This window comes from Flexivirga oryzae (assembly GCF_014190805.1).
Lineage (GTDB): Bacteria > Actinomycetota > Actinomycetes > Actinomycetales > Dermatophilaceae > Flexivirga > Flexivirga oryzae.
In genome coordinates, this window is the sequence record NZ_JACHVQ010000002.1 from 341,338 (window position 1) to 395,896 (window position 54,559).

Here is a 54,559-nt window from a genome sequence, read left to right on the forward strand (position 1 = left end):
CCGACATTGGGCCCGGTCTGCCCCGTCGACCACGACGGCTGCCCGGCCTGGTCGCCGGACCACGGTTGGGCTCCGCCCGACCACTGGCTCTCGGTCTCCCCCTGATTTCCGCCGTTGTTCTCCGGCGGGTTTCCATCCCCTTGGTTGCTCACCGCTGCAGGTTACCTTTCGAGATCGTCGCCGGAGTCCGACGTGAGGCGGGCGCGATATGCCGCGACCGCGAGCCGGTTGCCGCACCCGAGGTCGCAGTAGCGCTTGGAACGATTGCGGGACAGGTCGACCAGGACGCCGTCGCAGTCGTCGGCGGCGCAGGTGCGCAACCTGCGAAGTTCACCGGCCCGGACCACGTCGACCATCGCCATGGCGACCTCGACGATCCACCGGGACGCCAGCGGGGCGTCCGGCGGGGTGGCGTGCAGGTGCCAGTCCCAGTCGCCGTGCTTGACCAACTGGGGCAGGGCCGACTCGCGCCGCAGCAGGTCGTTGACCCGGGCGACCAGGGCCGGCTCGTCGTCGGTCCACAGCGCGCGGATCTCGGGCCGTATGGCGCGCACGGCCTCCCGCTCGGCCGCGCTCCCGACGACCGGTCCGCTCCATTCCCAGCCACGCACGAAGTCCAGGTAGGACGCCTCGTCCAGCAACGGATCCGGGTCCTCGACGGCGGTATTGACCAGCGCGGCAGCACCGGTCAACGCCACTTCCGTGTCATGAGCAAAAACCACTTTGACTCCTGTCCTGGGGACACTCTACGATCGACTGGTCACCACGGGTAAAACAACATTTTGCCCATTACGCATTCCACACCTCTCGAAGGAGGCCCCTCATGACCACCGACGTCCTGACCGCCCGAGGCGTTCCCGCCGACCTGACTCCGCAGGTCGACGTGCGACGTGTGGGCCCGGACGTCGGCACGGTGGGGGTCGCCCTGGCGTCCGCGGCGGCGTTCAGCACGTCCGGCAGTTTCGCCACCGCCCTGCTGCGCGCCGGCTGGTCACCGGCCGCCGCGGTGACCGCCCGGATCGGGCTCGCCGCGCTGGTCCTGGCCGGGCCCACCGCGTGGTCGCTGCGCGGCCAGTGGAACATCGTGCGCCGCAAGGCGCTGCCGATCCTGATCTACGGCCTCACCGGCGTCGCGGGCTGCCAGCTGGCCTACTTCTACGCGGTGCAGCACCTGTCGGTCGGCGTCGCGCTGATGCTCGAATACCTCTCCCCGGTGCTGCTCGTCCTCGGCTTCTGGCTGTGGACCCGGCGGCGCCCCGCAACGGCCACCATCGCCGGGGCGCTGGTCTGCATCGGCGGGCTCGCGCTCGTGCTCGACATCTTCGGCGACGCGCACCTGTCGCTCGTGGGCATCCTGTGGGGCCTCGGTGCGGCGGTCTGCTCCGCGGCATACTTCGTGATCGCCGGCAACGCCGACGACGACCTGCCGCCGCTGCCGCTCGCCGGGGTCGGCATGACGGTCGGCGCTCTCGCACTCGGACTGCTCGGTCTCGTCGGTGTGCTGCCGATGCACGCGACCACCTCGGACACGACGTTCGCCCAGCACCAGGTGCCCTTCTGGATCCCGCTGATCGCGCTCGCCGTCATCGCCACCGCGTTCGCCTACTTCGCCGGTGTCATCGCCGCCCGCGACCTCGGGCAGACCGTGGCGTCGTTCGTGGCACTGGCCGAGGTCCTGTTCTCGGTGCTGTTCGCGTGGCTGCTGCTCGGACAGCTGCCCCTCGCCATACAACTGCTCGGCGGGGTGTTCATCGTGGGCGGCGTCGTGCTCGTCCGGCTCGGCGAACTGCGCCGCACCCCCTGATCGGGAGGTTCGGAGGTCGGAGGGCGAGCGTTTGGCAGACTGGCCCCATGCCAGAACGCGAGCTCACCGTCGGGGTCGGCGCCGGTGGTCTCGCCACCGCCGACATGGTGCTCAACATCGGGCCGCAGCACCCGGCCACGCACGGGGTGCTCCGGCTGCGGATCACCCTCGACGGCGAGCGCATCAAGTCGGCCGAGCCGATCGTCGGCTACATGCACCGCGGCGCCGAGAAGCTCTTCGAGGTCCGCGACTACCGGCAGATCATGGTGCTGGCCAACCGGCACGACTGGCTGTCGGCGTTCAGCAACGAGATCGGCGTCGCGCTGATCGCCGAACGCATGCTCGGCATCGACGTGCCCGAGCGGGCGACGTGGACGCGCACCCTGCTCGCCGAGCTCAACCGGGTGCTCAACCACCTGATGTTCCTCGGCTCCTACCCGCTCGAACTCGGTGCGATCACGCCGATTTTCTACGCGTTCCGCGAGCGCGAGGAGCTGCAGGCGGTCATGGAGGAGATCTCCGGCGGGCGGATGCACTACATGTTCGGGCGCGTCGGCGGGCTGCGCGACGACATCCCGGCCGGCTGGCTCGGACGGGTGAGTGCGGCCATCGAGGCGGTGCGGCGCCGGATGCCCGATCTGGAGAGCCTGCTGGTCGGCAACGAGATCCTGCGCGCCCGCACCCGGGGTGTCGGCGTGATCGACGCGAGAACCGTGGCGGCATACGGGCTTTCTGGGCCGATTGCGCGCGCGTCAGGTGTCGATGTCGACCTGAGACGCGACCAGCCCTACCTCGTGTATGACGAGCTCTTCGCGCCGGGCGGCCCCGGCCGCGTCGTGACCCGGACCGAGGGCGACTGCCTCGCCCGGCTCGAGGTGCTGCTGGAGCAGGTGCACGTCTCCCTCGACATCTCTCAGGCGTGCGTCGACCGGCTCGCGGCGATGCCCGGCGGCCCGGTCAACGTCAAGCTGCCCAAGGTGCTGAAGGTCCCGGAGGGCACCGACTACCTCGCGACCGAGAACCCGCTGGGCTTCAACGGCTACTACCTGGTCTCCCGCGGGGAGAAGACGCCGTGGCGACTTAAGCTGCGGTCGGCGTCGTTCAACAACATCCAGGTGCTCGGCGAACTGCTGCCCGGCAACCTGCTCGCCGACATGATCGCGATCCTCGGGTCGATGTTCTTCGTGGTGGGCGACATCGACAAGTAGCGGTGGGATCACCGCCGGAAGCCGTACGCAAGTCCCCCCAGGGTCGACCTGTGCGCGCATTTCCGCACGAGACCGTACCGGGCTCCCCACTGGGGCGACCTATGACCGGGTCCGCACCGGAAAGCCGGGCGCAGCTCCCCACTGGGGCGACCTATGACCGGGTCGGCACCGGACAGCCGTGCCGGGCTCCCCACTGGGGCGACCTATGACCGGTCGGCACCGGAAAGCCGGGCGCAGCTCCCCACTGGGGCGACCTATGACCGGGTCGGCACCGGAAACCCGTGCGCAAGTCCCCACCGGGGGGACCTACGCGCGGCCGGGAGTGCCGTGCGTCAGGCGCCGCGGATGAGGCGGTCGCCATACACGGCCTCGAGCTGCAGGTTCCGCTCGTGCCCGCCGGGGGTGTTGGCGGAGATGTAGACCGGCGGTTCGGACGACTGGGCAAGCTTCTCGACCGTGCCGAGGGTCAGCAGCTGCGCGATGAACGCCGCCGTCAGCGACGACACCGCGCCCACCCCCAGCCCCGCGACCTCCAGTGTCGTGTCCCCGTACGGCGCCAGGTTGTCGATGACCACGTCGGCGATCTCCGAAAGGCGTTGACCGCTCGGGTGTTTCGGCTCGACAGCTGCCGTGTGCTGCAGGCTGGTGACCGCGATGACCGGGTGACCTTGCTCCTTGGCCTGCAGTGCGAAACCGACGATCGAGCCGTTCACCCCGGAGTTGGACGCGATGACGATGACGTCCTGCGGCGAGGCCGGCACCAGCGCCCACAGCTTCTCGGCGATCTGCGGGTCCCGTTCCAACAGACTGCTGCCGAGCAGCGACCGGTCCTCGCCGCCGCGGAGCACCAAGTCGCGCAGCGCGATCTTGTTGGTCGGGATCAGGCCGCCGGCGCGCCCGGCGACCTCCATCGCGAAGGCCTCGGAATGCCCCGTGCCGAAGACGTGGACGATGCCGCCCGCAGCGATCGAGTCGGCGAGCAGCGTGGTCGCCCGGTCCAGACCTCCTTCGTCCGCGAGCGCGGCGATGCGCTCCAGACGCGAGGTGGTCTGCGCGAGGAAGTCGGCCGAAGAGGTCATGGAACAGCTCCCGAGGTGACGGTGGTGGGTGCCCCGGAACGGAGCGTCTCGATCCTATGGGCGGCGCGGCGGCGTGCCGGTAGCCGGGCGGGTTTCGCCGATCCGGTTGCGACGCCTGTGCAAAGCGGCAATGGTGGGCCCGGACGCCTGTGCTTGCTGGGCGCCATACGGAGGAGGAGTGAGGGATGCGCGGAACCACCCGATCGGGGACAGCACGTGGCTCGAGGATGCTTGCGGCAGGTGGCGCGCTCGGCATCGCGACCGGACTGACCATCGCCGGTGTCGCTCTGTCCGGTCCGGCGCACGCGGCACCCAGCGCACAACTGGCGTACTCCTGCGCCGTGCCGGCGATCGGGCTCACCTTCAGCGACCCGTGGACCGTCACCGTCGACACCGACTACCCGACCACCGTCGCGGCCGGGGCCGCGATCAGCACGTCGCACTTCGACGCATCGATCACCGCCGGTGACGATGCGGCCGAGCAGTTCCGCGCCCTGGGCTTCGCCTCGTGGTCCGGGTCGGTGAAGTTCTCGTATGCCGTCAGCGGTGACGTCGCCTCCGCGGGCGACCGATCGGCCACGCTGACGGTCCCGCAGACGACGCTGCCGGCCACCGGGCCGGTCGTCACCGACGCTACGGGGACCGCGGCCGATGAGGAGGCCGGCGACACCGCCGGTACCGCGACGGTGACCGCCGCCGACCTCACCGCATCGGTGACGACCGACTCGGGAGTGCCCGTCGACATCGAATGCTCGCTCGCAGCCGGCCAGGACGCGACCGTGGCCAGTGTGCAGGTGACGGCGGCATCGAGCACCAGCACGCCGCCCACCAGCACTCCTCCGACGAGCACGAGCAGCAGCACGAGCACGCCGCCCGCCACCACCAGCACGACCTCGGTGACCACCGGCCCGCCGATCATCACCGACGGCGCGGACTCCGGCGGTAGCAACGACGTCGTGTTCGCCGGCCTGGGCGTCGCGATCCTCGGCGGCGGCCTGCTGACCGCCGGAGCTCGCCGCCGGATGCGCGACGCACGGAAGTGACCCCCGCGATCGGCTGCCTCGTGGTCGTGACGGATCAGTGACGCGACTCGACGAACTTCTGGCAGACCTACAGGCGGAGTCCGCGAGCCTGCGTGCGATGGTCGGCCGGGCCGGGCCGGACGCACTCGCCCTGGCGACACCCGCCGCGGGATGGACCGTCGCACATCAACTCGCGCACCTGACCTGGACCGACGAAGTCGCCACCAGCGCAACGGCTTCCGTGGTGCCGTCCGTGGAGACGGCACGTGGTTGGGACGTGGTGCTGGCCGAGGCAGCGTCCGCACCGACGACGTTCGTGGACGACGGTGCCGCGGAGTTGGCCGTTGCCGATCCGACGGAGCTGATGACCCGGTGGGACGCCGGCCGCGCCGCGCTCGCCGCTGCCCTGCGGGCGACTCCGGCGGACGTTCGGATCCCGTGGTTCGGCCCGCCGATGAAGGCGACGTCGATGGCGACCGCGCGCATCATGGAGACCTGGGCGCACGGCCTGGACGTCGCAGCCGCGCTCGACGTCACGCCGGAGCCGACGGACCGGATCCGGCATGTGTGCCACCTCGGGGTGGCCACGCGCGCGTTCGCGTATGCCGGCAGGGGTCTCCCGGTCCCCGAAGAGCCGATCCACGTCACGCTCACCGCGCCCAGCGGCGCGGAGTGGAGTTGGGGAGACCCTGCCGCCATACACCGAATCAGCGGCCCTGCATGGGAATTCGCGCAGGTTGCGGTGCGGCGCCGGCACCCGGACGACACCTCGCTCGTGGCGACGGACGGACCGGCACGCGAGTGGCTCGGGATCATCCAGGCGTTCGCCGGGCCGCCAGGCGCCGACCCCGAGCGCACGCGCCCCTGACCGATCAGCGCCGGCGGGTGATGGCCAGCACCTCGGGTGCGGCTCGCAGCTCGATGCGTTGCACCACGCCGTCGGTGACGACGAAGTCGAACGCCACCTTGAACTCGCCGCGGTGCAGCCATGCGACGCCGGGCCGCCCGCCGATGAAGACCGGGAAGGCGGTCTTCATGCCGCCGTTGACCAGACCGACGACCTGGTCCCGGCCGACCAGTCTTGCGGTGCCGAGTGCGACCGCGGCGGCATCGGCGCCCTCGAGGATCACCTCGGGCGCGAGCAGTCCCAGCAAGGCGTCGAGGTCACCGCTCTTGGCGGCGTGCAGGAACGCGTCCACCACCGCGCTGTGGTCGGAGCGCCCGACCGTGCTGTCCGGGCTCGCCCCGTCGGCGACCTTGCGACGTGCCCGGGACGCCAGCTTGCGGGCGGCGACGGGTGAGACTCCGAGGATGTTGGCGACGGCGGGAAAGTCGACGGCGAAACTGTCGTGCAGCACGAAGGCGACGCGTTCGGAAGGGGTGAGTCGGTCGAGCACGACCTGCAGTGCGCTGCCCACCGTGTCCGCGAGCACCACGTCGTCCGCCGGATCGGGCGCGGTCTCGTCCAGATCGAGGTCCTCCTCCGGTGCCGGCAACTTGCCGCGCAGCCGGTCCAGGCACAGCCGGGTGGTGACGGTGGTCAGCCAGCCCGGCAGGTTGTCGATCGGAGTCTCGTTGCGTGCCAGTCGGATCCAGGTATTCTGCACCGCATCCTCGGCTTCCGCGTGATCGCCCAGCAGCCGTTCGGCGATCCGGGTCAGCCGGGGGCGTTCGGTCTCGAACCGGGCAGTCTGCTCGTCCATGGGGTCAGTCCATCACATCGACCGGCCGCGACCGGTCACACTTTCCGCCGCCCGCTCGTCACCAGAACAGCGCAGCACGCGCCAACCACGAATCGACCGAAGGAACACGAAACCATGGGCAACTTCCAGACCGTTCTGCTGCCGACCACGGATCTCGCCGCCTCCCGCGAGCTCTACACCAAGCTGCTGGGCGTGCCACCGGTTGCCGACTCGGACTACTACGTCGGGTTCGACGTCGACGGACAGCAGATCGGCCTCGTCCCCGGCACCACCGCCGTCGTCCCGCACCTGCACGTCGACGACCTGGAGCAGGCGATCGCGCTGATCACCGAGGCCGGCGGCTCCGTGGTCGAGGACCCCAAGGCCGTCGGCGGCAGCCGGCGGGTTGCCGTCATACAGGATCCGTCCGGTGCGCGGTTCGGCCTCACCCACGACGCCTGACCCCCGCCACCCACAGCCCCTCGCCGAGAGGCCCAGAACCGGTCGACAAGCCCAGTAATACCACCGTGGGTCCGGGATTCCGGGCGCTATTGCTAAGCCTCTCGGTCGTTTGGTGAGCCTCTCGGTGAAGGGGTGGCGGGGCTGTGGCGGCTGGCGGGGCGGCCGGCGGGGCGGTCAGACGAAGAGGCCAGGCGGAGGGGTCAGACGAAAAGGTCAGGCGGAGAGGTCGCGGTGCCAGCTCTCGGTCCGGTATGACGTGACCCAGCCCATCGAGGTGTACAGCCCGTCGGCGCCGGTCGGCGAGTCGGCATCCACCTCCAGCCCGACCCGGTCGGCGCCGGACGCGAGCGCGCCGCGGATCACGGTGTGCAGCAAGGCCTTCGCCACTCCCCTGCCCCGGGAGCGGCGGTGCACACCGATGTAGTCGATGTAGCTGCCCGGAGCGCCCGCGGCGTCCGCCGGCAGCACCGTCCCGACCACCGCGCCACCGGGGAGCACCACCCCATCGGTGTCGACCTCCGCCAACCACCAGTGGTCCCAGCGGTGCCCGGGGTCCTCCCGCAGCCGCTGGACGAACTCGGGGAAGCTTTCACGGTAGGAGTTGTAGTGGTCGGCGAAGGACTCCTCGAGCACCAAGTGCACCGCCTGTAGGTCGGCGGCGACCGGTGTGCCGTCGTCGTGCAGCGCGATCGGACGCACCGTCACGCCGGCCCGTGGCCCGGGCAACGACGCATCCGCCGCGACCACCGGGCGGCTCATCTGCAACCAGGTCCGGGCACGGTGGAAACCGGCGGCGGTGAGCCAGCGTTGCTGGCGGTCGTCGTCGGCATACGCGCCCGAGTCGAGTTGGGTCACCAGCAGGCCGCGGGTGCGCATCAGGGAGCGCGCGACCCCCTCGGCCCACTCGAAGAGTGCTGCGGCCAGCGCGTCCGTGACCGACGGCTGCGCGGTGATCTCGATGACCGTCCGCCCCGCCGCGCGGTCGTGCACGACGGCCCACGCGACCGCCGACCCGTCACTGTCCCGCACCAGCACCTGCCGCCTCGTCCACGATCCCACCCCGGCCACGTGCGACGCCACCATCTGCGGGTCTACCGAGCTGGAGCCGTGCGCGGCCTGTTGGTGCGCCGCGAGCAGGTCGACGACATCGGGCACGTCCGGGGTGTCGGGAACGAGCGCGCGCAGGCCGTGGCCGACAGCGGGCATGGGCAGCAGGGGTTCGCTCACGTCGTACAGTCAAGCGCACCCGCGCACCGCCATGCGTGCAGCGCGGGTCGCGACGTCACGCGTGCGCAGCACGCCCCAAGAAAGCACGGACGATGACTCGGGGGCAAGGCACGAACCACCGAGTCACGCGTGCAAGGGGCCGCCGCCGTGCGAGTCGTCGTCCCGGTCCTTGTCGCGGTCCTTGTCGTCCGGGATGCGGCACCAGCCCTGCACGACCAGGCCGGTGACGACCGCGCCGACCGACGCCACGCACAGGACGGCGGCCTGCACCATGTTGCCGAAGGCGCTGTCCGCGTCCAGCCGGCCCAGCTCGATCAGCGCGTAGGCCCCGAACCAGCCCGCGATCATCGCGCCGGCGAGCACGCAGGCCTGCGCGGCCACCAGGGCCCGTCGGGCGCGCTGGGGCGACGGTGGCCGGGTCGAGGTGCCGTGCAGGTAGGCCCGCACCTCGGCGCCCGCGGAGATCACCGCGATCGACAGCAGGACGATCGTGACGAGCAGGAACCAGGACATGTGCGGCAGCCCGTGGCCGTGCGCGGTGGTCCACCGCAGCACGCCGTAACAGACGAGGAGTATGACGACTCCGACGCCGAGCGCGTGCCGCCAGGTCAGGCCCGACTCGCTCACAGTGGACGCCATTCGGGTCCGACGTGGATGCCGGTGGTGTCTGCCGACCGCAGCAGTTGCGCGACCGGCAGCACCTTCCGGCCGACGCGCAGCTGGGCCTGCGGGTCGGCGTCCAGCCAGGGGGCCAGCACGAAGGCGCGCTCGGCGGCACGGGGGTGCGGCAGTGTGAGTTCCTCCGTCGCGAAGCGCAGGTCCGTGCCGGCTGCGGGGTCACCCAACTGGATCAGGTCCAGGTCCAACGTCCTTGCTCCCCAGCGGATCTCGCGGGTGCGTCCGCGACCGGCCTCGATCTCGTGCAGCCGGTCGAGCAGCGTCCAGGGTGCGAGGCGGGTGGTGCCCACGGCCACGGCGTTGAGGTAGTCCGGCTGTGCAGGGCCACCGACCGGGGCCGTCTCGAAGAGGCCGCTGACCTCGAACAGGTCGAGCCCCTCGACGCGGCGCAGCGCACGCACGGCGGCCTCGAGGCTGCGCACCCGGTGCCCGAGGTTGGCGCCGAGGGCGATGACGACGGGCCGGTGCTGCTCGCGCCGCACCGACACCGACGGGCCGGCGAGCCCGAAGCCGGCGAAGTCGACCCCGGCCGGGGCATCCGGCTTGTGCACCGTCACCTCGACGGCCTCGGCCGCCACGTGCCGCAGCACCGACGCCGCGATCTGCTCGGCCAGGTGCTCGATGAGGTCCACCGGCGGTTGTGTCAGGATCCGCTCGGCGTCCTGGGCGACGTCGGCGTAGCTGATCGTGTGGTCGAGGTCGTCGCTGCGGCCGGCCCGGGAGACGTCGCACTCGATCGTGATGTCGACGAAGAACCTTTGCGGCTCACGCTTCTCGTGCGCGAGCACCCCGTGCGGGGTGGTCACGGCCAGCCGGGTGAGGGCGATGCGGTCACTCATTCCTGCGCCCCTTGTGAAGCTCCGGCGGTGGCCTCCCGCAGGTGGCGCACCACGTCGCACGCAGCGAACGTCGAACGCACCTCGTGCACCCGGATCGCCCACACGCCCGCCTGCGCGAGCACCACCGACACGGCCGCGGTCGCGAAGTCGCGCTGCTCGGCCGGCACCGGACCGTCTCCGCGGCTGCCGACACGCGACAGGAACGACTTGCGCGAGGCTCCGACCAGCACCGGCAGTTTCATCTGCTGGAACGCCGAAAGATGTTGCAGCAGAATCCAGTTCTGCTCCGCCGTCTTGGCGAAGCCCAGACCTGGGTCGATCACGACCTGGTCCCGGGACACGCCGGCGTCGAGGGCGGCGCCGACCTGGTCGGCCAGCTCGCGGCATACATCGGCGGTGACGTCGTCGTAGATCGCGCGGGTCTGCATGTCGTGGCTGTGACCGCGCCAGTGCATCACCACGAAACCGGCACCGGTCTGCGCCGCGACCGAGGTCATCTCCGGGTCGGCGAGTCCACCGCTGACGTCGTTGATGATGCGGGCGCCGGCCGCCACCGCCGCCGACGCCACCGGGGCGCGCATCGTGTCGATCGAGATCCACGCCCCGCTGTCGGCGAGGCCCTCGATCACGGGTATGACGCGCCGCAGCTCCTCCTCCACCGACGGACGCTGCGCGCCGGGCCGGGTGGATTCGCCGCCGATGTCGATGATGTCCGCGCCGTGGCCCACGAGCTCCCTGCCGTGCGCCACGGCAGCCGCCGCGTCGAAGAAGCGACCGCCGTCGGAGAACGAGTCGGGAGTGACGTTGACGACACCCATCACCAGCGGGCGATCCTCGGGGCGCTGCGGCAACGCGATGGATGCGGCCGCAGTCATCAGCGCCGGCTTTGCGCGTTGATCAGACTCATGGCCTCCGCCCGGGTCGCGGCGTTGGTCAGCTGACCCCGCACGGCGGAGGTGATGGTGAGAGCGCCCGGTTTGCGGACGCCGCGCATCGACATACACAGATGCTCGCACTCCACGACCACGAGCACACCCTGTGCGTGCAGGATGTCGACGAGGGCGTCGGCGATCTGGGTGGTCAGTCGCTCCTGGACCTGCGGGCGTTTGGCGAAGACGTCGACCAGCCGCGCGATCTTGGACAGCCCGGTGACCCGGCCGTCCGCCGCGGGGATGTAGCCGACGTGCGCGACGCCGTGGAACGGCACCAGGTGGTGCTCGCAGGTCGAGTAGACCTCGATGTCGCGCACGATGACCAGCTCGGAGTGGTCGACGTCGAAGGTGCGGCTGAGCGCCTCCTCCGGGGTCTGCCACATGCCGGAGAACGTCTCGGCATACGAACGGGCGACCCGGCCCGGGGTGTCCCGCAGCCCTTCGCGGTCGGGGTCCTCGCCGAGGGCGAGCAGCAGCTCGCGGACGGCGGCCGCCGCCCGCTCCAGATCAATCCTGGGAGGGGTCGACATACCCGCCATCCGGAACCTCGACAACAGCCTCAGGGGGGTGCACCTGGCCGGCCTGCTGCAGGTCTTCCTTCTCGAGGTCGACGCCGTTGGCGAGCGCCTTGCGCTCGGCCGGGGTCAGCACCGGCGGCCGGTCACTGACGTTGCGGCGGTCGCTGGACAGCCAGATCTTGCGCTTCGGGCGCTTCTTGACGTCCTTGAACACGTCGGCGAGCTGGTGCACGTCGAGCGTTTCCTTCTCGAGGAGCTCCAGCACCAGGTTGTCGAGGATGTCGCGGTTGTCGTTCAGGGCGTACCAGGCCTCGTCGTGGGCGGCCTCGATCAGCCGGCGCACCTCTTCGTCGACGACACCCGCGAGCTCCTCGGAGTAGTCGCGCTCGTGGCCCATGTCGCGGCCGAGGAAGACCTCGGAGTTGCCGGAGCCGAGCTTGATCGCGCCGACCCGCTCGCTCATGCCGAACTGGGTCACCATCTTGCGGGCCAGGCCGGTGGCCTTCTCGATGTCGTTGGCGGCACCGGTGCTCGGGTCGTGGAAGACGATCTCCTCCGCGACCCGGCCACCGAGCGCGTAGGCCAGCTGGTCCAGCAGCTCGTTGCGGGTGGTGGAGTACTTGTCGTCCGCCGGCAGCACCATGGTGTAGCCGAGCGCGCGACCGCGCGGCAGGATCGTGATCTTGCTGACCGGGTCGGTGTGGTTCAGCGCGGAGGCGACCAGGGCGTGCCCACCCTCGTGGTATGCCGTGATCTTGCGCTCCTTGGCGCTCATCACCCGGGTCCGCTTCTGCGGACCCGCCATGACGCGGTCGATCGCCTCGTCCAGTGCGCGGTTGTCGATGACCTGCGCGTTGGAGCGCGCCGTCAGCAGTGCGGCCTCGTTGAGGACGTTGGCCAGGTCTGCTCCGGAGAAGCCGGGCGTACGGCGCGCCACCTGCAGCAGGTCGATGTCCCCCGCCATCGGCTTGCCCTTGGCGTGCACCTGCAGGATGTGGTGGCGACCGGCCATGTCCGGGGCCTCGACCGCGATCTGCCGGTCGAACCGGCCGGGACGCAGCAGCGCCGGGTCGAGGATGTCGGGCCGGTTGGTGGCGGCGATCAGGATGACGTTGGTCTTGACGTCGAAGCCGTCCATCTCGACCAGCAACTGGTTGAGGGTCTGCTCGCGCTCGTCGTGGCCACCACCGAGGCCGGCGCCGCGGTGCCGGCCGACGGCGTCGATCTCGTCGACGAAGATGATGGCGGGGGCGTTGGCCTTGGCCTGCTCGAACAGGTCGCGGACCCGGCTGGCGCCGACACCGACGAACATCTCGACGAAGTCCGAGCCGGAGATCGAGTAGAACGGCACACCGGCCTCCCCGGCGACCGCGCGGGCCAGCAGCGTCTTACCGGTGCCGGGCGGGCCGTAGAGCAGCACACCCTTGGGGATCTTGGCGCCCACGTCGAGGAACTTCTTGGGCGACTGCAGGAACTCCTTGATCTCGTGGAGCTCCTCGACCGCCTCGTCGGCACCCGCCACGTCGGCGAAGGTGACCTTGGGCATGTCCTTGCTGGCCAGCTTGGCGCGGGACTTGCCGAACTGCATGACCCGGGAGCCGCCGCCCTGCATCTGGCTCATCAGGAACCAGAAGATCAGGATGAACAGGATGAACGGCGCCATGCTGATCAGGATCGACAGCCAGACGCTCTGCTTCTGCGGGTCGTCGGTGTAGCCGCCGGACGGCGGGTTCTTCTGCAGCAGGTTGACCAGCTGCTCACCGCGGGGGTTGACGTAGTTGGCCTCGACCTTGGTCAGGCCCTTCTTCCCGTCGACCGTCGTCGGGTCCTTCAAGGTCAGCTTGATGGAGTCCGGGGTCAGTGTCGCCGAATCGACCTGCTGGCTGGAGATGAGCTTCTCGGCCTGCGAGGTGTCGATCTTCTGATATCCGCCGACATTGCCGACGGCGAGCCACAGGACGCCGATCAACACGACGAGGATGACCCAGAGCCCAGGGCTGCGTAGAACGCGCTTGTAGTTCATGTAGCTGCGGGGCGTGCCCCGATCCTCCTGCTCACAGTTGGGCCTAGCCCGACGACAGACCAATAGACGGTACACCGCGGCTGGTGTGGCACTTACCAGGGTGTCCCGGCTGGATCAACGACCGGGGGTGTCGCGATGTTCCGCGCGAGCTGTCGCGTGGGTCACCTGCGACACTCTCGCATCACGCCGGCCGGGCTTGTCGAGGTCACACGTTCCGCCGCGGGCCGGGGCGGCTACCGTGAAGCGACCAGATCCAGATAACGCCGGGAGCCGCCGATGACCAGTCAGCAACCCATCATCATCTACACCCTCACCGACGAGGCGCCGCTACTTGCGACCTACGCCTTCCTGCCGGTCGTGCAGACCTTCGCCGAAGCTGCCGGCATCGACGTGCAGACCAGTGACATCTCCGTTGCGGCGCGCATCCTCGCGCAGTTCCCCGAGCGCCTCACCGAGGAGCAGCGGGTCCCGGACAACCTCGGCGAGCTCGGCCGGCTGACCCAGGAGCCGGACACCAACATCATCAAGCTGCCCAACATCAGTGCTTCGATGCCGCAGCTGCTGGCCGCGATCAAGGAGCTGCGGGAGAAGGGTTACGACATACCCGAGTATCCCGCGCACGACGAGACCGACGAGGACAAGGAGATCCGCGCCCGCTACGCCAACTGCCTCGGCAGCGCCGTCAATCCGGTGCTGCGCGAAGGAAATTCGGACCGTCGGGCACCGAAGGCCGTGAAGGAGTACGCGCGCAAGCACCCCCACACGATGGGCAAGTGGTCGCCGGCGTCGCGCACCCACGCGTCATACATGGAGCACGGCGACTTCTACCACGGTGAGAAGTCGATGACGCTGGACCGCGCGCGCGACGTGCGGATGGAGCTGGTCACCGACAGCGGCCCGACGATCGTGCTGAAGGAGAAGGTCGCGCTGCAGGACGGCGAGGTCATCGACAGCATGTTCATGAGCAAGAAGGCGCTGATCGACTTCTACGAGGAGCAGATGGAGGACGCGCGCGAGACCGGCGTGATGTTCTCCCTGCACGTCAAGGCGACGATGATGAAGGTGTCGCACCCGATCGTCTTCGGGCACGCCGTGCGCATCTTCTACAAGGACGCATTCGCCAAGCACCAGGCGGTCCTCGACGAGCTCGGGGTCGACGTCAACAACGGGCTCGGTGACCTCTACGCCAAGCTCGAGACGCTGCCGAGCGCCAAGCGCGAGGAGATCGTCCGCGACTTCCACGCCTGCCACGAGCACCGCCCCGAGATCGCCATGGTCGACTCGGCGCACGGCATCTCCAACTTCCACTCCCCCAGCGACGTGATCGTCGACGCGTCGATGCCGGCGATGATCCGCGGCGGCGGCAAGATGTATGGCGCTGACGGGCGTCCCAAGGACACCAAGGCGGTGATGCCGGAGTCGACGTTCGCGCGGATCTACCAAGAGATGATCAACTTCTGCAAGACCAACGGCGCCTTCGACCCGGTCACCATGGGCACCGTGCCGAACGTCGGCCTGATGGCCCAGAAGGCCGAGGAATACGGCTCGCACGACAAGACGTTCGAGGTCCCGGAGGCGGGGGTCGCCAACATCGTGGACATCGCCACCGGCGAGGTGCTCATGTCGCAGAACGTCGAGGAGGGCGACATCTGGCGCATGTGCCAGGTCAAGGACGCCCCGATCCGCAACTGGGTCGAGCTGGCGGTCACCCGTTCCCGTGAGTCCGGCATGCCGGCGCTGTTCTGGCTGGACCCCTACCGCCCGCACGAGAACGAGCTGATCAAGAAGGTCCACACCTACCTCGCCGAGCTGGACACCGAGGGCCTGGACATCCAGGTCATGTCCCAGGTGCGCGCCATGCGTTACACCATGGAGCGGCTGATCCGCGGCCTGGACACCATCGCGGTCACCGGCAACATCCTGCGCGACTACCTGACCGACCTCTTCCCGATCCTGGAGCTGGGCACGAGCGCCAAGATGCTCTCGATCGTGCCGCTGATGGCCGGCGGCGGGCTCTACGAGACCGGTGCGGGTGGCTCGGCCCCCAAGCACGTCAAGCAACTGGTCGAGGAGAACCACCTGCGCTGGGACTCGCTCGGCGAGTTCCTCGCGCTGGCGGTGAGCCTGGAGGATCTGGGCCGCAAGAACGACAACCCCAAGGCCACGCTCGTCGCCAACGCCCTCGACGCCGCCACCGGCAAGCTGCTGGAGAACGACAAGGGCCCCTCGCGCAAGGTCGGCGAGCTGGACAACCGGGGCAGCCAGTTCTACCTGGCGATGTACTGGGCCCAGGAGCTGGCCGAGCAGACCGAGGACGCCGAGCTCGCCGCGCACTTCAAGCCGCTGGCCGAGGCGCTCGCGGCGAGCGAGGAGAAGATCGTCGCCGAGCTCGGTGCGGCGCAGGGCCAGCACGTGGACCTGGGTGGCTACTACTACGCCGACCCGGAGAAGACCGCGACGGTGATGCGGCCGAGCGCGACGTTCAACGAGGCGCTGGCGGCCGCGCGCGGCTGACGCGTCATACCCGGCAGGAACCGCCTACTGTCGTTACCTCTCGCCCAGATCTGCGATTTTCCGCGAGAAAGTAACGACAGTAGGCGTTCTGGTATGGCGGGCGCGTCACTCCCGACGCGCCGGCTCAGCTGTAGACGTGCTCCGCGAGGGTGCCGATGTCGCGCAGGTTGCGGTACTTCTCGTCGTAGTCCAGGCCGTAGCCGACCACGAATTCGCTGGGTATGTCGAAGCCGACGTACTTGCAGTCGATCTCCACCTTGGCGGCCTCCGGCTTGCGCAGCAGCGTGCAGATCTCCAGCGATGCAGGCTGCCGTGAGGACAGGTTGGAGCGGATCCAGTTGAGGGTCAGGCCGGAGTCGATGATGTCTTCGACGATCAGCACGTGACGACCGGTGATGTCGGTGTCGAGGTCCTTCAGGATCCGCACCACACCGCTGGACTTGGTGCCCGAGCCGTATGACGACACGGCCATCCAGTCCATCGGCACCGTGCCCGGCAGTGCCCGCATCAGGTCCGCCATCACCAGGATGGCGCCCTTGAGCACACCGACGAGCAGGACGTCCTTGTCGTGGTAGTCGCGCCAGATCTCGGTCGCCAGCTCGTCGAGTCGCTCGTGGATCTGCTTCTCGGTGAACAGCACGTGATCCAGGTCATTGCCCATATGGCTGGAATCCATGGCCCTATTGAACCGGACGCGGCTCGACCACGATCACGCCGCCACCCCTGCGCACCTGCAGGCCGCCGGGCATGTGGACCGATTGCTGGCCGTGCCAACCCGTCACCAGGGCGTCGACGGTGTCGATGTGGACCTTGCCGAGCGACGCGGCCGGCGAGCCCGCACTGTGGAGCAGCGCGCGCCATACCCGCGAACGGATCGGCGCCGGGAGGGCGGCGAGTTCGTCCACCGGCCAGGGGGATTCACCGAGGTCGTGCGCGACCTGCGCAGCCCACTCGTCTAGGAAGGTGAGGTCGTCCCGGACCAGGTCCGCGGTCCGCGCGAGCCCGGCGACGACGCCGGGGCCGAGGTCGGTCTCCAGGTCCGCGAGCGCCCGGCGCGCACGCACCCGCAGGTATCGAGGGTCGTCGTTGTGCGGGTCGTGCCAGGGCTCGAGGTGCAGCGCCGCGCACGCCGCGTGGGTCTGCTCGCGGGTCACCCCCAGCAGCGGCCGCAACCACAGCCCCGCCATTCGGGACATACCCGTCACTGCCCGCGGCCCGGACCCACGCGCGAGCGCCAGCAGCACGGTCTCCGCCTGGTCGTCGCGGGTGTGGCCGAGCAGCACCGCGCCCGCTTCGTATGACGCGGCAGCCGCTTCGAGCGCGGCGTACCTCGCGGTGCGCGCCGCCGACTCGGGCCCGTCCCCGGCGGCGACCACCTCCACGGTGCGCACCTCCGCACGGCCCAGCCCGAGGCCCCGGCACTGTTCGGCGGCACGCTGTGCGACGGCGGCAGAGCCGTCCTGCAGCTGGTGGTCGACCACGACCGCGACGGTCGACAGGCCGAGTTTGGGGGCCTCGAACGCGACGGCGGCGGCGAGCGCGAGGGAGTCGGCGCCACCGGAGCAGGCGGTGACGACGGTGCCGCCCGGCTCGAGCGCGGCGCCGGTCAATGCCAGCCGCACGTGCCGCCGGCACGCGGCCACGGCGGGATGCGGCCCCGGCATACCGGCGCCGCTCAGCCCAGCACCCGGGTGACCCACGTCCCCGGTGCATAGATCTCGGCGGCGGTCGGCAGGTTGTCGGGGCCGGCCCAGACGGCGTTGAACCCGTCGACGCCGACCTGCTCCTGCACCGCCCGGCAGAAGGCGGCGCCGTCGCGGTACTGCCGCATCTTCGCCTCCAGGCCGATCAGCCGCCGGACGATCCGGTCCAGCCCGCCGGAACCCTTGCGACGCGCGTCGAACTTGCGGCGGATCTCCTCCACCGTCGGCACGATCTGCGGACCGACGTCGTCCATCACGACGTCGGCGTGGCCCTCCAGCAGAGACATGATCGCGGTGAGGTTGGCGAGTTCGGCACGCTGTGCGGGGTCCACGACCAGGTCGGTGAGCCCGCCGCCGCCTTCGCGGAGCGCACCGGGGATCGCCTTGGCCGCGGCCTGCAGGCGTCGCTGCAGCATCTCCGGGTCGGGCATCAGCTCGATCGCGAGCGTCCGGATGCGGTCGATCATGTGCTGCCGCAGCCAGGGCACGGCGGTGAACTGCACCCGGTGGGTCTCCTCGTGCAGGCACACCCAGAGCCGGAAGTCCGACGGATCGACCCGCAACTCGCGCTCGGCGGCGACGATGTTGGGGGCGACCAGCAGCAGGCTCGGGGTGCCGGCGGGCGCGATGTCGAACTGGCCGAGCACCTTGCTGGCGACGAAACCCATCAGGGCCCCGGTCTCGGCACCGGTGACCTTGGCGCCGACGGCGCGGGCACGGGGGCCGGCCTTCCGCTTGGCGGTCAGGGCGTCGACGACGGGCTCGAGCAGGCCGGCCATCGAGTCGACGTTGACGTCGATCCACGCGGCACGGTCCACGACATACACCGGCGACGCGGCGCCGGCACTGGCGTCGAGCCGTGCGGTGTCGGCCACCGGCTGCAGCGCCCGGTGGGCGGCGTCGCGCAGCTCGGCGACGGCCTCGGCCGCCTCGTCCTGCGTCGTGCTCGGGCCGTCCGACACCCACCGCCGCCCGGTGCGCTTGGCCAGGGCCCAGTCGACATACGCCTCAGACATGGGGTCGAGCGTATGTCAGCGGCGGAAGACCAGGTGCGCGAGCTGGCCGAGGCTGCGGAAGGGGTCCACCGCACCGAGGCGTTCCTCGACCGCGAGGAGCGCCGCCAGCTCCGCCGGATCGGTGGGCCCCGGCGGGTCGTCGTCCTGCAGGTCGAAGGCGATGCGGATGCCGTACCACTGCTGCAACGTCAGCCCGGCGTCAGCGGCGGCGGCGACCAGCCGATCGAACGAGTCGGCACGCGCGGGCGCGCCGATCTCGTTGGTGTAGTGCAGGTCGGCGCCCGCCGCTCGGGCCTCGTCCCACTCCCGGATTGCTGCGAGCGCCGCGGACCACTGCTGGCGACGTGCTGAGCGCCATACGGCCGAGACGTCCAGCCGGACCGCGACGGAGAGTATGCCGCCCGGCGCGACGTGCTGCGCGGCTTCGGTGATCGCAGCGGTGCCGGACGGCAGATACATCAGCACCCCGAGCGCCAGGACGGCGTCGAAGGTTCGGCCGGTCAGCTCGTCCAGGTGCCCGAATCCCGCTGGGGAGACGGTGATCCGCTGCTGCACCTCGGGAGGTGTGGCCGCGATCCGGTCGACGAGCACCTCGCGCATGTCGTCGTCCGGCTCCGCGGCGACCACCGTGTGACCGAGCGCTGCGAGCTCCAGCGTTTTGTGGCCCTGCCCTGCGCCGATGTCGAGCACGGTGCCCGGCGGGTCAGCCAGATGGGCTTGTAGCTGCCGGCGCAGCAGCTCCTGCCGCAGCTGCACCCGCAGCGACGACTCCGAGTCCAACCACTGCTGCCGAGACACCGGAAAACTGTTGTCCGTCAACGCTGTTCACCTCTACTTGGAACACCCGCACTTCTGCAGGTCGGCGACGAAGTCGTCGATCGCGGCGCGGGTGCCGTAGGGGCCCCAGGACGTCGCCGCGTTGCTGATGACGGCGAAGACGAGCACCCGGTTGTCCGCGGTGAGCACGGTCCCCGCCAAGGAGGCGACATCGGTCAGTGACCCGGTCTTGGCTCGCACGTCGCCCGCCGCTGAGATGTTCGTCGGCTGCAGGAAGCGGTTGTCGAGTGTGCCGTTGTAACCGCCGACGCTCAGTCGCGTGAGCACGTCGGCGAACGGCTTGTTCTTGCCGCTCGTGCCCGACAGGACCACGTCGCTGAGCACGCGGGCCGGGATCGTGGTGCCGTCGGACAGTCCGCAGACATCCGCCAGATGCACGCCTGCGAGGTTGAAACCCGCCTGCCGCAAAGTCTTTTCGACGAAATCCGTCACGTCCGCCGTCGAGCCGCCGACCCCCTTGCTGAACGCCGCCTGCCGGGCGAGCGACTCGATCATCGCGTTGTCGCTGCGTTGCAGCGCGTCACCGAGCACGTCCAGCAACGGTGCGGATTCGACGTGTCCGAGCTCGGACGCCGAGTCCTTGGCCGTCACGTTGCCACCGACTTTGGCGGTGATCCCTTGTGCCGCAAGGTCTTTGACGAACGCCGCCTGGGTGGACCCGACCGGGTCCGACGTGAGCGGATGCGCCGGGTCGGTCGCGCGCTCGGTCGAGAGGCCGAGTTGCGCGATCCGCGCGGTGTAGCCGGCTGCGACGACGCCCGGGTCCCAGTGCTTGGCGGTGAGCGGACCGGGTGCGTATGACGTGTCGACGCCGACGGTGACTTTCGTCTGCCCGGACTTCTTCAGCGCTTTCGCGACCTGCCGGGCCAGGTCCGCCAGCCCGGCGTGCCCGTTGACCTGGTCGGGGTCGCCCTTGCCGGGGTTGAGCGCGGTGTCGCCGCCCGCGACGAGCACGATCCGGCCCGCCGATGCACCGGTCACCACCTTCGTGGTGAGTGGCTTGTCCAGGTCCATCGTGTTGGCGACCGCCCAGGCGCTGAGCAGTTTGGTGGTCGAGGCAGGGATCATCGCCTTGTCGGCGTTCTGCTGGACCAGGACGGCGCCGGTCTGGCCGTCGACCACGCGCACGGCGAGCTTCTTGGCCAGGTACGGCGCCTTCATGTCCGCCGCGACACGCGCCCGCACCTTCGCGGCGACCTGCTGCGGTCCGTCGGCGGCCTGCAGGCGCGTCGCGGTGGCCGGGGTCGGCGGCGGCACCGAGGGCCCGACGCTGGTCTTGCCCGGCACCGGAACCGGTTGCGCGGCCGCGGCAGCGCGGGTCAGCGGCCCGGGGAGCACGTCATACACATCGAGGGTCTCGTAGCCGACCGCGAGCACGACGACGGCCGCCGCAACCGCTGCGACCCGCTTGCTCATGGTGTCCTCTCTCTCGTCGAGTCCGCCACTCGCAGCCTGGGGCCGTTGCTCACTGCGCTCGACCCCATGAAGCACCCCTCGGACGACAACACACCCGTCGGTGCGCCAAACTAGGCGTCAGTCAAGCACACCGACCCCGGCGAAGGGACACACGCAATGGAGTTCGACGTCACCATCGAGGTGCCGCAGGGCAGCCGCAACAAGTACGAGATCGACCACGCGAGCGGGCGGCTGCGGCTGGACCGGCGGTTGTTCACGTCGATGCAGTACCCCACCGACTACGGCTACATCGAGCACACCCTCGGTGAGGACGGCGACCCGCTGGACGCGATGCTCCTGCTGACCGAGTCGGTCGTCCCGGGTGCGATCGTCGAGGCACGCCCGGTCGGTGTGTTCAAGATGGTCGACGAGGCCGGTGGCGACGACAAGATCCTGTCGGTGATCGCGGGCGACCCGCGCTGGGACCACATCCAGGACGTGAGCGACGTCAATTCGTTCCTGCTCGACGAGATCAAGCACTTCTTCGAGACCTACAAGGTGCTCGAGCCGGGCAAGAGTGTCGAGGAGGGTTCGCACTGGGCGGGCCGCGAGGACGCCGAGAAGATCGTCGCCGACGCGCTGCAGCGCGCCAAGGACCAGAACGTCGACACGGCGCGCTGGGTCTCCCCGAACCAGCACTGACGACACCCCTCTCTGCCGAGAGGACAACATAACGCCGAGAGGCCCAGAAAACCGGACGGGAGTCGTCGCGGTTTTCTGGGCCTCTCGGGGTGTTTCTTGTCCTCTCGGCGAGGGGTGTGCCACGCGGGCGGAGCCGCGGGTCAGGTCAGAGGCGCACCTTGATGCTGCCGAGCACGATCACGGCGAGCAGGAACGCCCAGCCGCCGGTGAGCCGCCGACCGGTCGGCGGCTCTGGGTGGTCGGTCGGGCGGAGTGGACCGCTCGCGAGCAGGAACAGCGGCAGCGTGACCACGAGCGCCGGGTTCAGGATGAGCCAGAACCACCCCCACCGGGTGGCCCAGCGTGGCTGCGGTCCGTTGATCAGCACGAAGAGTGCCGCGACGAACGTCGCTGTCATGCCGAGCCCGAGGCTCGTGCCGTATGTCGTCCGGTATGTCGACGAAGCGCCGGGGTCGAGCCAATTCGCGATGGCGCACGCACCGATCGCGGCCAGCACCGTCGCCCGTGCGATCCACCAACGGTCGACTCGCCGTCCGATCCCTGGTTCCCCCGTGAATGCCGTCCCCTGAGCCGTCATGACGGGAGCATATGCCCCGGCAGGTCAGCGGCGCATACCGCCGACGCCGACGAGCAGGTGTTCGTATCCGTCCGAGGTGTGCACCAGTCGCCGCGTGTGGCGGCGGTAGCGCAGGATCTGCACGATGCCGAACGCCCACACCACGTATTGCACGGTCAGCGCGACCCGGAACGCGTGCAGGTCGTAGTGTTCTGCGCCGCCGGGCGACATGTGGTCGAGCACGAGGCCGATGACGAAGACCGACAGCAGGGTCGCGGTGAAACCGCCGACGTTGACGATGCCCGATGCGGAACCGATCCGGTGCGTGGGGTTGAACGTTCGCGCCAGGTCGAAGCCGATCATCGAGCCCGGGCCGCCGATCGCGGTGATGACCACCAACAGGATCAGGACGGGCAGCGGGGCGCGGCCCGGCCAGAGCAGCACGACCGTCCACATCGCCATGATCGCGAAGACGCTGCCCAGCACCAGGGTCGACCGGTTGTAGGGGTAGCGCGCGGTGAAGGCGCCGAAGAACGGGCTCGCGGTGACGGTCGCCACCACCATGATCTCCAGCAACAGACTCGCCGTACCTGCGGAGAGGCCCTCACCCTTGGTGAGGAACGGGAATCCCCACATCAGGCTGAAGACCGTCGCGCTGAACTGCGAGGTGAAGTGGCACCACAGGCCGAGTCGCGTGCCCGGCTCGTGCCATGCACTGGAGACCGCGCGGGCCACGGCGCGCAACTTGATCTCGGTGCGCTCCTTGGTGAGGTATGGCGAGTCGCGCACGACCACGATCAGGATCGCGCCGAGCACGACGCCCACCGACGACGCGAGCAGGTAGGACTTCGTCCAGCCCAAGCCGTGCAGCGCGGCGGACAGCGGACCCGCCGCGGCGATCGCGCCGAACTGGCCGAAGACGCCGCACAGCTGACTCATCATCGGCGCACGCGCCGGCGGGAACCACAGCGCGACGATGCGCAGCAGCGAGACGAAGCACATCGCATCGCCCATACCCACGAAAACCCTTGCCAGCACGCCCAATGCGAAGGTGTTTGCGAAGGCGAACCCGAACTGGGCGATCGTCATCGTCGTCACGCCGCAGATCAACAACACCTTGGAGCCGTAGCGGTCGAGGAGCGCTCCGACGGGGACCTGCATCGCGGCGTACACGACGAGCTGGACCATCACGAAGGTCGCGAGCTCTGCCGAGCTGATGTGGAAGCGCTCGGCGGCCATCACCCCGGCAACGCCCAGCGAGGTGCGGTGGAAGATCGCCAGGATGTAGACGAGCAGTGCCGAGGTGAATACCGCCCAGGCCCGGCGGCCGCCGAGCGGCCATGCGGCAGAGGACGATTCGACGACGCTGGGCAGGTGTCCGGTGTCGGCTGCGGGTGCGTTCACCGGGTCACCGCCAGGCTGGTCGCGTAGTTCACGTGCTCGCGGCAGGCGTGCACGAACTGGGCTTTCGTGCCCGACTCCAGCAGACGCAGCAGCTCCCGGTGCTGCCGCAGCGACAGTGTCATGCGTGGCTTGTCCCCGCGTAGGTTGCCGGCGACGATGACGATCTGGCGGTCCCGCAGGTGGCGGTACTGGCGCGTAATCACCGAGTTGCCGGCCGCCTCGACGATGACCTCGTGGAACGCGCGGTCCGCGGCACTGAAGGTGCTCACGTCGTCGTCCTTGAGGGCAGCGGACATCTGGTCGAGCTTCGCGTGGAGCGCGGGCGCGGCCTCCGCGCGACGCGCCCACATCTGACTGGCCGCCCACTCCTCGATGAGGGCTCGGGCCTCGAAGACCTCGCGGGTCTCGCGCGGTGTCGGCGCGGAGACCAGTGCCCCCTTCTTCGGGAAGAGCTCGACCATGCCCTCGGCCTGCAATCGCAGCAAGGCTTCGCGGACAGGCGTGCGGGAGATACCGATCTGCTCGGCGAGCTGCCCCTCGGTCAGGAAAGTATTGGGGAGTACGTCGCCGGCGAGGATCCCACCCTTGACGTGTTCGTATGCCTTGTCGCTTGCACTCATGTTGTATCTATCTTAGATGCAACCGCGGTGTGACGGGAAATCGGCATTGCGGGCGGTGGTGCTGCGGCGGGCGTAGGTCTCCCCAGTGGGCGCTCCAGCACGCGCGAGGCCGCGCAACCGCACATACGTCCCCCCAGTGGGGACTCCGGCACGCCGCAGGCCGCGCAACCGCGCATACGTCCCCCCAGTGGGGACTCCGGCACGCGCGAGGCCGCCATATCTGCAGATACCCCTCCACTGGGGCGACTCCGGTACGCCCAACCGCACAGCCGCCTCCGCTACCGTCGAGTAATGCAGACGTACACGCGTGGCGAGCTGACCTTCGACGTCACCGACAGCGGGCCGGAGGACGGACCGGTCGTCGTGCTGCTGCACGGCTTCCCGCAGGACCGACACGCGTGGGACAAGGTCGCCCCGCAACTGGTGGAGGCCGGATTTCGCGTGCTCGCGCCGGATCAGCGCGGCTACTCCCCCGGCGCGACGCCGCGCGGCCGGACGTCATACGGCTTGCGGGAGTTGGCCGACGACGTCGTCGCGCTGCTCGACGCGGCCGGCGCGGCCAAGGCGCACGTGGTCGGGCACGACTGGGGCGGCGCGGTCGCGTGGCAGCTTGCGTCGACGCACGCCGAGCGGGTCGCGTCCTGCACCGTGCTGTCCACGCCGCACCCAGCGGCGCTCCTGTGGGCGATGCGCCACAGCGACCAGTGGCGCAAGAGCAGCTACATGGCGTTGTTCCAGCTTCCCTGGGTCGCCGAACGCAGCGTTCTGCGGAACCTGCCGGGGATGTACCTCAAGACCGGCATGTCGGCGACGGACGCCCAGAAGTATGCCGACCGTTTCGACACGCCGGAGTCGTTGACCGGTCCGCTGAACTGGTACCGCTCGATGCTTGCCGATCAGGCGCGCAGCGCGCTCAAACGCCGTGGATCCAAGGGCGGTTCGCCGCACCGCGTCGCCGTGCCGACCACCTTCGTCTGGGGATCGCGTGACTTCGCGCTCGGTCGCGCTGCGGCCCAGAAGACCGCCGAGTTCATCTCTGGCGATTACGAATTCGTCGAGCTGACCGGGGCCGGGCACTGGTTGCCGGAGGTGCACCCCGACGAGGTGGCGACGGCGATCACCGAACAAGTGCGATCAGCCGAGTGAGCGCGCCAACCCCGTCGCCCACTGTGCCCGGAGGGTGTTGATCGACTGATCGGGGCGGTGCGGATGCACCGCATTCGTCAGGAGGATGGCGACAGCGTCGCGCTCGACGTCGGCGACCAGCGATGTACCGGTGAAACCGGTGTGCCCGATGGTGCGCGGCCCGCTGAGCTCGCCCATGTACCGGGGCTGGTCGATCTCGAAGCCGAGGCCATGGGCGTCGTCCGGAAGCCCCGGATTCAGGTTGTTCGTTATCTCAATCACACTGGTGTCACTCAGGATCCGCGGGTCACCCGAAGTGAATTCCCCCGCGAAGCGCAGCAGGTCGGCCGCCGTCGAGAAGACCCCTGCATGCCCCGCGACACCGCCGAGCGACCAAGCGTTCTCGTCGTGCACCTGCCCGCGCACCAGGCCGCGGCCGGTGTCGTCCTCGATCTCGGTGGCCGCGAAACGCTCGATGCCGACGTGACTGAGTTGGGTCGCGAACCCGGTGTCCGACATGCCGAGCGGCCCGGTGATCCCGTCGCGGACCAGGACGTCCAGCGGTGCACCGCCGAGCTGCTCGAGCAGCACACCCAGCGTGATCAGGTTGAGGTCGCTGTAGACGAACTCCCCGGCGGGCGTGGCCGGCGGATTGGTCAGCGCCGCACGGATCCGGCTCCCGGGGTCGCGCCAGTCCCGCCACAGCGGCAACCACCGCTCCAGCCCGCTGGTGTGCGTGAGCAGTTGCCGGACCGTGATCGCGGCCTTCCCGCCGGCGACGAAGTCCGGCAGATAGCTCGCGACCGGTGCGTCCAGGTCGAGCAGTCCGGCCTGCACCTGCTGCATCGCGATCGTTGCGGTGAAGAGCTTGGTCAGCGATGCGAGATCGAAGACCGTGTCGGAGCGCATCGGCACGCGGGCATCCGATGGAAGGAGAGCGCCGCGCGCGTCATACAACACGGCGTAGCCGGTCACGTGTATGGCGACGACGTCGCCGCGGACGGCGAACAGTCCCACCGCTCCCGGGACGGCCGCGGCGTCGAGTGCCGCGATCGCGTCAGTGACCGGCTTGGCGACGCCGCTCACGCTCCTCGTCCTGCTTGATCAGCAGCGGCAGTTGCGGTGCCTGGCGGGGACCGCGTCGCTTGTCCCGCTGCTTGCCGACCCAGATGATGGCCAGGAAGAGCAGGATCATGAAGATGCAGATCCCGAAGAAGCCGACACCGATGCCGATGGGGTGCCCGTCGTTCTGATCGAGCTTGGCGGCGAGGTCGGAGATCACGTCTTCCATTGTGCACCGGGTGGCGCCGACCGCCGACCATGGGCCCGGTGTCACCAACCGTCAGCCGAGCTCCGCGCATACGTCGAGGGCCGGGCCCAGCGCCACCTTGACGTCCCGCGTGCCGTCGGCGTTGAACTGGATCAGGTGGTAGCCGTCGAGTACGTAGTCGCCGCTGGGAAGCCCCTTCGACTCTCCGATCGGCATGGCCACTCCGACCGGCCCGAAGGTCTGATAGGTCCGCAGCGCTCCGGCGGAGGTGTCGCTCTCGAGCGCGTCACCGCCCATGTCGTAGTCCTTGGACCTCCCTGTCGTGACGTTCGTCATCTTCTCGATCAGCGGGCCGGCGTAGTAGGTGTCCTTCGGTGTTCCGTTGTCCCACCGGGACAGGACCTTGCTGCGCACGTCCTGACTCACCGCGGTCGCTCTCAGATCGAACGAGCCGCAGTAGCGAGCAGCCGGAAGAACGAGATCCTGCTGCGGTGCGGGCTGCCAGGCCTCGTGCACCCAGTGCCACCCCGGCCCGCTCTCGGTCGTCCGGGTCGCCGCCGTCGCCGGACCCGCTGTCGTCACCACGGCTGCGAGCGCCACCGCGCCGATGGCTGCTGCCACTCCCCGCGACATGTGCATCGTCGTACTCCTAACCGTTTTATCTAAATAACCGGTTATTCAATGAAAGCGGTTAGAATCGCAGCATGTCAACCCCATGGATGATCGAGGTCGATGGGATCCACCTGCCCAAGCAACTCAGCGGTCATCCGGCGCTGGAGTTGTGCAACTCGCGTGCCGGCTGGCGCGAGCCTCCCGTGTGGGCGGGCGAATATCTGCGGTCGTATGACGCGCTCGCGCTGCTCGCGGCCACCTCCGGGGTGATCTCGGACGCGGCCTGTGCAGCGCTTCGCAAGAAAGCGGCGGCCGACCCGGACGGTGCCACGGCAGCCCTCGAACGCACCCGCGAACTACGAGCCGACCTCTACACCGCCCTGACCGGCGAACCCGGCCCGACGGCCCGCAGACGTCTCTCGCAGGCGATCGGTCATGCGCGCGGCCGACAGCACCTTGTCCTTGAATCACACTCCGCCCGTTGGGAGTTCGGATCCGCAACACTGGACGACCCGCTGGATGCGTTTCTCCTCGAAGCAGGGTCGCTACTGACCTGCGCTGCCCGTGAGCTCGTCACTCCGTGCCCGGGCGAGGAATGCGGGTGGCTCTTCCTCAACACCTCTCGGCGGCGCAAATGGTGCCAGATGGCGGTGTGTGGCAACCGCGCCAAACAGGCGGCGTTCGCCGCGCGCAGTCGCACCTGAGACGCGGCCCCGGCGACGGTCCGGGCCGGTGAGTCCCGCCAGCCCCAAGATTGACCGGCATACCGATGCATCGAGCGGCATACGGATTCCGGCCGAATCTGTATGCCGCTCAATGCCGGGGTACGCCGCTCAATCGAACGGTCCGGGCGGCCTGGTGGCGAGAGCGATGTCGACATACCGGAGTTCCCTTCGAGGCAGCACCACGGTCGCGACGGTGGTCGGTGACGCGTGCGCCCCGATCGCGTACAGGGTTTCATGAGAGTCCATTTCGACGGCTTCGCTCGTCACCGCGTCGATCTGGATCGTGGTGGCTCGCAATGCTTCTTCGGCGGCGCGCAGGGCGGCCGAACGATGGTCGGCCCAATCCTCGCCGTCATCGCGACCGACGACGTCATCGAAATGGTCCACCAGCGCCTCGGCCAGGTCGATACCCCCGTCCCGCCGCCACGTCGTCCGGACCGCGAGCCACAACTGCGGATACCGCTGGCGTTCGATGTGTTCGATGAGCCATTGCGGGCGCGGCCAGGGAGTGGTCCGCTCGAGTGCAGCCCGGATCTCGGGTGTGAGAGCGGCCAGGTTGACCGGGTCGGAGCGGTCATCGGGATTGCGCCACAGCGTGTAGGTGACACCGACCGATGCGTCGAGCAGGCCCGAGGCATCGCTGCCCTCGGCAACGTCGAGGCTCCCGGTGTCCTCCAGCGAAGGCTGCGGCACCAGTCCCAGGATCGGGACCGCCAACTCACGCACACGACGTGCGAGATCGATGCGCGGGTCCGGCGCATCCGGCGGCAGCACTCCCCTTCGTTGCATGTACCGATTGTCCGCCCGCCGCTCGGACGCAACAAGAGCATGCGCTCACCGGCCGCGATAGATGATCTCCGTAACGAACGTGCCTCGCGCTCGAAATGCTCCATCTCGTATTGCAATTCACCCCGGGACCAGAGCTCGGCATACAGACCCGCGATCCCTTCCGGGCGACACTCGTGCCGGGACCAGCCGTGCTGCGGCAGCTCGATCACGCTCGTCACTGCACTGGACAGCCCCGGCAGCAGCGCCCCGTCACCCGCACCTCTTCGCCGAGAGGACACGAAACGACCGAGAGGACACGAAATTGAGGTCGGGCCGGCCGCTGAGGGGGTGCATTGCTGGGCCTCTCGGCGTTAAGTGGGCCTCTCGGCAAGGGGACTGCTGGCCGACGGGAGCTGACGCGGCCTCTGCGTGGCCGCCTACGCCCGGCCGGCCGTGACGGCGGCGTACGCCGTGGCCAGGTTCGCGCCGAGCATGGCGTTGTTCTTCACCAGCGCGATGTTCGCTGTCAGCGATGCGCCACCGGTCAGCTCGACGACCCGGCCGAGCAGGTATGGCGTCGTGTCCTTGCCGGTGATGCCACGCTCGTCCATGTCCGCGAGCGCCTGGGTGATGATGCCCGAGATCTCGTCCGCCGGGATCTCGTCGGCCCGCGGGATCGGGTTCGCGATGTCCAGACCGGCGGTGACCCCGAGCTCCCATTGCGTCGCCATGATCGCCGCGAGCTCCTCCGGGGAGTCGGCGCGCATGGGCACGTCATACCCACTGGATCGCGAGTAGAACGAGGGGAATTCGTCGGTCTGGTAGCCGACGACCGGGATCGAGAGCGTCTCCATCGCTTCGAGGGTCAGCCCGATGTCCAGGATCGACTTCACGCCCGCGGAGATGACGGCGACCGGGGTGCGCGACAGCTCGGTGAGATCGGCCGACAGATCCATCGAACTCGCCGCGCCGCGGTGCACACCCCCGAGTCCACCGGTGGCGAAGACCCGGATCCCGGCGAGCGATGCCAGCCGCATGGTGGCCGCCACCGTCGTGGCACCGTGGATGCCTTTCGCCATCACGTACGCGAGATCGCGCACACTGGCCTTGGTGACCGATTCCCCTGCGCGACCGAGCATTTCGAGGTCGTCGTCGCTCAGCCCGACACGCGGCACGCCGTCCAGGACGGCGATCGTCGCCGGCGTGACGCCCTCCGCACGGATCAACGCCTCGACCTCGCGCGCCATCCGCACGTTGTCGGGATAGGGCATCCCGTGACTGATGATCGTGCTCTCCAGGGCCAGCACCGGGCGGCCCTCGGCGAGCGCGTCGCGTACTTCGTCGGTCAACTGCAGGCGCGGGTGGACGCTCATCGTTTCTCCTCCATGACGTGTTCGACCAACTCCGCGGACAGGTCGGGCCGAACCGTGAAATCACTAGTGATGGTCAGGTAGGCCGCGACAGCACCACGCGTGGCGGCGGTGGCGTCATCCAGCCCGATCGTGAGCCCGTGCACGTATGCCGCGCACATCGCGTCCCCGGCGCCCGTCACGTCACGGACCTCCGCGGGGATCGCCGGGATGTGCACGGCGGCGTCTTCACCGAAAAGCGTTGATCCACGGGCACCTTCGCGCACCCACACTTTCGCGATACCCGCCGCGTGCAACGCGTGGACACCGCTGACCAGATCGCTCTCCCCCGACAGCGCCGCCAGCTCGGACCGGGTCGGGGTGATCGTGTGGATCGGCACGGCACCGAGGACCGGCAGCAGCCGTTGCGCCTTCAGGTCCGACACCGGATCGAGCACCACCGGCACGCCGTGTGAGGCGGCGGTGCGGCATACGTGCTCGAGCAGGGGCGCGGACAGGTTCGTGTCGACCACGAGGTATGACGCAGCGGCGACGACTCCCTCCCGCACGTGCTCGGGCAGCAGCGACTCCGTCGCCGTCATGTCCGACACCGCGCCGACCAACTCACCGTCGGCGTCCAACATCGCCAGGTAGCTCCCGCTCGGCATCGGGAGCTGCACCGCGTGACCCAGATCGACTCCGGCAGAGCGGGTTTCGTCTTCCAGCCGGCGGCCGAACGTGTCGTTGCCGAACGCCGCGATCAGCGTGGTCGGCACACCGAGCAGACCCAGGTTGGCGGCGATGTTGCGGCCGACGCCGCCGGCACTGCTGTGTGCGGTGCCGGGATTGCTGGTGCCTGCCACGAACGGCGCCGCGGACCGCGCGATGACGTCGACGTTCGCGCCGCCGACCACCAGAACCGCTCCCATGAAAACCAGTCTGTCAGGAACAGCAACGTGCGTTACGGTCGCCCCATGGCTGCACAGCGAACCATCCTTGCCACCTCCGGCGGGCTGCGCCCCGGCGAACGGACCTATTTCGAGTTCAGCGAATTGACTCAGTTCGCAGTGGATCTCGCGGGCGTGACCGGTCGAGCGCCCCGACTGTGCACCCTCGCGACCGCCTGCGGCGACAATCCGCACGTGTTGCACGCACTGGCCGAGGCGGCCAAGGTCGCGGGGTACGAGCACTCGCACCTGCAGCTCTTCACGATGCCCAACGTCCCCGACCCGGCCGAGCACCTGCTCGCACAGGACGTCATCTGGGTGATGGGCGGCTCGGTCGCCAACCTGCTGGCGGTGTGGCGCGTGCACGCCCTCGACGAGGCGATGCGCGCGGCCTGGGAGGCGGGCGTCGTGCTCACCGGAGTCAGCGCCGGCTCCCTCTGCTGGCACACCGGAGGCACCACCGACTCGTTCGGCATCGACCTGCGACCGGTCACGAACGGGCTGGGGCTGCTGCCCTACGGCAACGGTGTGCACTACGACGCCGAGGAGCGCCGCCGCCCGTTGATGCAGCGGCTCGTCGGCGACGGAACGCTGCCTGAGTCGTACTGCACCGACGACGGTGTCGGCCTCCTCTACCGCGACACCGAGATGGTGGAAGCGGTGTCCGAGCGGGACGGTGCCGGCGCCTACCACCTGGTCCGCGACGGCGACGCCGCTGTGGAGACCCGCATCGATCCTCGCCGGCTCTGACCCGCAAACCCGCAGACCCGCAGACCCGCTAAGGAATCGCTGATCTATTGACCAGTTGGCGCGCTCTACCTGGGAGGATCGGGGTGTGCCTGGTTCTGATGCGTCGCAGCCGAGTTTTGCTGATGTGGAGTATGGGAATCGTCGCCGGCGGACTCGCCGGGATCAGTTCCTGGAGATGATGAACGAGGTGATCCCGTGGGATGAGTGGACGGGGTTGATCGTGCCGTTCTACCCCACGACCGGCCGCCGCGGCCGGCAACCGGTGCCGGTGGAGACCATGTTGCGGATGTACCTGCTGCAGGTGTGGTTCTCCCTGTCGGATGAGGGCACCGAGGACGCGATCTACGACTCGTACGCGTTCCGCACGTTCCTGGGCCTGGACTTCACCACCGTCCAGGTGCCGGATGCGACCACCTTGTTGCATTTCCGGCATCTGATCGAGGAGCACGACCTGGGTAAGGCGTTCCTGGACGCGCAAACCCGGTTCTTCGCCGACCAGGGGTGGATCATGCGTGGCGGGACGGTGGTGGACGCGACGATCATCGCCGCCCCCAGTTCGACGAAAAATGCTGCGGGTGCCCGGGATCCGGAGATGCACCAAACGCAGAAGGGCAACCAGTGGTACTTCGGTATGAAGGCGCACACCGGGGTCGATGCGGGCACCGGGTACGTGCACACCGTCACTGTGACCGCGGCGAACGAGGCCGACATTCTGCAGGCCGCCAACCTGATGCGCCCCGATGACGAGGTCGGGTATGCCGATTCCGGGTACCAGGGCGTGGCCAAGCGTCCGGAGATCACCGGCGACGAGCAGTTGTCGCAGATCCAGTGGCGGGTCGCGGCACGTAAGGGCACGTTGAAGCAGATGCACCCCCACGAGCAGCACCTGGAGTCGCGCAAGGCGTCGGTGCGGGCGAAGGTGGAGCACCCGTTCCTGATCGTCAAACGTGACTTCAAGTTCACCAAGACCCGGTACCGCGGGCTGGCCAAGAATCACAACCTGATGCAGGTGTTGTTCACCTCCGCGAACCTGCTGATGCGTGCCCGAGCAGTCGCCATAACCGAGGCGGCCGGGCGGTAGCCTGCCCAAAACCGGGTCAAGACCCCCGACGACACCGGGGAATCTGCCAAAACCAAGGGACACCAGGCCGATTCACCGACCCCAGCACGCCCCGGACGGTCGCTGCCTTCCACATTGCCCTTAGATCAGTGATTCCCTAACCCGCACCGCGCCGAACCGAGCGCGTAGCTCGCTCACCCCAATCTTCGAGCCGCGCGGACTAGACTCCCCTGCTCGTGACCCCCGCGACCCGTCCCCCGCTGGACAAACTGCTGGCGTCGGCGCCGTTCCAGCGCTCACGCCATGCGGCGGCCCGCGTCGCTGACGACGCGGAAGCACTGTCCCGGCTGCTCGAGGACGTCGCGGCGCACGAGTTCGGCATCGGTCAGCTCCCGGATGCCAGGGGCGGTATCGACATCGACATCGCCTGCGCCGTGGTCGAAGCGCACATCGCCGCGCTCACCAGCGGTGAAGCGACCGGCTCGGTCGCCGACGCCCGCTGCCGCCTGGTGATCGCAGCGCTGCACTACCTGGTCGACGCGAACGACGTCATACCCGACGCGTTGCCCGACGGTCACGTCGACGACGTCGTCGTCATGCGCTGGGCCACCCGGGTGGCACGCGGCGAGATCCCCGCCGAATAGCAGCGGGCACCGCGGCCCTGTCGGCGGGTGCTGCGATAGTGCTGCCATGGGCAGTTCGCCGCGCGATCGCATCCGTGCCGCAGCCGCTCGTGATGGTGGGCGGACGTTCGTGGACCGCTGCTGCCGCCTGCTCGATGACGGCGAGATCGATCCCGCTCTGGTCACTGACCTGGGCGGCGACGGTGCCGCGCACGTGCTGAGCGGCCACGAGGGCGGCCCGGGCGGCTACTGGCCGCGCACCTGGGCGGTGCGGGCGTTCCTCCACGTGTGGGACCCGTCCGCGACCCCCACGGTCATCGCGGCGACGGGCGACGAGCACTGGCGGGTGCGCGAGATGGCGGCGAAGGTCATCGCTGCGCGCGACATACACTCGGCGGCTGCGCAACACGCCCTGGAACGGCTTGCGACCGACGACAACGCCCGGGTCCGAGCGGCAGCCGACCGCTCCCGCTGATCGGCAGCGGGTGGCCGGCCGCCGAGTCGTCGACGCGCGTTCACCCATCTTTTCTCACGTACACACCAATTCACAGGTGTTTTTCAACTAATCTTCCGTGATCTGGCAGGCGAACGGGGTACGCGCTGCCTCATTTCGGCAGGTCATGTCGACCGACGAGGAGAGTGGACACGCGTGACACATCGAAGAATGAGACTGGGGGCCGCCTTCATCGGCACCCTGACAATGGCAGCCGGTATGACGCTGGCAGCGCCGACGCACGCCACGGCTGCCCCGGGTGACACCCAGGTGCAGATCCTGGGCATCAACGACTTCCACGGCCGCATCCAGGCGAACGGTCAGGAGGCCGGCGCCGCGGTGCTCGCCGGTGCGGTGAACCAACTGCGGGCCGAGCAGCCCAACACCACGTTCGCGGCCGCCGGCGACCTGATCGGCGCCTCGACCTTCGAGTCGTTCATCGCGCACGACAAGCCGACGATCGATGCGCTGAACGCCGCCGGTCTCGAGGTGTCCTCGGTCGGCAACCACGAGTTCGACCAGGGCTACAACGACCTAGTGGACCGGGTGATGGCACCGTACGACGCCACGACCAACCCCTACGGCGGCGCGCAGTGGAAGTACCTGGGCGCCAACGTGAAGTTCAAGGACTCCGGCGACCCGGCCCTCGACCCGACCTGGGTCAAGGACATGAACGGTGTGAAGGTCGGCTTCGTCGGTGCGGTCACCGAGCACCTGCCCGAGCTCGTCTCTCCCGGCGGCCTGGAGAACATCCAGGTCACCGACATCGCCAGCGCCGTCAACAAGGAGGCCGACGCGCTGAAGGCCAGCGGCGAGGCCGACATCGTGGTGATGCTGGTCCACGAGGGTTCGCCCGACACCGACTGCTCCTCGGTGACCGACCCGACCAACGACTTCGGCAAGATCGTCACCACCCTGGACGACAACGTCGACGCGGTGATCTCCGGCCACACCCACCTGACCTACAACTGCATGGTGGACGTGCCGGGCTGGGCCGGGCGTGCCGTCACCCAGCGACCGGTGGTGTCCGCCGGTCAGTACGGCTACAACCTGGACCAGTTGAACTTCAGCGTCTCCGCGGCGGGTGACGTGACCGGGATCGAGTCCAACACCCTCGCACTGACCAAGGAGGTCCCGGACCCGGCCGACCCCACGAAGACGATCTGGGAGGCCAACTACGCCCCCGACGGCACGGTCGGTGAGATCGTCTCCAAGGCGGTCGCCAACGCCGACGAGCTCGGTAAACAGCCGTTGGGCAACATCGACGGGCCGTTCAACCGGGCAAAGGACTCCACCGCCGTGGAGAACCGCGGTGGCGAGTCCACCCTCGGCAACCTGGTCGCCGAAGCGCAGCGGTGGGCCACCGAGTCCGCGACGACCGGGTCGGCACAGATCGCCTTCATGAACCCGGGCGGGTTGCGCGCCGACATGGTCGGCAACAACGAGTCCGGCTACCCGGCGGTCCTGACCTACAAGCAGGCCGCGACGGTGCAGCCGTTCGCCAACACCCTGGTCAACATGGCGCTGACCGGGGCGCAGATCCGGCAGGTGCTGGAGCAGCAGTGGCAGCCGGACGGTGCGTCCCGACCGTTCCTGCGGCTGGGCATCTCGAAGGGCTTCACCTACACCTACGACCCGGCGGGCGCGACGAACGACCACATCCGGCAGATGTGGCTGAACGGCGAGCCGATCGACGAGAGCGCCACCTACTCGGTGACGGTCAACTCGTTCCTCGCGGCCGGTGGTGACAACTTCCTGGAGCTGGCCAATGGCACCGACAAGAAGGACACCGGTCAGACCGACCTGCAGGGCATGGTCGACTACATGGCCGCGAACGCCGCGGATTCGGCTCTGCCGGTTGACAACTCGCAGCGGTCGGTCGGCGTGCACTTCCCGGACGGCGCTCCTGCGTCATACCACCCGGGCGACACGGTGGCGTTCGACCTGTCGTCGCTGTCGATGTCGACCGGCACAGCGACCGACAGCTCGGTCACGGTCAGTCTGGGCGACACTCAGCTCGGCACGTTCCCGGTGGACAGCACGGTCGGCACCGCGAAGGACGACGAGACCGGTACCGCGAGCGTGAGCGTCACGCTCCCGGCGGGCACGCCGGCCGGCACGGCCGCCCTCACCGTCACCGGTGACACCACGGGCACCACCTCGCAGGTGGCCGTCACCGTCGAGGCCGCACCGACGACCCACACCAAGGTCTGGCTCACGGCGCACAACAGGGTGCAGCGCTACGGCAAGGGCCACGGGACCAAGCTCACCGCCTGGGTCGTTCCCGCGAAGGGCAAGGCCAAGCGGGTCCCGGTCCAGTTCTTCGACAACGGAGTCCGGATCGCGACCGTCACCACCAACGGTGCCGGTAAGGCGGACTACCGGCTGTCGAAGTACGCGGCACCCGGTACGCACCGCATCACCGCGCGCTACACGGCGCCGAACGGCGCGGTGGTCACGTCCAACCGGGTCGTGATCCGGGTGATCGGCGGCCACCACCACCGTCACCACCACTGATCGATCGCCACTGTGCCCCGCTGACCGGTCTCCGGTCGGCGGGGCACAGCCGTGTCCGCGGGCCGACGGAGCCGGGTCGGCGGTTCGGGCGGGCCGTCAGCTCAGTTGGGTGACGTGCGCGGGCTCGAGTTCGGCCAGGGAGGCGACGCCGAGGAGTTTCATGGTGCGCACGATCTCGTCGGTGAGTATGGCGATCATCCGGTCGACACCTTCGCGGCCGCCGGCCATCAACCCGTACAGGTAGGCGCGGCCGACCAGGGTGAAGTCCGCACCCATCGCGATCGCGGCGACGATGTCCGCACCCGACATGATGCCGGTGTCGATCGCGATCTGCGTGTCCTTGCCGACCTCGCGCACCACCTGCGGCAGCAGCCGGAACGGCACCGGCGCCCGATCCAGCTGCCGTCCACCGTGGTTGGACAACACGATCCCGTCGACACCGAGGTCGACGAGCTTGCGAGCATCGGCCACCGACTGCACACCCTTGACGACCAGCTTGCCCGGCCACATCCCGCGGATGACGTCCAGATCGTCGAAGGAGATCGTCGGATCCATTGCCGCGTCCAGCAATTCGCCGACCGTGCCACCGGTGGACGACAACGACGCGAACTCCAGCTTCGGGGTGGTCAGGAAGTCCCACCACCACCACGGCCGGGGTATGGCGTTCAGCACCGTCCCGGCGGTCAGCTGCGGCGGGATCGAGAACCCGTTGCGCTTGTCCCGCAACCGCGCACCCGCGACCGGGGTGTCCACGGTGAAGAACAACGTGTCGAACCCGGCAGCGGCGGCACGCTCGGTCAGCCGGTAGGAGATCTCCCGGTCCCGCATCACATACAGCTGGAACCAGTTGCGGCCGTGCGGGTTCGCAGCCTTCACGTCCTCGATCGACGTGGTCCCCAGGGTGGACAGTGAGAACGGTATGCCGGCAGCGCCCGCGGCGCCCGCCCCTGCGGTCTCACCCTCGGTCTGCATGAGCCGGGTGAAGCCGGTGGGCGCGATCCCGAACGGCAGCGCCGACCGACCCCCGAAGATCTCGCACGAGGTGTCGACCTCGGCAGCCCCGCGCAGGATCCCCGGGTTGAACTCGATGTCCCGGAACGCGGCACGCGCCCGTTGCAGCGACAGCTCCTCCTCGGCGGCCCCGTCGGTGTAGTCGAACGCGGCTGCCGGAGTGCGCCGCTTGGCGACCCGGCGCAGGTCGGCGACCGTCAGCGCGGCGTCGAGGCGCCGGCGCTTGCCGTCGAACTGCGGCTTCTTGAACCGCATCAGCTCGAACACCTCTGCGGGCTTCGGGACCTGCCGTTGAACCATGCCAGCTACCTTTCCGGGGGACGTTGCCATTGTGCACCGGCGATCTCGTCGAGTTGGACCCAGAGCCGCTGTGGGATCCGGACATCCCAGTTGGCGCGAGCGGCGCGCACCTCGTGGGGTGAACGCAAGCCGGCGACAACGGCTGCCACCTCGGGGCGCCGTGTCCCGGACTGCAACGCCGCTGCGGGCAACGGAACTCCGACGGCCGATGCGGCGGACGCGAGCTCCCGAGCCCGCGTCACCAGGTCGTGACCAGCGGGTGCGTAGTCGAACGTCGCACCGTCGGCCGGCGAATTCGTCGCCAGCAGGCCGGAGTTGAAGGGACCCGCGACGACCACCGAGACACCACCGGACGCCGCCTCATCCAGCAGTGAGCGCGCACTGCGGTCCAGCAGCGTCCACCGGCCGGCGACCATCACCACGTCCACCGGTGTCTCGCGCACGAACCGCCGCAACGGTTCGACGAAGTTCATGCCGACGCCGATCGCACAGACCACACCCTCGTCGCGCAGCTCGGCCAGCGCGGCCACCGTCTCCGTCACCGCCTGGTCCATGACGTCTTCCGGGTCGTGGATGTAGGCGATGTCGACGTAGTCGGTGCCGAGCCGGTGCAGCGACTCCTCGACGGAGCGGCGGACACCGTCACGCGAGTAGTCCCGGCGACGTGTCAGGTCACCGGGGACGTCGAAACCACCTGCCGACAGGTCGGATCCGGTCGGTTCCGGGTTGGGCACGATCAACCGGCCGACCTTCGTCGACAGTTGGTATGACGCCCGCGGCCGTCCGGACAACGCCGCTCCGAGACGGAGCTCGGACAGCCCGAGCCCGTAGTGCGGTGCGGTGTCGAAGTATCGGATGCCGCAGTCCCACGCCGCGTCCACGGTGGCCCGGGCGGTGTCGTCGTCGATGGCGGTGAAGAGGTTGCCGAGCGGTGCGCAGCCCAGGCCGAGGACGGCGTGGGATGTGCCGGTGGCGGCACCACCGCCGGCGTCGGCCATGGTGAGCTCGGGCCTCATGCGACGCCCAGCCGATAGGTCCGCACCGCGGTCCCGCCGAACACGTCCGCCCGCTCGTCGGGCGACAGGTCCTGGGTGAATTGCACTGCTGTCCCGATGGCTTCGTCGTAGCTGCCGGCGAGCAGACAGACCGGCCAGTCGGACCCGAACATCGTCCGATCGGCTCCGAAGGTCTCGAGCAACGTCTCCGCGTAGGGACGCAACGTCTTCGGGTCGAGACTCGGCGGCTGCGCCTCGGTGGCGAGCCCGGACAACTTGACGGCAACGTTCGGGCACCCGGCCAGCTCGCGGAGTTGCGAACGCCACGGGTCGAGCGCGCCCGACGCGATCGGCGGCTTGCCGCCGTGGTCCAGCACGAAGCCCAGCTGCGGCACGGCCCGCACCGCATCGAGCACCATGGGCAGCTGATCGGCGCGGACCACCAGGTCGTAGACCAACCCGGCACCGGCCACGGCCGCCAGGCCACGACGCACCGCGGGCCGGGCGAGCCACTGCGGGTCGGACTCCTCCTGCACCTGGTGGCGGATGCCGACGAGCCGGTCACCGCCGGATCCGCCTCGCACGGCTGCCAGTTGCTCGGCCACGTCGGCAGCTTCCAGGTCGGTCCAACCGACGACACCGGCGACGGCCGGCGTCGCCGCGGCCAGTGCCAACAGCTCCGGCGTCTCCTGCGGCACGCACACCGTCTGCACGACGACGGTGCCGTCGATGTCATGGGCACGCAGGGCCGGCGCGAGCTCGTCATACGAGAAGGAGCGCCGCAGCAGCGGCAACTCCTTCGTCCACGGCTGGTCGCGGACCGCCAGGTCCCACACGTGGTGGTGTGCGTCAATGCGGGTCACAGGTGGAAGACCTCCTCGGCGGGCGCCCACCACTGCCCGTCCGCGGCCGTGGCAACCGGCGCCTGGCACGGGTCGGTCAGCTGCCACCACCGCTGCGTCGCCGGGTCGTCGGCGATCGCCTGCATGTCGGATTCATAGTCCTCACCGGTGTATTCGAGGTAACTGAAGAGCAACCCGTCACGCAGGAAGATGGAGTAGTTCGAGACGTGCGCGTGCTGCAGCGTCGCCAGCACCTCCGGCCAGACGTCGGCGTGCAACCGCCGGTACTCCTGCTCCATACCGTCCTTGAGCCGGATGACGGAGGCGACCCGGCGCACGCTCACTTGCGCAGCCGCAGGCCCGCCATGCCGCCATCCACGGCCAGCGTGGTGCCCGTGGTCGAGCCGGCGCCCGGCGAGGCGAGGTAGGCCACGGCGTTCGCGACCTCCTGCGCCGACACCAGGCGACCGTGCGGCTGACGCGCTTCCAGTGCCGCACGCTCGGCCGCGGGGTCGTCCGCCGCGTCGAGCAGCCGGCCGACCCACGGAGTGTCGGCCGTGCCCGGGTTGACGGCGTTGACCCGGATGCCCTCGGCGATCAGGTCAGCGGCCATGGCGAGCGTGAGTGACAGCACGGCGCCCTTGCTGGCCGAGTAGAGGGCGCGGTTGGGCAGGCCCGCGGTCGCGGCTATCGAGCAGGTGTTGACGATCGCGGCGTGGTCCGACGCGCGCAGGCTGGGCAGTGCGGCACGCGTGACACGCACCAGACCGAGCACGTTGATGTCCAACACCTTTCGCCACTCGTCATCGTCGTTGGCGTCGATGCCGCCCTGTGCGCCGACGCCGGCGTTGTTGACCAGGATGTCCAGTCCACCCAGCCTCTCGACCGCGGCAGCCACGGCGGAGCGGACCTGCCCGTCGTCGCTCACGTCCGCGTGGACGAGGTCCAAGCCGTCGGGCGCGGTGTCGGCGCGGTCCAGCACCACGACACGGGCACCCCTGTCGCGCAGCACCGTCGCGGTGGCCAGACCTATCCCGGACGCACCACCGGTCACCAGTGCGGTCAGTCCGTCGAATTCCTCGCTCATGCTTGCGCAACCTCCTGTCGCTGGGCGCCGAGCCCGTCGATCTCGATCTCCACCACGTCACCGGGGCGCAGGTATGGCGCGTCGGCCCGTCCGAGTGCCACGCCTGCCGGTGTACCGGTGTTGATCACATCACCGGGCCGCAGCACCATGAACTGGCTGATGTACCACACCAAATGATCCACCCCGAAGACCATGTCCGCGGTCGTACCGTCCTGCATCACCACACCGTTGACGCTCAGTCGCAGCCGTAGCGCCTGCGGGTCGGCGACCTCGTCCGCGGAGACCAGCATGGGCCCGAACGGGTTGAACGTCTCGCAGTTCTTGCCCTTGTCCCACTGTCCGCCGCGCTCCAACTGGAAGGCGCGCTCGGACACGTCATGGCTGATCGCGTAGCCGGCGATGTGCGCTGCCGAGTCCGCGGGGCTGGACAGGTAGCGCGCCTCGCGGCCGATCACCACCGCGAGCTCCACCTCCCAGTCGGTCTTGGTCGAGCCGAGTGGGATCAGCACCGGATCTGTGGCCCCCACGACGGTGTCGGGAGCCTTCATGAAGAGGATCGGCTCGTCCGGGATCGCAGCACCGGTCTCTGCGGCGTGGTCGCGGTAGTTGAGGCCGACGCAGATCACCTTCCCGATCCCGGCGAGCGGTGGTCCGACCCGGCCCTGCGGGTGAACCTCCGGCAGGGCTGCGAGGTCCGCACCGAGGACGGTCTGCAGCGTCGCTCCGGTCACGTCGTCGACCAGCGGCGACAGGTCCCGCCATACACCGTCCCGGTCGGCCGCGAAGGGCCGTTCCTGCCCCGGCTCGCCGTAGCGTGCAATCCGCATGTGTGAGTGAACTCCTTTGTCAGGTATCAATTTTCGTTGGGTGTATGGCGCGGCTCAGTCGCGTGACCGGCCGGAGATGACGCGGGTGATCACCAGCACGACGAGGATCACGCCACCGTTGAGGAAGTCGAACCATTCACCGCTGACCCCGGCGAAGGTCAGCACGTTCTGCACCAGGTAGAGCAACAGGATGCCGGTGAAGGCGCCGACCAGGCTGCCGCGTCCGCCGTTCAGGCTGACGCCGCCGATGACCGCCGCGGCGAACACGGTGAAGATCGAGCCGTTGGCCTGGCTGGAAGCGACCGACGCCAAGTGCCCGGACAGCATCAGTCCGCCGATCGCCGCGAGCAGGCTGGCGATCACGAAGATGCCCATGTAGGTCCGGTCGGTCCGGATGCCGGCTGCGCGCGCCGCGTCGACGTTGCCGCCGATGGCGTAGAGCGAGCGCCCGACCCGTAGGTAGCGCAGCGTGACGGCGCCGATCGCGAACGCCAGCACGCAGATCCAGATGGCTGCCGGGATGCCGAGCCAGTTGGCGGTTCCGACGTAGGTCATCGACGAACTCATCCCGAAGAAGGTCTGACCGGAGGAGATGCCGGTCAGCAGGCCGCGCAACGTGATGAGCATGCCGAGGGTCACGATGAAGGCGTTGAGGCCCAGCTTGACCACGAGTACGGCGTTGATGACTCCGATCGCCACACCCACGAGCAGCGTCACGGGGATCGCGAAACCTCCTGGCAGCACGTGGATTCCGTGATGCACCCCGCCAGGGAGAGTCAGCCAGGCAGCGATGCCCGGCGCGAGGCCGGCGGTCGACTCCAGTGACAGGTCCATCTTGCCGGTGAGCAGCACGAGGGTCTCGGCGAGCACCAGCAGCCCGATCCAGGACATCGACACCAGCACGTCGCTCAGGTTGGTCCAGGTGAAGAAGTGCGACGACACGAATGATCCGATGATCAGGATCAGGATGATCGGTGGCACCAGCGCCAGGTCGCGGAAACGCGCCAGGCTCAGCTGTTTCCGGCCACCGTGCACTGCCACGGACGGCATCGTCGCCGCCTCGGCCTTGGTGGTCTCAGTCATCGGAAAGCTCCACTCCCTCCATGGCCGCAACGATGTCGCGGTCGTCCCACTGGTCTTCGAACTGCGCCACCTGCCGGCCGCGGAAGACGACGCTCACGCGGTGGCAATACCGCAGGTCCTCCAGGTCGTCGGTGACGATGAGGACGGCCGCGCCGCGCTCCGTGGCGTCGACGGCGGTCGCGAGCAGCGACTCCTTCGAGCGCACATCGACCCCGGCGGTCGGCGCCATCAGCACCAGCACCTTCGGGTCGTCGGCGATCGCCCGTGCGGCGACCACCTTCTGCTGGTTGCCGCCGGAGAGCTCCCCCGCGGCCTGGTCCGGGTTCGCCGGCACGATGTCGAGCCGCTTGATCAGGCCCCGTGCGTATGCCGCCTGCCGTTTCGGGCTGACCCACCCGTGGCTGCCGAGCCGGTGCGGCACCGACATCGTCGCGTTGTCGCCGATCGTGAGACCGTCGACGAGGCCCTCCTGGTGCCGGTCCTTGGGCACGAAACCGACGCCCGCGCGGTGCGCCCGCGGCACGCTGCCCGGCCGTAACCAGTTGCCGTCGATGGTGATCGTCCCGGCCCGCGGCGTCTGCAAACCACAGACCGCTTCGGCGATCTCGAACTTCCCGCTGCCCCCGCCGCCGGCCAGTCCGACGATCTCGCCGGGCCGCACCGCGAGGTCGATGCCGTCGTATGCCGTCCCGGCGAGTCCGTCGAGCTGCAGGCCGCCCGTGGCGCGCCGGTCCGGTCCGGGCGGCCGGGGATCACTGCGCACCGCGGCCTTCTCCCCCGTCATCGCCTCGACCAGGGTGGTGCGACTGAGTTCGTCGACCCGGCCGCTGCGCACGAACTGCGCGTCGCGGAAGACCGTGACGCTTTCGCACAGCTCGAAGATCTCCTGCAGGTGATGACTGATGTAGAGGAAGGTGACGCCCTGCGATCGCAGCGCCCGCACCCGCTCGAAGAGCCGCTGGACGCCGGTGCCGTCCAGCCGCGCCGTCGGTTCGTCCAGGATGACGAACCGGGCGCCGAACGACAGAGCACGCGCGATCTCGACATACTGCTTCTGCTCGATCGTCAGGTCACGTGCCGTGGTTGCCGGGTCGATGTCGAGCTGCCACTCGGCCAGCAACTCGGCAGCCTTGTCCTGCAACCGCTTCCAGCTGATCATTCGCCCTCCGTCCACCGCTTGGCGGTTCACGAAGAGGTTCTCGGCCACGCTCAACTCGTCGATGACGGTGAGCCGCTGGTAGACGCAGGCGACTCGCTGCCGCCACGCTTCCCGATCGGCGAGGGGCGGGGCGGGCACTCCACCCAGCTCGACCGTGCCGGTGTCGGGCGCCTGCAGGCCGGTCAGGATCGACACCAGGGTCGACTTGCCGGCCCCGTTGCGCCCTACCAGTGCGTGCACCTCGCCCTCCGCGACGTCCAGGTGGACGTCGCGCAGGGCACGGGTCGCGCCGAATGTCTTGCTCACTCCCGTGACCCGCGCCGCCCGGACGGCGGCGTCGGGAGCGTTCGCAGCGGCGGTGCTCATGGTGTCCTTCCAGTCATACTGCGGCGGGTCAGCTGACCGCGTTGCCCCAGAGGGCCTTGTCCGTCACTGCCTTGGAGCCGGGGTACTTGCCGTCGATCGTGACCAACGGTGCCGGAATCTGGTCCTCCAGCAAACCCTTCCGGACGGCGATGATGGTTCCGCCGTGCCCGTCCGGTCCCGCCTTCTGCTTCTTGCCGGCGATCGCGTCCTTGATGTACTGCAGGGCGTACTTCGAGTAGAGGTCCGCCGGCTGGGAGACGGTCGCGTCCATCTGACCGGACTTGATCGCCGCGTATTCGGCGGGCACACCGTCGTTGGACACGATCACGATGTGACCGCTCTTGCCGCGCGGCACCAGCAGGTGCTTCTGCTTCAGCGCCTGCAGGGTCGAGGGCAGGTAGATGCTCGCCTGCATGTAGATGGCGTTGATCTTGTTACCGGCCAGCACAGTGTTCAGCTTGGAGATCGCCGTCGGCGGGTCCCACTTGGTCGCCTCGCCGAACACCTTGACGTTCGGGTAGTTGGCCTTCATGCACGCGTTGAACGCCTGGGTGCGGTCCCGGCCGTTGATGGAGCCGAGGTCGCCCTCGAACATCACGACGTTGCCCTTGCCCTTCAGCGTGTCGCCGATGTACTTGCAGGCCTTCTCGCCATACGCCTTGTTGTTGGCGCGCACGACCATGTAGACGTCACCGCTGTCCGGCCGGGTGTCGACCGAGACGACCGGGATCTTCTTCGCCGCCAGCTGCGACAGGGTGGGCACGACCGCCGCCGTGTCCTGCGGTGCAATCACGACTCCCTTGACGCCTTGCGCCACAAGGGTGTTCACGTTGTCGGCAAGCTTGCTGATGTCGTTCTGCGAGTTCGTCGTCTTCATGCTGACGCCGACCTTCTTGGCCATCTCCGGCATGTACTTGATGTAGGCGTTCCAGAAGTCGGAGTCCGACCTGGGATAGTCGACACCGACGAGCGGCTTGTCGCCCGCCGAGTCGCCGGAGCTGCCGGATCCGCCGCCGCTGCTGGAGCAGGCGGAAACCCCAGCACAGAGCGTGGATGCGATCGCGGCTGCCGCGAGAGTCTTCAATCGCATGGAACAGATTCCTTCCTTGGTGCCGAGTGGTGTAGTCACCCGGTCGTGTGGTGGGTGTTTCCGGTCGTTTCGTCCGCCGACGCGGTCCACACCACGCCGTCCGGGAAGCTGTAGTCGCGCAGGGTGTCGGGCAGCATGCGTGCGCCGGAGCCGGGCGCGCGTGGTGCGCGGTAGGCACCACCGGTGACCACTGCCGGGTCCTCGAAGTGCTCGTGCAGGTGGTCGACGAACTCGATCCACCGGCCCTCGGTGGTGCCGCTGACCGCGACGAAGTCGAACATCGACAGGTGCTGCACGACCTCGCACAGCCCCACGCCACCGGCATGCGGGCAGACCGGCACGCCATACTTCGCCGCGAGCAGCAAGATGGCGATGTTCTCATTGACGCCGGCGACGCGGCAGGCGTCGATCTGGCACACGTCGATCGCGCCACTGGCCAGCAGTTGCTTGAAAATCACTGCGTTGGCTACGTGTTCGCCGGTGGCGACCCGCACGGGGTGCACTCCCTCGGCGATCGCGCGGTGACCGAGGATGTCGTCGGGGCTGGTGGCCTCCTCGATCCAGTAGACGCCGTGCGGTGTCAGCCGGCGCACGTTGGCGATCGCCTCGTCGACGCCCCACCGCTGGTTGGCGTCGACCGAGATCAGCACGTCCGGGCCGACCAGGCCGCGCACCAACTTCACTCGGCGCTCGTCGTCGTCGATGTCGGCGCCGACCTTGAGCTTCAGGTGGGTGAAGCCGTCCGCGACGGCCTCCCCGACCAGGCGGGTCACCTTCTCGTCGGAGTAGCCGAGCCAGCCCGCTGAGGTGGTGTATGCCGGGTAGCCGGACTCGCGCAGGTGCGCCATCCGCTCGGTGCGGGCGGCAGCCGCGCGCTCCAGCAGGGCCAGCGCCTCACCGGGTGTCAACGCATCGGACAGGTAGGTGAAGTCGACCAGGTCGACCAGTTGCCGCGGAGTCATCTCGGCCAGCAGCGCCCACAGCGGCAGGCCGGCGCGGCGTGCCTTCAGGTCCCAGACCGCGTTGACCACGGCGCCGACGGCCATGTGCATCACGCCCTTCTCCGGGCCGAGCCAACGCAATTGGCTGTCGGAGACGAGCCGTCGCCAGAAGGCGCCCATGTCACCGAGCACCTCGTCGACGTCGAGACCGACGACCATCGCCTCGACGGCGTGGATGGCGCTCGCGGCAACCTCGTTGCCGCGGCCGATGGTGAAGACGAAGCCGTTGCCCGCGTCGCCGTCACTGGTCGGAACGGTGACGTAGGCCGCCGAGTAGTCCGGGTCGGGGTTCATGGCGTCCGAGCCGTCCAGCGACCGCGACGTCGGAAACCGGACGTCCGATACTTCGAACGGTCTGAACTCGGCCATCAATGGAACCCCTTGCACAACAGAAGATCGGATGTTTCGTGAGAGATCGTGGCGTGCGCGCCGGGGCCGCGTCAAGCACTTCCGCAAAATTCATCGGATGTCTCTTGCGCAACGTGCCGTTCGGCGCCGAAAAATGACGCATACTGTGCGAGAGCGCCGACGGACGGGAAAGGGAGGTGCGATGGCTGTCACCGATGACGCTGTCGAGAAGCTGCGCGGGATGATCCTCGAAGGCACCCTGAAGCCGGGCGACCGGCTTCCCAAGGAAGCCGACCTGGCTGCCACCCTCGGGCTCTCCCGCAACTCGCTGCGCGAGGCGGTGCGCGCCCTCTCGATGGTGCGCATCCTCGACGTGCGACAGGGCGACGGCACCTACGTCTCCAGTCTCGCGGCAGACTCCCTCGTCGAAGCGCTGACCTTCATCATCGAGTTCCACCGCGACGCTTCGGTCCTCGAACTCCTTGAGGTGCGAAGGGTTTTGGAGCCCGCCGTGTGTGCCCGCGCGGCAAACCTCGCAACCGAGGACGACATCCAGGCCCTGGAGGCGGTGCTCGCGAAGTCGACCGCGTCCTCGCCGGTCGACGACCTGGTCAGCGCGGACCTGGAGTTCCACCGCACGATCGCCAAGTGCTGCGGCAACCCGGTGCTCGCGTCCCTGGCCGAGTCGCTGTCCGGGCCGACCCAGCGCGCCCGCATCTGGCGGGGTATGACGGAGGAGGGCGCGCTCGAACGCACGCTGCGCGAGCACGCCGCGATCCTGGACGCGATCCGACGGCACGACGCCGAGATCGCCGCCGCCTGGGCGGCGGTCCACATCGGTGGCGTGGAGGACTGGCTGCGGGAGAACCTCGCCGATTAGACCGATGAATCCCGCGGGACCGGCCTCGCCGCCCGATCCCAGAGCTCCGATCTATGTCGGCCGCTGACCGGGGTCCACTCTGCTGATCCGCACCGACCGGCCAGGGAAAGTCCAGGGTCCGGGACTACGGTGCGGTCCATCGGGGTCGCCGCAGTCGCAGGATCGAGATGACGTCATGAGCGAAGCTTCCCGCTCGGATCATTCGGCATACCGCTCACAGCACCACCGCCGGCAGGCTCACGCACCGGACGATCACGGGGCCCTGGCGGTCGGCGTCCTCGGGGTCACCGAGATGGTCGCCAACAACATCGCGGAGATCGCGCCGGCCATCGCGTCGATCTTCGTCTTCGCCGCCATCGTCGGCGCCGCCGGGGTGGGCACGCCGTTCGTCATACTGATCGCCTGCATCGGGTTCGCGTGTCACGTCAACACCACCGCGGAGTTCTCCCGGGTCGCGCCGAGCGCCGGCTTCTACGCGACCTACTGCGCGCGCGCCTTCGGCAGGCTCACCGGCGGGACGATCGCCGGTGGCTACCTGCTCGCGATGTTCATCTTCTACATGGCCGTCTTCTTCCAGATCGGCGTGTGGGTGAACACGGTGGTGCAGCGGTCGTTCGGGTTCGACCTGCCGTGGTGGATCGCGGCGATCGTGCTGGAGGCGATCGTGCTCGGCCTGTTGCTGCGGGGTGTTCGCATCTCCGTGCTGACCGCGGTGTCGCTGTTCGCGATCGAGGCGACCCTGCTGTTCGTCTGCGCGATCGCCATGCTGATCACGTCCCACTCGTACATCAACGGGCAGGGCTTCGACCCCTCGCACATCAAGGGCGGCGCCTCCGGATTCGGGCTCGGCTTCGTGCTCGCGATCTTCCTCTTCCTCGGCGCCAGCGGGTCGTCGCCACTGGCCGAGGAGGCGCGCAACCCACGCAAGTCGCTGCCGAAGGCGATCTGGACCGCGACCCTCGTGTCCTTCTTCATCTACCTGTTCATGGCCTGGGCGATGGGTGTCGGCCTGCACCACGACGCTGCTCGTATGGCGCACGCCGAGTTCCCGTTCGTCAGTGGCACGATCGCTGCAGCCTCACCGCTGCAGTACCTGCTCTACTTCGCGGCGTTCACCAGCGCCATGGGCGTGCTCTTCGGCACCGGGAACGCGGGCTCGCGGGTGCTGTTCAACAGTGCCCGGGACGGGCTGTTCCCCCGCTCGTTCACCAAGGTGATCCCGGGTTGGCGCACCCCGTGGGTCGCCATCACCGTGCCCATCGTGCTGGCCATGATCGCCACCCTCGTCCTCGGCGGGCTGACCAGCGCCGGCGACGCCTTCGACTACACGGCAACCCTGGCGACCGACCTGTTCATGGTGGTGTTCATCGTGACCAACATCGCGACCATCCCCTACTTCTGGCAGCAGCACCGCGACGAGTTCTCCTGGTTCAAGCACCTGGTGGTCCCGGTGCTCGGCGTGATCGCGTTCGGCTACCCGCTGTACGAGTCGGTGCTGCCGAGCCAGGCCTCGCCATACAACTGGTTCGGCGTCGCGATCATCGCGGCCTACCTGATCTCCTTCATCTGGAGTGTGATTCGCCGCAACCAGATCAGCGGCATGGGCACCCGACTGGCCGACACGACGACGAGCGTCGTGGCCGAGCCGGCCGCCCACTGACCGCCGGCCGTCGGTGGGATCGCGTCACGCCAGGTCGCTGTGCACGTCCCCGATCCGGATGTTGTTGCCGAACGGATCACGTATGGCGAAGTCGCGCCCGTACGGCTGCTCGACGATCTCCTGGGTGAAGTCGACCCCGGCGTCCTTCAGCCGCGCGAACATGCCGTCGACGTCGTCGGTGTCGAAGGCGAGCCAGCCCCCACCCGCGCCCTTGCTCACCAGCTCACGGACCTGCGCCGCGGTGACCTCGTCCATGCTCGGCGGGCCGGGCTTCTCCAGCATGATCACCTTCGGGTCACCCGGGACACGCACGGTCAGCCACCGCATCGGGCCGAAGTCCAGGTCCTGGTCGACCTCCAGACCGAGGACCTCGGTGTAGAAGGTCCTCGCCTCGTCCTGGTCGAGCACGAAGATCGAGGAGATGTTGTTGCGCTTGAGCATCGGAGGCTCCTTGGTCGAGTGGGTGGTGCCGGTCGAATGCTCCGACCCTAAGGTGCGGCGGGGTCGCCATACTTCTCCGAAAGTGCGCCGCTTGCGCTGCTCTGCTCACTGAGCAACTGATGTTAATATGTGTTTATGCGAACCACCGTGGACCTGCCTGATTCGCTCGTGCGCGCAGCGCGTGTGCGGGCGGCCGAAGGTGACGAGACTCTCAAGGAACTCTTCACCCGTGCGCTGACCCGCGAGCTCCAAGGCTCGAAGGCGAAGCAGCGAGGTGAACTCCCGCTCATCCGATCCACGCGTCGCAGCTCCGTCCAGATCAGCCCCGCCGAACTCGAGCAGGTGCTGATCGACGACGACATCAACCAACTGCCGTGATCCTGCTCGACGTGAGCATTTTCCTGGCCGGCTTCTGGCCTGCCCACGTGTTCCACGTGCCGACGAGGGCATGGCTGACGTCGGCTGACGATGATTCGTTGGGCTTGTGCAGGGTCGCCCATGTGGGTTGGCTCCGCCACCTGACGAACCCCGTCGTCCTCGGCGAAGACGCACTCACTCGCGCCGATGCATGGGACTTCATTGCCTCCGTGCTCGCGGATGCGCGGTTCGGCTGGATCGATGAGACCGGAGACGTCGACGACTGGTTCTCCACGCTTGCGGCCCGACCCGACCGCAGCCACAAACTCTGGACCGACGATTACCTGGCCGCCGTCGCATTGGCCGGCGGCCACTCGTTCGCGACGCTCGACACCAAGATCGCCGACAGATACCCGCGGCTCGAGGTGATCGTTCCGGTCCACGGGTGAGGCTGCACCACGCGTGACCGCCATACCATGACGTGGGTGGAGGCCCAGGAGGAGCGCAACCGCCGGTTGCTGCGCGCCCGGGATGCGATCGACGTCCACTACCGCGAGCGGCTGGACGTCCCGCGGCTGGCGCGCATCGCGCTGATGGGGCGCGCGCACTTCATCCGGGAGTTCAAGGCGGCCTTCGGCGAGACACCGCACCGCTACCTGCAGCGGCGACGGGTGGAGCGCGCCATGTACCTGCTGCGCTGGACCGACCGCACCGTCACCGACGTGTGCATGGAGGTCGGTTTCACCAGCCTGGGCACCTTCACCCGCACCTTCGGCGAGATCGTCGGCGAGTCACCGACCCGCTACCGAGCCGGCGCGGACCGGCCGGACGGCTTCGTGCCGGGCTCGTTCACCATGCGCTGGACGCGGCCGTCCGGCTGATCAGCGCGGTCACCGCTCCGTCGGCGTCCGCCACTGATCGATCCCGAGGGAGCCGGCGGTGCTGGCCATCCGCTCCTGGGTCGCGCGGATCTCCTTGACGGCGTGCGTGATCACCCGTCGGTCGATGGGCGACAGCCGCGAGATCGCGATGATGTCGGAGGCCGCGGACCCGCGCTCCAGTTGTTGCAACTGGTAGCGCCCCGCTGGGCCGCCGGGAGAACGTTGACGAGCTGGCGGCCTCCGTCGCATACCTCGTGAGCGACGACGCCAGCTTCGTCACCGGCACCGAACTCGTCGTGGACGGTGGTTTCCGGGCTCGGTGACAGGCCGCAGAAGAACACATCGGCGACGTTGGCACCGGCCGTTACGCTTGATGTGAAGGAGGCGACATCATGTCCGAGCTGGCGACGCACGACAACGACACCGTCCGGCTGCCGATGTCGTGGGAGACGTACGACTCGCTGGAATACGACGACGCGATCCACGGCGCGGAGTACGTCGACGGGCAACTGGAGATGACGCCTGGCTTTCCCGACTGGGGGCACCAACGTGCCGTGTTCTATCTGCGTGACGTCTTGCTGTCCACCGTGACCGGTCGCGAAGATGTCACGGCCGGCTTCGCCTGGAAGCCGTCGGACATCGCCGAAGAGTACGGCCCGGACGTCATGGTCTGCACCGTGCCCGAGGACCCCCGACGGTTCACCGGGGTCCCGCTGCTGTGCATCGAAGTCACCTCGGGCAACCGGGACAACGATTTGGTCCGTAAGCGGGCCAAGTATGCCGCCGGCGGGCTCCTCGACTACTGGGTCGTCGACCGGATGGACCGGGCGCTGCGCTGCTACCAGCTGCGCGACGGCGTCCTGATCGAATCCGACACGCTGTGGGCCGACGAGCACCCGGCACCGGCGACTGACGTCACCGCGTCGTACGCCGGACGCAGTGTCCGATTGGACCTGGTGCAGCTGTTCGAATCGTAAGGAGCGCGCTCTCGTCACTCCCGGCTTCCCCAACCGCAGTCTTGCCTTCGTGCCCCAGTCTCTATGCGACGGAGTCGAAGTGAATCCTCAGCCCGAGGGCTGTAGCTACTTTGACAATGGTCGCAAAACTCGGGTTGCCCTCTTCGGAGAGCGCCTTGTACAACCCCTCACGACTCATTCCAGTGCGGCGCGCCAACTCACTGACATTGCCCGAGCGTGCAATCGTGCCCAGCGCCTGGGCAATGAAAGCAGCGTCTTCACCGGCCTCCTCGACCGCAGCCTCCAGGTATGCCGCAACATCGTCGATACTGCTCAGGTAGTCCGCGCTGTCATAACGCGTGAAGCCGTCAGTCGTCTTGCTCATCGTTCTTCCAATCCGCAGCAATCTGCTTGGCCTGCCGAATATCCGCGCGTTGACTTGCCTTGTCCCCGCCGCAGAGCAACACGATCAGCCGTTGACCCTCCTGCAGGTAGTACACCCGGTACCCCGGGCCATAGTCGATGCGCAGCTCAGATATCCCGTTGCCGACCGGTCGAACGTCTCCGGGATTGCCGGCCGCGAGTCGATCGATCCGCACCTGGACTCGTGCGGCTGCTCGCCGATCCTTCAGTTTGCGTAACCACAGGTCAAAGATCCCGCTCTTGACAACTTCGACCACCTGTTAACTGTAGTTAACAGTTCCGATCGCTGCAAGCGGTGAGTCACACCACCGCGGATGGCCGTGGCGCGGCCCCATCGTCCTGCCAGCGAGCGCCATTCACCCAACGCGCCGATCCACCAAATGAACTCATACCCGTTCAACAGAAATGCCCCCGACATATGTCGAGGGCATCATCTGAGCCGCCTGTCGGAATCGAACCGACGACCTATTCATTACGAGTGCTTGGGGACCGGCAATCGCGTGGTTCTGCGCGCGTGTTCTCGGGTGCATCGAGTGCATCGGATCGGTGGGATTGAGTCATGGGGGTGCGCCGGGGGTGCGCGTGGGCAGAGAGGGCCACCGACCTGATAGCGGAGCACCAGAGGTCGCGGAGGCGGACTGTCCAGCCCCCACCGGCGCGGGAACGGAAGGAGAGTCGTTGCGCGGTGAGCGCATGCCCCGGACCCCTCGTGAGCGGGGGCTTGACTGGCCGTCGTAGTGACCGGATGCTGCCGCGTCGGGTCGGCGGCTCGAAGGTGAGGCGTCTCGGTTTGCTCAACCGAGACGCTTCCTTTGTGCGCTGGTCGGGGTGGAGGTCCGAGTGCGTCGGCGTGGGGGTGCGCGTAGGCGAGGAACGAGCCGGAGCGCGGGGGTCCCTGCGCCAGAGCGGGAGGACCGGAGCACCGGGTGAGCGCGCGGCGCGCAGCGCCGCCTTGAGTCAGTAGAGAAAGTTCTCACGGCTTGCCCGGAGAGCGTAGGTGTGGAGGCGAAGAGGGTGCCGGTAGCGGCTCGGCTGCTCCTGATTCCGTTGGATGTTGAGGCGAGCGGGCTCGCGGAGTGGCGGCTCCTACCAGTGCTAGCTTCCTGGTGCGGGGTCGACGCGCGCCACGAGCCTTGCGGTTCGCCCGATAACCGAGCAGTAAGGTGCGCCAACCTCGAAGAGCAACACGCCGGCCACAGTCTCATTTAGGCGATCATCTACAAGCGCTCCAAAGAGGCCGGTTGCCGCGGCACGTCGATGAGCATGCGTTTCGACGTCAGTCATGTGTGTTCTGTAGCCACCCGCTTAGATGCTGCTGGGTTGGGGTTGGTCCGAATCCGTACATGGTGAGTCCGGCGGCCAGCAGGATGATGCCCCAGACGAATTTGGTGGTGCTGGAGTCGAGACTGATGCCGGGGTGGTGCCCGCCAAGCATCATTTCGGCGACGCCGACAACGACCACGGGTGTCCAAGCCAGCAGTTCGGGCAGCCAATGGGCCAGCAGCATGACTACTCCTGCCGCGAGGAGCCAATTCTGCACCATGACGGTCACCGAGCCGCCGGGGCCGACCTGGGTGGCTACGGGCACCAGTGCCACCGCGCACACTGTAGCTAGGCTGGCCGCCCAGGCGACACGCGGGATGAACAGCCTGGTGTTAGTCCGGGTTCTGGTTTCCAAGCCAGTGGCGGCGCTGACCAGGCCGATGGATAACGGGATGGCTGCGAAGACGGGGCCGAGATGGTAGGCGTAGGGAAGGGCTCGCCCGCCGAAGTCGTTGTACGCCAGTTGCGGTAGTGGGACAGCACCGGAGGCGAGCAGAATCGCCTCGGTGAGGGCGAGCAGTAGCAGGAACCGGGCGGGCCGACGAACCCGGACGAAGCTTGCGGCGGGTGTGGTCAGCACTGGCTCTGGCGTGTCCAAGCGGTCCAGTTGATGGTGCCGGTGCGGGTGCCGTCACGTAGTTCATGCAGGTACCGGGTCATTGTGACGGAGCGGGTTTCCAGCTGCGCCTGGTAAGTGGAGGTGTCGGGGTTACCGCACAGCCGGTGGGCGGCCAGCGCCCACGACACGTTCTCGTAAGGATCCGGCCACGGCGGGTCGGCGGAGATCCACAGCGCGCCTTTAGTGGCATGCCCATGAACGGACGAGATTTGCGGGGGGTCTGACGTGGCGTTGGTGAGTACCGTTGCCGGAATGACGCCGGCAGGCGAACCCGAACGGGCTTTGTTGAGGGCGTCGGCGATGTCGGGCAGCTGTCGGGCATATCCGGCAGGGCCGCAGACGGTGACGGTGCCGCTGGACCGGCAGGCGGAGTTCAGCGCGTCCACCCCAGCGGTGTAGGACCGGTCGGGGTTGACAAAGACGCCTGAGCCGACGGCCAGGATGACCGCG

General features: G+C 68.7%; 61 protein-coding genes (2 of these 61 running past the window's edge). 21 read left to right on the forward strand and 40 right to left on the reverse strand.

Translation table 11 applies throughout. The features are described 5' to 3' along the window. Positions 1-152, reverse strand: the 5' end (the start) of a protein-coding gene (locus tag FHU39_RS14610) for a DUF8017 domain-containing protein (RefSeq protein ID WP_183321332.1). Its footprint begins 853 nt before the window's first position; the window shows 152 of its 1,005 coding nt (coding positions 1-152); it begins with the start codon at positions 150-152; its stop codon lies off the left edge, out of view. Between the two features lie 9 nt (positions 153-161). Continuing rightward, a complete protein-coding gene (locus FHU39_RS14615) occupies positions 162-722 on the reverse strand; it encodes a CGNR zinc finger domain-containing protein (RefSeq protein ID WP_183321333.1) in 561 nt (186 codons plus the stop codon). Between the two features lie 101 nt (positions 723-823). Between FHU39_RS14615 and FHU39_RS14620 the strand changes: the two genes are divergently transcribed. Continuing rightward, a complete protein-coding gene (locus tag FHU39_RS14620) occupies positions 824-1,804 on the forward strand; it encodes an EamA family transporter (RefSeq protein WP_183321334.1) in 981 nt (326 codons plus the stop codon). A gap of 47 nt (positions 1,805-1,851) precedes the next feature. Continuing rightward, positions 1,852-3,012: an NADH-quinone oxidoreductase subunit D gene (locus FHU39_RS14625; protein ID WP_183321335.1), complete on the forward strand. Its 1,161-nt coding sequence runs from the start codon at positions 1,852-1,854 to the stop codon at positions 3,010-3,012. Positions 3,013-3,344: 332 nt separating this feature from the next. Here the strand turns inward: FHU39_RS14625 and FHU39_RS14630 are convergent, their stop codons facing one another. Continuing rightward, positions 3,345-4,091, reverse strand: coding sequence for a sugar isomerase domain-containing protein (locus FHU39_RS14630; RefSeq protein ID WP_183321336.1), 747 nt, complete (start codon positions 4,089-4,091; stop codon positions 3,345-3,347). Between the two features lie 185 nt (positions 4,092-4,276). On the opposite strand from FHU39_RS14630, the gene FHU39_RS14635 reads away from it, so the two are divergent. Together FHU39_RS14635 and FHU39_RS14640 are read left to right on the forward strand one after the other, a co-directional pair. Next, entirely contained in the window at positions 4,277-5,134 is an 858-nt protein-coding gene (locus FHU39_RS14635) for a DUF6801 domain-containing protein (RefSeq protein ID WP_183321337.1), read from the forward strand. Positions 5,135-5,171: 37 nt separating this feature from the next. After that, positions 5,172-5,981, forward strand: a complete 810-nt coding sequence (locus tag FHU39_RS14640; protein ID WP_183321338.1) for a TIGR03084 family metal-binding protein — start codon at positions 5,172-5,174, stop codon at positions 5,979-5,981. Between the two features lie 4 nt (positions 5,982-5,985). On the opposite strand, the gene FHU39_RS14645 is transcribed toward FHU39_RS14640, so the two are convergent. After that, positions 5,986-6,816: a sigma-70 family RNA polymerase sigma factor gene (locus FHU39_RS14645; RefSeq protein ID WP_183321339.1), complete on the reverse strand. Its 831-nt coding sequence runs from the start codon at positions 6,814-6,816 to the stop codon at positions 5,986-5,988. A 114-nt stretch (positions 6,817-6,930) separates the two neighbouring features. Between FHU39_RS14645 and FHU39_RS14650 the strand changes: the two genes are divergently transcribed. Further along, positions 6,931-7,257 (forward strand): VOC family protein, encoded by a 327-nt coding sequence (locus FHU39_RS14650; protein ID WP_183321340.1) that lies wholly within the window; start codon positions 6,931-6,933, stop codon positions 7,255-7,257. A gap of 213 nt (positions 7,258-7,470) precedes the next feature. Here FHU39_RS14650 and FHU39_RS14655 read toward each other — a convergent pair whose 3' ends face one another. The 6 genes from FHU39_RS14655 to ftsH form a co-directional block, all read right to left on the reverse strand. Beyond that, positions 7,471-8,484, reverse strand: a complete 1,014-nt coding sequence (locus FHU39_RS14655) for a GNAT family N-acetyltransferase (RefSeq protein ID WP_343065910.1) — start codon at positions 8,482-8,484, stop codon at positions 7,471-7,473. A gap of 123 nt (positions 8,485-8,607) precedes the next feature. Continuing rightward, on the reverse strand, positions 8,608-9,111 hold the full coding sequence (locus FHU39_RS14660) for a DUF3180 family protein (RefSeq protein WP_183321341.1): 504 nt from the start codon (positions 9,109-9,111) through the stop codon (positions 8,608-8,610). Further along, on the reverse strand, positions 9,108-10,001 hold the full coding sequence (folK, locus tag FHU39_RS14665) for a 2-amino-4-hydroxy-6-hydroxymethyldihydropteridine diphosphokinase (RefSeq protein ID WP_183321342.1): 894 nt from the start codon (positions 9,999-10,001) through the stop codon (positions 9,108-9,110). Before folK ends, FHU39_RS14660 begins: the two co-directional genes overlap by 4 nt. Then, positions 9,998-10,876, reverse strand: a complete 879-nt coding sequence (gene folP, locus FHU39_RS14670; protein WP_246336581.1) for a dihydropteroate synthase — start codon at positions 10,874-10,876, stop codon at positions 9,998-10,000. Before folP ends, folK begins: the two co-directional genes overlap by 4 nt. Further along, a complete protein-coding gene (folE, locus tag FHU39_RS14675) occupies positions 10,876-11,463 on the reverse strand; it encodes a GTP cyclohydrolase I FolE (protein WP_343065911.1) in 588 nt (195 codons plus the stop codon). The genes folP and folE overlap by 1 nt, the downstream gene beginning before the upstream one ends. After that, positions 11,441-13,474, reverse strand: a complete 2,034-nt coding sequence (gene ftsH, locus FHU39_RS14680) for an ATP-dependent zinc metalloprotease FtsH (protein WP_183321344.1) — start codon at positions 13,472-13,474, stop codon at positions 11,441-11,443. The genes folE and ftsH overlap by 23 nt, the downstream gene beginning before the upstream one ends. Before the next feature lie 276 nt (positions 13,475-13,750). Here ftsH and FHU39_RS14685 point away from each other — a divergent pair, with 276 nt between their 5' ends. Next, the gene (locus FHU39_RS14685) at positions 13,751-15,988 is read left to right on the forward strand and encodes an NADP-dependent isocitrate dehydrogenase (protein WP_183321345.1); all 2,238 of its coding nucleotides are present in this window, start codon (positions 13,751-13,753) and stop codon (positions 15,986-15,988) included. 124 nt (positions 15,989-16,112) lie between these two features. Here FHU39_RS14685 and hpt read toward each other — a convergent pair whose 3' ends face one another. From hpt to FHU39_RS14710, 5 genes are read right to left on the reverse strand one after another with little or no spacing between them, the layout of a single operon-like run. Further along, on the reverse strand, positions 16,113-16,664 hold the full coding sequence (hpt, locus tag FHU39_RS14690) for a hypoxanthine phosphoribosyltransferase (RefSeq protein WP_183321346.1): 552 nt from the start codon (positions 16,662-16,664) through the stop codon (positions 16,113-16,115). A gap of 4 nt (positions 16,665-16,668) precedes the next feature. After that, positions 16,669-17,652, reverse strand: a complete 984-nt coding sequence (gene tilS / locus FHU39_RS14695; protein WP_183321347.1) for a tRNA lysidine(34) synthetase TilS — start codon at positions 17,650-17,652, stop codon at positions 16,669-16,671. 11 nt (positions 17,653-17,663) lie between these two features. Beyond that, a complete protein-coding gene (locus FHU39_RS14700; protein WP_183321348.1) occupies positions 17,664-18,707 on the reverse strand; it encodes a zinc-dependent metalloprotease in 1,044 nt (347 codons plus the stop codon). 15 nt (positions 18,708-18,722) lie between these two features. Next, positions 18,723-19,505: a methyltransferase domain-containing protein gene (locus FHU39_RS14705; RefSeq protein WP_183321349.1), complete on the reverse strand. Its 783-nt coding sequence runs from the start codon at positions 19,503-19,505 to the stop codon at positions 18,723-18,725. A gap of 33 nt (positions 19,506-19,538) precedes the next feature. Beyond that, positions 19,539-20,960, reverse strand: coding sequence for a D-alanyl-D-alanine carboxypeptidase/D-alanyl-D-alanine-endopeptidase (locus FHU39_RS14710; RefSeq protein WP_183321350.1), 1,422 nt, complete (start codon positions 20,958-20,960; stop codon positions 19,539-19,541). 156 nt (positions 20,961-21,116) lie between these two features. On the opposite strand from FHU39_RS14710, the gene FHU39_RS14715 reads away from it, so the two are divergent. Beyond that, a complete protein-coding gene (locus FHU39_RS14715) occupies positions 21,117-21,641 on the forward strand; it encodes an inorganic diphosphatase (protein WP_183321351.1) in 525 nt (174 codons plus the stop codon). Between the two features lie 145 nt (positions 21,642-21,786). Here the strand turns inward: FHU39_RS14715 and FHU39_RS14720 are convergent, their stop codons facing one another. The 3 genes from FHU39_RS14720 to FHU39_RS14730 are packed head-to-tail and all read right to left on the reverse strand — an operon-like array spanning position 21,787 to position 24,221. Beyond that, complete coding sequence (locus FHU39_RS14720; RefSeq protein ID WP_183321352.1) at positions 21,787-22,218, reverse strand: hypothetical protein; 432 nt, start codon at positions 22,216-22,218, stop codon at positions 21,787-21,789. A gap of 24 nt (positions 22,219-22,242) precedes the next feature. Beyond that, on the reverse strand, positions 22,243-23,601 hold the full coding sequence (locus tag FHU39_RS14725; RefSeq protein WP_343065912.1) for an MFS transporter: 1,359 nt from the start codon (positions 23,599-23,601) through the stop codon (positions 22,243-22,245). Then, positions 23,598-24,221 (reverse strand): GntR family transcriptional regulator, encoded by a 624-nt coding sequence (locus tag FHU39_RS14730; protein ID WP_183321353.1) that lies wholly within the window; start codon positions 24,219-24,221, stop codon positions 23,598-23,600. The genes FHU39_RS14725 and FHU39_RS14730 overlap by 4 nt, the downstream gene beginning before the upstream one ends. 291 nt (positions 24,222-24,512) lie before the next feature. On the opposite strand from FHU39_RS14730, the gene FHU39_RS14735 reads away from it, so the two are divergent. Beyond that, on the forward strand, positions 24,513-25,367 hold the full coding sequence (locus tag FHU39_RS14735; RefSeq protein WP_183321354.1) for an alpha/beta fold hydrolase: 855 nt from the start codon (positions 24,513-24,515) through the stop codon (positions 25,365-25,367). Here the strand turns inward: FHU39_RS14735 and FHU39_RS14740 are convergent. The 3 genes from FHU39_RS14740 to FHU39_RS14750 are packed head-to-tail and all read right to left on the reverse strand — an operon-like array spanning position 25,356 to position 27,255. Then, entirely contained in the window at positions 25,356-26,432 is a 1,077-nt protein-coding gene (locus FHU39_RS14740) for a serine hydrolase (RefSeq protein ID WP_183321355.1), read from the reverse strand. The genes FHU39_RS14735 and FHU39_RS14740 overlap by 12 nt on opposite strands. Then, positions 26,404-26,628, reverse strand: a complete 225-nt coding sequence (locus FHU39_RS14745; protein WP_183321356.1) for a hypothetical protein — start codon at positions 26,626-26,628, stop codon at positions 26,404-26,406. The genes FHU39_RS14740 and FHU39_RS14745 overlap by 29 nt, the downstream gene beginning before the upstream one ends. Positions 26,629-26,688: 60 nt before the next feature. Further along, complete coding sequence (locus tag FHU39_RS14750) at positions 26,689-27,255, reverse strand: hypothetical protein (RefSeq protein WP_183321357.1); 567 nt, start codon at positions 27,253-27,255, stop codon at positions 26,689-26,691. Between the two features lie 65 nt (positions 27,256-27,320). Here FHU39_RS14750 and FHU39_RS14755 point away from each other — a divergent pair, with 65 nt between their 5' ends. Next, positions 27,321-27,932 carry a CGNR zinc finger domain-containing protein gene (locus FHU39_RS14755; protein ID WP_183321358.1) on the forward strand — a complete coding sequence of 204 codons (612 nt, stop codon included), beginning with the start codon at positions 27,321-27,323 and terminating at the stop codon, positions 27,930-27,932. Positions 27,933-28,061: 129 nt separating this feature from the next. Here FHU39_RS14755 and FHU39_RS14760 read toward each other — a convergent pair whose 3' ends face one another. From FHU39_RS14760 to FHU39_RS14770, 3 genes are all read right to left on the reverse strand, one after another. After that, positions 28,062-28,742 (reverse strand): hypothetical protein, encoded by a 681-nt coding sequence (locus FHU39_RS14760; protein ID WP_183321359.1) that lies wholly within the window; start codon positions 28,740-28,742, stop codon positions 28,062-28,064. A 416-nt stretch (positions 28,743-29,158) separates the two neighbouring features. Then, on the reverse strand, positions 29,159-30,094 hold the full coding sequence (locus FHU39_RS14765) for a pseudouridine-5'-phosphate glycosidase (protein ID WP_183321360.1): 936 nt from the start codon (positions 30,092-30,094) through the stop codon (positions 29,159-29,161). Then, positions 30,091-30,999 carry a carbohydrate kinase family protein gene (locus FHU39_RS14770; protein ID WP_183321361.1) on the reverse strand — a complete coding sequence of 303 codons (909 nt, stop codon included), beginning with the start codon at positions 30,997-30,999 and terminating at the stop codon, positions 30,091-30,093. The genes FHU39_RS14765 and FHU39_RS14770 overlap by 4 nt, the downstream gene beginning before the upstream one ends. Positions 31,000-31,044: 45 nt before the next feature. Here FHU39_RS14770 and FHU39_RS14775 point away from each other — a divergent pair, with 45 nt between their 5' ends. The 5 genes from FHU39_RS14775 to FHU39_RS14795 all read left to right on the forward strand — a co-directional run bounded on the left by FHU39_RS14775 (position 31,045) and on the right by FHU39_RS14795 (position 36,460). Next, positions 31,045-31,767, forward strand: a complete 723-nt coding sequence (locus FHU39_RS14775; RefSeq protein WP_183321362.1) for a Type 1 glutamine amidotransferase-like domain-containing protein — start codon at positions 31,045-31,047, stop codon at positions 31,765-31,767. An 85-nt stretch (positions 31,768-31,852) separates the two neighbouring features. Continuing rightward, the gene (locus tag FHU39_RS14780; RefSeq protein WP_183320107.1) at positions 31,853-32,848 is read left to right on the forward strand and encodes an IS5 family transposase; all 996 of its coding nucleotides are present in this window, start codon (positions 31,853-31,855) and stop codon (positions 32,846-32,848) included. Between the two features lie 215 nt (positions 32,849-33,063). Continuing rightward, positions 33,064-33,471 carry a YkvA family protein gene (locus FHU39_RS25005; protein ID WP_183321363.1) on the forward strand — a complete coding sequence of 136 codons (408 nt, stop codon included), beginning with the start codon at positions 33,064-33,066 and terminating at the stop codon, positions 33,469-33,471. A gap of 46 nt (positions 33,472-33,517) precedes the next feature. Continuing rightward, entirely contained in the window at positions 33,518-33,925 is a 408-nt protein-coding gene (locus FHU39_RS14790) for a HEAT repeat domain-containing protein (protein ID WP_183321364.1), read from the forward strand. 189 nt (positions 33,926-34,114) lie between these two features. Beyond that, complete coding sequence (locus FHU39_RS14795; RefSeq protein ID WP_183321365.1) at positions 34,115-36,460, forward strand: bifunctional metallophosphatase/5'-nucleotidase; 2,346 nt, start codon at positions 34,115-34,117, stop codon at positions 36,458-36,460. Positions 36,461-36,556: 96 nt separating this feature from the next. Here FHU39_RS14795 and FHU39_RS14800 read toward each other — a convergent pair whose 3' ends face one another. Genes FHU39_RS14800 through FHU39_RS14845 form a run of 10 tightly spaced genes read right to left on the reverse strand, consistent with a single transcriptional unit; the run spans position 36,557 to position 46,590 of the window. After that, a complete protein-coding gene (locus FHU39_RS14800; RefSeq protein WP_183321366.1) occupies positions 36,557-37,771 on the reverse strand; it encodes an alpha-hydroxy acid oxidase in 1,215 nt (404 codons plus the stop codon). A gap of 5 nt (positions 37,772-37,776) precedes the next feature. Continuing rightward, positions 37,777-38,787, reverse strand: coding sequence for an aldo/keto reductase (locus FHU39_RS14805; RefSeq protein ID WP_246336582.1), 1,011 nt, complete (start codon positions 38,785-38,787; stop codon positions 37,777-37,779). Beyond that, positions 38,784-39,629: an amidohydrolase family protein gene (locus FHU39_RS14810; RefSeq protein WP_343065913.1), complete on the reverse strand. Its 846-nt coding sequence runs from the start codon at positions 39,627-39,629 to the stop codon at positions 38,784-38,786. The genes FHU39_RS14805 and FHU39_RS14810 overlap by 4 nt, the downstream gene beginning before the upstream one ends. Continuing rightward, positions 39,626-39,952, reverse strand: a complete 327-nt coding sequence (locus tag FHU39_RS14815) for an L-rhamnose mutarotase (RefSeq protein WP_343065915.1) — start codon at positions 39,950-39,952, stop codon at positions 39,626-39,628. The genes FHU39_RS14810 and FHU39_RS14815 overlap by 4 nt, the downstream gene beginning before the upstream one ends. Then, the gene (locus FHU39_RS14820; RefSeq protein WP_183321367.1) at positions 39,949-40,695 is read right to left on the reverse strand and encodes an SDR family NAD(P)-dependent oxidoreductase; all 747 of its coding nucleotides are present in this window, start codon (positions 40,693-40,695) and stop codon (positions 39,949-39,951) included. Before FHU39_RS14820 ends, FHU39_RS14815 begins: the two co-directional genes overlap by 4 nt. Then, the gene (locus FHU39_RS14825) at positions 40,692-41,522 is read right to left on the reverse strand and encodes a fumarylacetoacetate hydrolase family protein (RefSeq protein ID WP_183321368.1); all 831 of its coding nucleotides are present in this window, start codon (positions 41,520-41,522) and stop codon (positions 40,692-40,694) included. Before FHU39_RS14825 ends, FHU39_RS14820 begins: the two co-directional genes overlap by 4 nt. Before the next feature lie 54 nt (positions 41,523-41,576). Further along, positions 41,577-42,605, reverse strand: a complete 1,029-nt coding sequence (locus tag FHU39_RS14830; protein ID WP_183321369.1) for an ABC transporter permease — start codon at positions 42,603-42,605, stop codon at positions 41,577-41,579. After that, a complete protein-coding gene (locus FHU39_RS14835; RefSeq protein WP_183321370.1) occupies positions 42,598-44,130 on the reverse strand; it encodes a sugar ABC transporter ATP-binding protein in 1,533 nt (510 codons plus the stop codon). The genes FHU39_RS14830 and FHU39_RS14835 overlap by 8 nt, the downstream gene beginning before the upstream one ends. Before the next feature lie 28 nt (positions 44,131-44,158). Beyond that, positions 44,159-45,220: a sugar ABC transporter substrate-binding protein gene (locus FHU39_RS14840; RefSeq protein ID WP_183321371.1), complete on the reverse strand. Its 1,062-nt coding sequence runs from the start codon at positions 45,218-45,220 to the stop codon at positions 44,159-44,161. Positions 45,221-45,255: 35 nt separating this feature from the next. Then, positions 45,256-46,590 carry an enolase C-terminal domain-like protein gene (locus tag FHU39_RS14845; RefSeq protein ID WP_183321372.1) on the reverse strand — a complete coding sequence of 445 codons (1,335 nt, stop codon included), beginning with the start codon at positions 46,588-46,590 and terminating at the stop codon, positions 45,256-45,258. Between the two features lie 181 nt (positions 46,591-46,771). On the opposite strand from FHU39_RS14845, the gene FHU39_RS14850 reads away from it, so the two are divergent. Beyond that, positions 46,772-47,449, forward strand: coding sequence for a FadR/GntR family transcriptional regulator (locus FHU39_RS14850; protein ID WP_183321373.1), 678 nt, complete (start codon positions 46,772-46,774; stop codon positions 47,447-47,449). A 175-nt stretch (positions 47,450-47,624) separates the two neighbouring features. Then, on the forward strand, positions 47,625-49,109 hold the full coding sequence (locus FHU39_RS14855; RefSeq protein WP_183321374.1) for an APC family permease: 1,485 nt from the start codon (positions 47,625-47,627) through the stop codon (positions 49,107-49,109). 24 nt (positions 49,110-49,133) lie between these two features. Here FHU39_RS14855 and FHU39_RS14860 read toward each other — a convergent pair whose 3' ends face one another. Next, positions 49,134-49,550 carry a VOC family protein gene (locus FHU39_RS14860; RefSeq protein ID WP_183321375.1) on the reverse strand — a complete coding sequence of 139 codons (417 nt, stop codon included), beginning with the start codon at positions 49,548-49,550 and terminating at the stop codon, positions 49,134-49,136. Between the two features lie 135 nt (positions 49,551-49,685). On the opposite strand from FHU39_RS14860, the gene FHU39_RS14865 reads away from it, so the two are divergent. From FHU39_RS14865 to FHU39_RS14875, 3 genes are read left to right on the forward strand one after another with little or no spacing between them, the layout of a single operon-like run. After that, the gene (locus FHU39_RS14865; RefSeq protein WP_183321376.1) at positions 49,686-49,928 is read left to right on the forward strand and encodes a hypothetical protein; all 243 of its coding nucleotides are present in this window, start codon (positions 49,686-49,688) and stop codon (positions 49,926-49,928) included. Beyond that, positions 49,925-50,356, forward strand: a complete 432-nt coding sequence (locus FHU39_RS14870; protein WP_183321377.1) for a TA system VapC family ribonuclease toxin — start codon at positions 49,925-49,927, stop codon at positions 50,354-50,356. The genes FHU39_RS14865 and FHU39_RS14870 overlap by 4 nt, the downstream gene beginning before the upstream one ends. A gap of 27 nt (positions 50,357-50,383) precedes the next feature. Further along, entirely contained in the window at positions 50,384-50,788 is a 405-nt protein-coding gene (locus FHU39_RS14875) for a helix-turn-helix domain-containing protein (protein WP_183321378.1), read from the forward strand. Between the two features lie 9 nt (positions 50,789-50,797). On the opposite strand, the gene FHU39_RS14880 is transcribed toward FHU39_RS14875, so the two are convergent. Beyond that, positions 50,798-50,977, reverse strand: coding sequence for a hypothetical protein (locus FHU39_RS14880; protein ID WP_183321379.1), 180 nt, complete (start codon positions 50,975-50,977; stop codon positions 50,798-50,800). A 14-nt stretch (positions 50,978-50,991) separates the two neighbouring features. Between FHU39_RS14880 and FHU39_RS14885 the strand changes: the two genes are divergently transcribed. Beyond that, complete coding sequence (locus FHU39_RS14885) at positions 50,992-51,111, forward strand: SDR family oxidoreductase (protein ID WP_221185618.1); 120 nt, start codon at positions 50,992-50,994, stop codon at positions 51,109-51,111. A 69-nt stretch (positions 51,112-51,180) separates the two neighbouring features. After that, positions 51,181-51,765, forward strand: a complete 585-nt coding sequence (locus FHU39_RS14890; RefSeq protein ID WP_183321380.1) for a Uma2 family endonuclease — start codon at positions 51,181-51,183, stop codon at positions 51,763-51,765. Between the two features lie 61 nt (positions 51,766-51,826). Here the strand turns inward: FHU39_RS14890 and FHU39_RS14895 are convergent, their stop codons facing one another. The 4 genes from FHU39_RS14895 to FHU39_RS14910 all read right to left on the reverse strand — a co-directional run. Further along, positions 51,827-52,129: an addiction module antidote protein gene (locus FHU39_RS14895; protein ID WP_183321381.1), complete on the reverse strand. Its 303-nt coding sequence runs from the start codon at positions 52,127-52,129 to the stop codon at positions 51,827-51,829. Beyond that, positions 52,113-52,424 carry a type II toxin-antitoxin system RelE/ParE family toxin gene (locus FHU39_RS14900; protein WP_183321382.1) on the reverse strand — a complete coding sequence of 104 codons (312 nt, stop codon included), beginning with the start codon at positions 52,422-52,424 and terminating at the stop codon, positions 52,113-52,115. The genes FHU39_RS14895 and FHU39_RS14900 overlap by 17 nt, the downstream gene beginning before the upstream one ends. Positions 52,425-53,443: 1,019 nt before the next feature. Then, on the reverse strand, positions 53,444-54,088 hold the full coding sequence (locus FHU39_RS14905; protein WP_221185544.1) for a hypothetical protein: 645 nt from the start codon (positions 54,086-54,088) through the stop codon (positions 53,444-53,446). Continuing rightward, on the reverse strand, positions 54,064-54,559 hold the end of the coding sequence (locus FHU39_RS14910) for a hypothetical protein (protein WP_183321384.1). The gene runs 710 nt beyond the window's last position; 496 of the gene's 1,206 nt are visible here — the last part of the coding sequence; its start codon lies off the right edge, out of view — the gene reads right to left on this strand; it ends in the stop codon at positions 54,064-54,066. The genes FHU39_RS14905 and FHU39_RS14910 overlap by 25 nt, the downstream gene beginning before the upstream one ends.

Excerpts from the sequence above, each read along its gene's own strand:
- FHU39_RS14620 (WP_183321334.1), top strand. The coding sequence starts at position 824 with ATGACCACCGACGTCCTGACCGCCCGAGGCGTTCCCGCCGACCTGACT.
- FHU39_RS14625 (WP_183321335.1), top strand. The coding sequence starts at position 1,852 with ATGCCAGAACGCGAGCTCACCGTCGGGGTCGGCGCCGGTGGTCTCGCC.
- FHU39_RS14630 (WP_183321336.1), bottom strand. The coding sequence starts at position 4,091 with ATGACCTCTTCGGCCGACTTCCTCGCGCAGACCACCTCGCGTCTGGAG.
- FHU39_RS14635 (WP_183321337.1), top strand. The coding sequence starts at position 4,277 with ATGCGCGGAACCACCCGATCGGGGACAGCACGTGGCTCGAGGATGCTT.
- FHU39_RS14645 (WP_183321339.1), bottom strand. The coding sequence starts at position 6,816 with ATGGACGAGCAGACTGCCCGGTTCGAGACCGAACGCCCCCGGCTGACC.
- FHU39_RS14650 (WP_183321340.1), top strand. The coding sequence starts at position 6,931 with ATGGGCAACTTCCAGACCGTTCTGCTGCCGACCACGGATCTCGCCGCC.
- folK (WP_183321342.1), bottom strand. The coding sequence starts at position 10,001 with ATGAGTGACCGCATCGCCCTCACCCGGCTGGCCGTGACCACCCCGCAC.
- folP (WP_246336581.1), bottom strand. The coding sequence starts at position 10,876 with ATGACTGCGGCCGCATCCATCGCGTTGCCGCAGCGCCCCGAGGATCGC.
- folE (WP_343065911.1), bottom strand. The coding sequence starts at position 11,463 with ATGTCGACCCCTCCCAGGATTGATCTGGAGCGGGCGGCGGCCGCCGTC.
- ftsH (WP_183321344.1), bottom strand. The coding sequence starts at position 13,474 with ATGAACTACAAGCGCGTTCTACGCAGCCCTGGGCTCTGGGTCATCCTC.
- FHU39_RS14685 (WP_183321345.1), top strand. The coding sequence starts at position 13,751 with ATGACCAGTCAGCAACCCATCATCATCTACACCCTCACCGACGAGGCG.
- hpt (WP_183321346.1), bottom strand. The coding sequence starts at position 16,664 with ATGGATTCCAGCCATATGGGCAATGACCTGGATCACGTGCTGTTCACC.
- tilS (WP_183321347.1), bottom strand. The coding sequence starts at position 17,652 with ATGCCGGGGCCGCATCCCGCCGTGGCCGCGTGCCGGCGGCACGTGCGG.
- FHU39_RS14700 (WP_183321348.1), bottom strand. The coding sequence starts at position 18,707 with ATGTCTGAGGCGTATGTCGACTGGGCCCTGGCCAAGCGCACCGGGCGG.
- FHU39_RS14710 (WP_183321350.1), bottom strand. The coding sequence starts at position 20,960 with ATGAGCAAGCGGGTCGCAGCGGTTGCGGCGGCCGTCGTCGTGCTCGCG.
- FHU39_RS14715 (WP_183321351.1), top strand. The coding sequence starts at position 21,117 with ATGGAGTTCGACGTCACCATCGAGGTGCCGCAGGGCAGCCGCAACAAG.
- FHU39_RS14720 (WP_183321352.1), bottom strand. The coding sequence starts at position 22,218 with ATGACGGCTCAGGGGACGGCATTCACGGGGGAACCAGGGATCGGACGG.
- FHU39_RS14730 (WP_183321353.1), bottom strand. The coding sequence starts at position 24,221 with ATGAGTGCAAGCGACAAGGCATACGAACACGTCAAGGGTGGGATCCTC.
- FHU39_RS14735 (WP_183321354.1), top strand. The coding sequence starts at position 24,513 with ATGCAGACGTACACGCGTGGCGAGCTGACCTTCGACGTCACCGACAGC.
- FHU39_RS14750 (WP_183321357.1), bottom strand. The coding sequence starts at position 27,255 with ATGCACATGTCGCGGGGAGTGGCAGCAGCCATCGGCGCGGTGGCGCTC.
- FHU39_RS14755 (WP_183321358.1), top strand. The coding sequence starts at position 27,321 with ATGTCAACCCCATGGATGATCGAGGTCGATGGGATCCACCTGCCCAAG.
- FHU39_RS14760 (WP_183321359.1), bottom strand. The coding sequence starts at position 28,742 with ATGCAACGAAGGGGAGTGCTGCCGCCGGATGCGCCGGACCCGCGCATC.
- FHU39_RS14765 (WP_183321360.1), bottom strand. The coding sequence starts at position 30,094 with ATGAGCGTCCACCCGCGCCTGCAGTTGACCGACGAAGTACGCGACGCG.
- FHU39_RS14770 (WP_183321361.1), bottom strand. The coding sequence starts at position 30,999 with ATGGGAGCGGTTCTGGTGGTCGGCGGCGCGAACGTCGACGTCATCGCG.
- FHU39_RS14775 (WP_183321362.1), top strand. The coding sequence starts at position 31,045 with ATGGCTGCACAGCGAACCATCCTTGCCACCTCCGGCGGGCTGCGCCCC.
- FHU39_RS14790 (WP_183321364.1), top strand. The coding sequence starts at position 33,518 with ATGGGCAGTTCGCCGCGCGATCGCATCCGTGCCGCAGCCGCTCGTGAT.
- FHU39_RS14795 (WP_183321365.1), top strand. The coding sequence starts at position 34,115 with ATGAGACTGGGGGCCGCCTTCATCGGCACCCTGACAATGGCAGCCGGT.
- FHU39_RS14800 (WP_183321366.1), bottom strand. The coding sequence starts at position 37,771 with ATGGTTCAACGGCAGGTCCCGAAGCCCGCAGAGGTGTTCGAGCTGATG.
- FHU39_RS14805 (WP_246336582.1), bottom strand. The coding sequence starts at position 38,787 with ATGAGGCCCGAGCTCACCATGGCCGACGCCGGCGGTGGTGCCGCCACC.
- FHU39_RS14820 (WP_183321367.1), bottom strand. The coding sequence starts at position 40,695 with ATGAGCGAGGAATTCGACGGACTGACCGCACTGGTGACCGGTGGTGCG.
- FHU39_RS14825 (WP_183321368.1), bottom strand. The coding sequence starts at position 41,522 with ATGCGGATTGCACGCTACGGCGAGCCGGGGCAGGAACGGCCCTTCGCG.
- FHU39_RS14830 (WP_183321369.1), bottom strand. The coding sequence starts at position 42,605 with ATGACTGAGACCACCAAGGCCGAGGCGGCGACGATGCCGTCCGTGGCA.
- FHU39_RS14835 (WP_183321370.1), bottom strand. The coding sequence starts at position 44,130 with ATGAGCACCGCCGCTGCGAACGCTCCCGACGCCGCCGTCCGGGCGGCG.
- FHU39_RS14840 (WP_183321371.1), bottom strand. The coding sequence starts at position 45,220 with ATGCGATTGAAGACTCTCGCGGCAGCCGCGATCGCATCCACGCTCTGT.
- FHU39_RS14845 (WP_183321372.1), bottom strand. The coding sequence starts at position 46,590 with ATGGCCGAGTTCAGACCGTTCGAAGTATCGGACGTCCGGTTTCCGACG.
- FHU39_RS14850 (WP_183321373.1), top strand. The coding sequence starts at position 46,772 with ATGGCTGTCACCGATGACGCTGTCGAGAAGCTGCGCGGGATGATCCTC.
- FHU39_RS14855 (WP_183321374.1), top strand. The coding sequence starts at position 47,625 with ATGAGCGAAGCTTCCCGCTCGGATCATTCGGCATACCGCTCACAGCAC.
- FHU39_RS14860 (WP_183321375.1), bottom strand. The coding sequence starts at position 49,550 with ATGCTCAAGCGCAACAACATCTCCTCGATCTTCGTGCTCGACCAGGAC.
- FHU39_RS14865 (WP_183321376.1), top strand. The coding sequence starts at position 49,686 with ATGCGAACCACCGTGGACCTGCCTGATTCGCTCGTGCGCGCAGCGCGT.
- FHU39_RS14875 (WP_183321378.1), top strand. The coding sequence starts at position 50,384 with ATGACGTGGGTGGAGGCCCAGGAGGAGCGCAACCGCCGGTTGCTGCGC.
- FHU39_RS14890 (WP_183321380.1), top strand. The coding sequence starts at position 51,181 with ATGTCCGAGCTGGCGACGCACGACAACGACACCGTCCGGCTGCCGATG.
- FHU39_RS14895 (WP_183321381.1), bottom strand. The coding sequence starts at position 52,129 with ATGAGCAAGACGACTGACGGCTTCACGCGTTATGACAGCGCGGACTAC.